At 65.5% G+C, this 49079-nt stretch carries 43 protein-coding genes (1 of these 43 cut by a window edge); 33 read left to right on the top strand and 10 right to left on the bottom strand.

The annotated features are described in order from the left end of the window. Positions 1-231 precede the first annotated feature (231 nt). The 8 genes from rnr (at position 232) to alr (ending at position 8696) form a co-directional block, all read left to right on the top strand. Positions 232-2961 (top strand): ribonuclease R, encoded by a 2730-nt coding sequence (gene rnr / locus C167_RS0110730; RefSeq protein WP_017518277.1) that lies wholly within the window; start codon positions 232-234, stop codon positions 2959-2961. Next, on the top strand, positions 2958-3710 hold the full coding sequence (gene rlmB / locus C167_RS0110725; protein WP_017518276.1) for a 23S rRNA (guanosine(2251)-2'-O)-methyltransferase RlmB: 753 nt from the start codon (positions 2958-2960) through the stop codon (positions 3708-3710). Before rnr ends, rlmB begins: the two co-directional genes overlap by 4 nt. A 271-nt stretch (positions 3711-3981) precedes the next feature. Then, on the top strand, positions 3982-4398 hold the full coding sequence (gene rpsF, locus C167_RS0110720) for a 30S ribosomal protein S6 (protein WP_017518275.1): 417 nt from the start codon (positions 3982-3984) through the stop codon (positions 4396-4398). A gap of 29 nt (positions 4399-4427) precedes the next feature. Beyond that, the gene (gene rpsR, locus C167_RS0110715; protein ID WP_003095634.1) at positions 4428-4658 is read left to right on the top strand and encodes a 30S ribosomal protein S18; all 231 of its coding nucleotides are present in this window, start codon (positions 4428-4430) and stop codon (positions 4656-4658) included. A 34-nt stretch (positions 4659-4692) separates the two neighbouring features. Beyond that, on the top strand, positions 4693-5562 hold the full coding sequence (locus tag C167_RS0110710; RefSeq protein WP_017518274.1) for a hypothetical protein: 870 nt from the start codon (positions 4693-4695) through the stop codon (positions 5560-5562). A gap of 21 nt (positions 5563-5583) precedes the next feature. Then, a complete protein-coding gene (rplI, locus tag C167_RS0110705; protein WP_017518273.1) occupies positions 5584-6030 on the top strand; it encodes a 50S ribosomal protein L9 in 447 nt (148 codons plus the stop codon). A 126-nt stretch (positions 6031-6156) separates the two neighbouring features. Next, a complete protein-coding gene (gene dnaB / locus C167_RS0110700) occupies positions 6157-7551 on the top strand; it encodes a replicative DNA helicase (protein ID WP_017518272.1) in 1395 nt (464 codons plus the stop codon). Between the two features lie 68 nt (positions 7552-7619). Continuing rightward, positions 7620-8696 carry an alanine racemase gene (alr, locus tag C167_RS0110695; protein ID WP_017518271.1) on the top strand — a complete coding sequence of 359 codons (1077 nt, stop codon included), beginning with the start codon at positions 7620-7622 and terminating at the stop codon, positions 8694-8696. Here the strand turns inward: alr and C167_RS0110690 are convergent, their stop codons facing one another. After that, positions 8697-10568 (bottom strand): diguanylate cyclase domain-containing protein, encoded by a 1872-nt coding sequence (locus tag C167_RS0110690; RefSeq protein ID WP_017518270.1) that lies wholly within the window; start codon positions 10566-10568, stop codon positions 8697-8699. It lies immediately after the preceding gene. Positions 10569-10789: 221 nt separating this feature from the next. Here C167_RS0110690 and C167_RS0110685 point away from each other — a divergent pair, with 221 nt between their 5' ends. Further along, positions 10790-13039: a YgiQ family radical SAM protein gene (locus tag C167_RS0110685; RefSeq protein ID WP_017518269.1), complete on the top strand. Its 2250-nt coding sequence runs from the start codon at positions 10790-10792 to the stop codon at positions 13037-13039. Between the two features lie 35 nt (positions 13040-13074). Here C167_RS0110685 and C167_RS0110680 read toward each other — a convergent pair whose 3' ends face one another. After that, positions 13075-13485, bottom strand: a complete 411-nt coding sequence (locus C167_RS0110680; protein ID WP_017518268.1) for a bacteriohemerythrin — start codon at positions 13483-13485, stop codon at positions 13075-13077. Positions 13486-13662: 177 nt separating this feature from the next. On the opposite strand from C167_RS0110680, the gene C167_RS0110675 reads away from it, so the two are divergent. The 8 genes from C167_RS0110675 (at position 13663) to C167_RS0110640 (ending at position 22783) form a co-directional block, all read left to right on the top strand. Next, complete coding sequence (locus C167_RS0110675) at positions 13663-14910, top strand: parallel beta-helix domain-containing protein (RefSeq protein ID WP_017518267.1); 1248 nt, start codon at positions 13663-13665, stop codon at positions 14908-14910. Continuing rightward, complete coding sequence (locus tag C167_RS0110670) at positions 14907-16031, top strand: SO2930 family diheme c-type cytochrome (protein ID WP_416774226.1); 1125 nt, start codon at positions 14907-14909, stop codon at positions 16029-16031. Before C167_RS0110675 ends, C167_RS0110670 begins: the two co-directional genes overlap by 4 nt. Before the next feature lie 110 nt (positions 16032-16141). Continuing rightward, a complete protein-coding gene (locus tag C167_RS0110665) occupies positions 16142-16993 on the top strand; it encodes a mechanosensitive ion channel family protein (RefSeq protein ID WP_017518265.1) in 852 nt (283 codons plus the stop codon). Between the two features lie 250 nt (positions 16994-17243). Beyond that, the gene (gene pilV, locus C167_RS0110660; RefSeq protein ID WP_017518264.1) at positions 17244-17717 is read left to right on the top strand and encodes a type IV pilus modification protein PilV; all 474 of its coding nucleotides are present in this window, start codon (positions 17244-17246) and stop codon (positions 17715-17717) included. Between the two features lies 1 nt (position 17718). Next, complete coding sequence (locus tag C167_RS0110655; RefSeq protein ID WP_017518263.1) at positions 17719-18657, top strand: PilW family protein; 939 nt, start codon at positions 17719-17721, stop codon at positions 18655-18657. Beyond that, a complete protein-coding gene (locus tag C167_RS33265; RefSeq protein ID WP_081596658.1) occupies positions 18654-19127 on the top strand; it encodes a pilus assembly PilX family protein in 474 nt (157 codons plus the stop codon). The genes C167_RS0110655 and C167_RS33265 overlap by 4 nt, the downstream gene beginning before the upstream one ends. 17 nt (positions 19128-19144) lie before the next feature. Further along, positions 19145-22381 carry a pilus assembly protein gene (locus tag C167_RS33260; protein ID WP_157791826.1) on the top strand — a complete coding sequence of 1079 codons (3237 nt, stop codon included), beginning with the start codon at positions 19145-19147 and terminating at the stop codon, positions 22379-22381. Continuing rightward, positions 22382-22783, top strand: a complete 402-nt coding sequence (locus tag C167_RS0110640) for a type IV pilin protein (RefSeq protein ID WP_017518260.1) — start codon at positions 22382-22384, stop codon at positions 22781-22783. A gap of 6 nt (positions 22784-22789) precedes the next feature. On the opposite strand, the gene C167_RS0110635 is transcribed toward C167_RS0110640, so the two are convergent. Next, entirely contained in the window at positions 22790-23377 is a 588-nt protein-coding gene (locus C167_RS0110635) for a TIGR00730 family Rossman fold protein (protein ID WP_017518259.1), read from the bottom strand. A 364-nt stretch (positions 23378-23741) separates the two neighbouring features. Between C167_RS0110635 and azu the strand changes: the two genes are divergently transcribed. Further along, positions 23742-24188, top strand: a complete 447-nt coding sequence (gene azu / locus C167_RS0110630) for an azurin (protein ID WP_017518258.1) — start codon at positions 23742-23744, stop codon at positions 24186-24188. A gap of 111 nt (positions 24189-24299) precedes the next feature. Then, on the top strand, positions 24300-24926 hold the full coding sequence (gene trhA / locus C167_RS0110625) for a PAQR family membrane homeostasis protein TrhA (RefSeq protein WP_017518257.1): 627 nt from the start codon (positions 24300-24302) through the stop codon (positions 24924-24926). Between the two features lie 49 nt (positions 24927-24975). Here trhA and nadE read toward each other — a convergent pair whose 3' ends face one another. From nadE to C167_RS0110610, 3 genes are read right to left on the bottom strand one after another with little or no spacing between them, the layout of a single operon-like run. After that, positions 24976-25803: an ammonia-dependent NAD(+) synthetase gene (gene nadE / locus C167_RS0110620; protein WP_017518256.1), complete on the bottom strand. Its 828-nt coding sequence runs from the start codon at positions 25801-25803 to the stop codon at positions 24976-24978. A 33-nt stretch (positions 25804-25836) separates the two neighbouring features. Beyond that, positions 25837-27033: a nicotinate phosphoribosyltransferase gene (gene pncB, locus C167_RS0110615; RefSeq protein ID WP_017518255.1), complete on the bottom strand. Its 1197-nt coding sequence runs from the start codon at positions 27031-27033 to the stop codon at positions 25837-25839. A gap of 2 nt (positions 27034-27035) precedes the next feature. Next, on the bottom strand, positions 27036-27683 hold the full coding sequence (locus C167_RS0110610; protein ID WP_017518254.1) for a nicotinamidase: 648 nt from the start codon (positions 27681-27683) through the stop codon (positions 27036-27038). 168 nt (positions 27684-27851) lie between these two features. On the opposite strand from C167_RS0110610, the gene C167_RS0110605 reads away from it, so the two are divergent. Beyond that, the gene (locus C167_RS0110605; protein ID WP_017518253.1) at positions 27852-28544 is read left to right on the top strand and encodes an NUDIX hydrolase; all 693 of its coding nucleotides are present in this window, start codon (positions 27852-27854) and stop codon (positions 28542-28544) included. A 207-nt stretch (positions 28545-28751) separates the two neighbouring features. Here C167_RS0110605 and C167_RS0110600 read toward each other — a convergent pair whose 3' ends face one another. Next, positions 28752-29645, bottom strand: a complete 894-nt coding sequence (locus C167_RS0110600) for a LysR family transcriptional regulator (RefSeq protein ID WP_017518252.1) — start codon at positions 29643-29645, stop codon at positions 28752-28754. 120 nt (positions 29646-29765) lie between these two features. On the opposite strand from C167_RS0110600, the gene C167_RS0110595 reads away from it, so the two are divergent. The 10 genes from C167_RS0110595 to C167_RS0110550 all read left to right on the top strand — a co-directional run bounded on the left by C167_RS0110595 (position 29766) and on the right by C167_RS0110550 (position 41567). Then, positions 29766-31256, top strand: a complete 1491-nt coding sequence (locus C167_RS0110595; RefSeq protein WP_017518251.1) for an aldehyde dehydrogenase family protein — start codon at positions 29766-29768, stop codon at positions 31254-31256. 256 nt (positions 31257-31512) lie between these two features. Then, positions 31513-32796: an NAD(P)/FAD-dependent oxidoreductase gene (locus C167_RS0110590; protein ID WP_017518250.1), complete on the top strand. Its 1284-nt coding sequence runs from the start codon at positions 31513-31515 to the stop codon at positions 32794-32796. Between the two features lie 419 nt (positions 32797-33215). Continuing rightward, a complete protein-coding gene (locus tag C167_RS0110585) occupies positions 33216-34349 on the top strand; it encodes a branched-chain amino acid ABC transporter substrate-binding protein (RefSeq protein ID WP_017518249.1) in 1134 nt (377 codons plus the stop codon). A 220-nt stretch (positions 34350-34569) separates the two neighbouring features. Further along, a complete protein-coding gene (locus tag C167_RS0110580; protein WP_026078950.1) occupies positions 34570-35484 on the top strand; it encodes an ABC transporter permease subunit in 915 nt (304 codons plus the stop codon). Between the two features lie 5 nt (positions 35485-35489). After that, entirely contained in the window at positions 35490-36791 is a 1302-nt protein-coding gene (gene livM / locus C167_RS0110575; protein WP_037006101.1) for a high-affinity branched-chain amino acid ABC transporter permease LivM, read from the top strand. Continuing rightward, on the top strand, positions 36788-37663 hold the full coding sequence (locus C167_RS0110570; protein ID WP_017518246.1) for an ABC transporter ATP-binding protein: 876 nt from the start codon (positions 36788-36790) through the stop codon (positions 37661-37663). Before livM ends, C167_RS0110570 begins: the two co-directional genes overlap by 4 nt. Next, on the top strand, positions 37660-38376 hold the full coding sequence (locus C167_RS0110565) for an ABC transporter ATP-binding protein (RefSeq protein ID WP_017518245.1): 717 nt from the start codon (positions 37660-37662) through the stop codon (positions 38374-38376). Before C167_RS0110570 ends, C167_RS0110565 begins: the two co-directional genes overlap by 4 nt. Before the next feature lie 155 nt (positions 38377-38531). Further along, the gene (locus C167_RS0110560) at positions 38532-39455 is read left to right on the top strand and encodes an ornithine cyclodeaminase family protein (protein ID WP_017518244.1); all 924 of its coding nucleotides are present in this window, start codon (positions 38532-38534) and stop codon (positions 39453-39455) included. A gap of 515 nt (positions 39456-39970) precedes the next feature. Further along, the gene (locus C167_RS0110555) at positions 39971-40735 is read left to right on the top strand and encodes an SDR family oxidoreductase (RefSeq protein WP_017518243.1); all 765 of its coding nucleotides are present in this window, start codon (positions 39971-39973) and stop codon (positions 40733-40735) included. A 103-nt stretch (positions 40736-40838) separates the two neighbouring features. Further along, positions 40839-41567: a GntR family transcriptional regulator gene (locus tag C167_RS0110550; RefSeq protein WP_017518242.1), complete on the top strand. Its 729-nt coding sequence runs from the start codon at positions 40839-40841 to the stop codon at positions 41565-41567. A gap of 188 nt (positions 41568-41755) precedes the next feature. On the opposite strand, the gene C167_RS0110545 is transcribed toward C167_RS0110550, so the two are convergent. Together C167_RS0110545 and C167_RS0110540 are read right to left on the bottom strand one after the other, a co-directional pair. After that, positions 41756-42700: a PDR/VanB family oxidoreductase gene (locus tag C167_RS0110545; RefSeq protein ID WP_017518241.1), complete on the bottom strand. Its 945-nt coding sequence runs from the start codon at positions 42698-42700 to the stop codon at positions 41756-41758. A gap of 52 nt (positions 42701-42752) precedes the next feature. Next, positions 42753-43808 carry an aromatic ring-hydroxylating oxygenase subunit alpha gene (locus C167_RS0110540; RefSeq protein WP_017518240.1) on the bottom strand — a complete coding sequence of 352 codons (1056 nt, stop codon included), beginning with the start codon at positions 43806-43808 and terminating at the stop codon, positions 42753-42755. Between the two features lie 358 nt (positions 43809-44166). Here C167_RS0110540 and C167_RS0110535 point away from each other — a divergent pair, with 358 nt between their 5' ends. Next, positions 44167-45492 (top strand): MFS transporter, encoded by a 1326-nt coding sequence (locus C167_RS0110535; protein ID WP_017518239.1) that lies wholly within the window; start codon positions 44167-44169, stop codon positions 45490-45492. A 7-nt stretch (positions 45493-45499) separates the two neighbouring features. Here the strand turns inward: C167_RS0110535 and C167_RS0110530 are convergent, their stop codons facing one another. Beyond that, a complete protein-coding gene (locus C167_RS0110530; protein ID WP_017518238.1) occupies positions 45500-46396 on the bottom strand; it encodes a LysR family transcriptional regulator in 897 nt (298 codons plus the stop codon). Between the two features lie 110 nt (positions 46397-46506). Here C167_RS0110530 and mdlC point away from each other — a divergent pair, with 110 nt between their 5' ends. Both mdlC and C167_RS0110520 read left to right on the top strand, forming a co-directional pair. Next, positions 46507-48093, top strand: coding sequence for a benzoylformate decarboxylase (mdlC, locus tag C167_RS0110525; protein ID WP_017518237.1), 1587 nt, complete (start codon positions 46507-46509; stop codon positions 48091-48093). A 59-nt stretch (positions 48094-48152) separates the two neighbouring features. Then, positions 48153-49079 carry the 5' portion of an MFS transporter gene (locus C167_RS0110520; protein WP_017518236.1) on the top strand. It continues 411 nt past the right edge of the window, so only the first 927 of its 1338 coding nucleotides appear in the window; the start codon lies at positions 48153-48155; its stop codon lies beyond the right edge, outside the window.

Raw genomic sequence — 49079 nt, 5'->3', positions numbered from 1 at the left:
GCGTCTACCAATTCCGCCACCTGGGCACTGGAGTCGATGATTGCTCATCGTTTCCGTGTTACAACGTCTGTCTGACGCTGTGGGCGCGAACTATACGGAGCCCCTTTTAGCTTGTAAACCCCTGATGCGATAAAAAATTTATTCTTGCCCAAAGCTGACCGACAAGCGGATTTCGCGCTTCAATAAGCAGATGGCGAACCATACCCCTATATATAAGGTGACCGCACTTTAATGGCCGATTGGCAAAACCTCGATCCCGAGGCCGCCCGCGAGGCGGAAAAATACGATAACCCCATTCCCAGCCGTGAGCTCATCCTGGCGCATCTCGCCGAGCGCGGCGCTCCCGCGACGCGGGCCCAGTTGCTCGAAGAGCTCGGCCTCTCCGGCGAAGAGCCGGAAGAAGCGCTGCGCCGCCGACTGCGCGCCATGGAGCGCGACGGCCAGCTCATCTATACCCGCCGTGGCGCCTACGCGCCGGTGGACAAGCTCGACCTGATCCTCGGCCGCATCGCCGGCCACCGCGATGGCTTCGGCTTCCTGATCCCCGATGACGGCAGCGACGACCTGTTCCTCAGCCCCACGCAGATGCGCCTGGTCTTCGACGGCGACCGCGCCCTGGCGCGCGTGTCGGGCTTCGATCGCCGGGGTCGCCGCGAAGGCGCCATAGTGGAAGTGGTCGAACGCGCCCACGAGACCATCGTGGGTCGCTACTTCGACGAGAGCGGCATTGGCACGGTGGTCGCCGACAACCCGAAGATCCAGCAGGAAGTGCTGATCCCGCCGGGCAAGGCTGGCAAGGCCAGGCACAACCAGTTCGTCCAGGTGCGCATCGACGTCTGGCCGAGCGTGCATCGCCAGGCCCAGGGTGAGGTGGTGGAGGTGCTCGGCGACTATATGGCGCCCGGCATGGAGATCGAGGTCGCCCTGCGCAGCTACGACATTCCCCACACCTGGCCCGAGGCCGTGGAGAAGGAAGCGGCCAAGCTCAAGCCCGAGGTGCTGGAGAAGGACAAGGAGAAACGCGTCGACCTGCGTGCCCTGCCTTTCGTCACCATCGACGGCGAGGACGCCCGCGACTTCGACGACGCGGTCTACGCCGAGAAGCGCAAGGGTGGTGGCTGGAAGCTGTTCGTCGCCATCGCTGACGTCTCTCATTATGTGAAGGTCGGTTCGGCCCTGGATGAAGAGGCGGCCAAGCGCGGCAACTCGGTGTACTTCCCCGAGCGCGTGATCCCGATGCTGCCGGAGATTCTCTCCAACGGTCTGTGCTCCCTGAATCCCCTGGTCGATCGCCTGGCCATGGTCTGCGAGATGAATCTCTCCAAGGCCGGCAAGATGACCGACTACCAGTTCTACGAGGCGGTCATCCATTCCCATGCGCGCCTGACCTACACCAAGGTCAGCCAGTACCTGGAAACCCCGGACAGCCCCGAAGGCCAGCGCCTGAAGGAGCAACTGCCGGCGGTGGTGCCGCACCTCAATACGCTCTATGACCTGTACAAGGTCCTGGTCGGCGCGCGCCATGTGCGTGGGGCGATCGATTTCGAGACCCAGGAAACCCGCATCGTCTTCGGCGCGGACCGCAAGATCTCGGAGATACGCCCGACCCAGCGCAACGACGCGCACAAGTTGATCGAAGAGTGCATGCTGGCGGCCAACGTGGCCACCGCCAGGTTCCTCGAGAAGCATGCCATTCCGGCGCTGTACCGCGTCCACGACGGCCCGCCGCAGGAGAAGCTGAACAACCTGCGGCAGTTCCTCGGCGAGCTGGGGCTGACGCTGTACCGCGGCAAGGGCGATCCGACCCCGGCGGATTACCAGAAGCTGCTGGAGTCCATCCAGGGCCGCCCGGACCTGCAACTGATCCAGACCGTGATGCTGCGCTCGCTGAGCCAGGCGGTGTACAGCCCCGAGAATGCCGGCCACTTCGGCCTGAACTACGAGGCTTACACGCACTTTACCTCGCCGATCCGCCGCTACCCGGACCTGCTGACCCACCGCGCCATCCGCGGCCTGATCCGCTCCAAGGCGGCCTCCGAGCACGTGCAGCGCGTGGGTGCCGCCAGCATGCCCAAGGCGCGTATCTATCCGTACGACGAAGCCCGCCTGGCCCAGTTGGGCGAGCAGTGCTCGATGACCGAGCGCCGTGCGGATGAAGCGACCCGTGACGTCACCAACTGGCTGAAGTGCGAGTTCATGCGCGAGCGCGTGGGCGAGACCTTCCCTGGCGTGATCACCGCAGTCACCGGTTTCGGCATCTTCGTGGAGCTGAGCGACATCTACGTAGAAGGCCTGGTGCATGTCACTGCGCTGCCGGGCGACTACTACCACTTCGACGCCGTGCACCATCGCCTGAGCGGCGAACGCACGGGCCGCAGCTTCCGCCTGGGCGACACAGTGGAAGTCGTCGTGGCGCGTGTCGATCTGGATGAACGCAAGATCGACTTCGAGCTCTCCGACAACGTGCTCAGCGCTCCCATCGGCCGCAAGAAACGTGGCGAGAAGGCCGAGCCGGCCGCCAAGGGCAAAGTGGCCAAGGGCAAGGCAGCCAAGGGGGTGGCGGCGAAAGACAAGCCGGCCAGGACTCCTCGTGCCGTTGCGGATGATCCGTACCTCGCTCCGGACGTGGCCGTGCAGCCGCGCAAACGTAAGGTCGGCGTGGTCCAGGCGCTGCCGTCGGTCGCCCCGGAGATGCTCGCCAAGGCCGAGGAAATGCTCGGCAATACGGATGTGCGCAAGAGCCGCGAAGTGAAGAAGGCCCTGCTCGACGAGGCGAAGGTCGGCGGCAACAAGCCGGCGGGCGGCAAAGGCAAGAGCGCGCCTGCCGCGGGCAAGCCGCGCAATCCTTCGAAACAGAAGTCCCGGTCCGCCAAACCGACCAAGCACCGCAAGGGCTCGTCCGCGCCCAAGGGCGCTGCGTCCGGTGGTGCTCCGGCCAGCAAGCGTAAGGCGAAGAAATGAGTCAGTGGGAACAGGTCTACGGGGTCCATGCCGTAGAAGCGCTGCTGCGCCATCACCCGAAACGGGTCAAGCAGCTGTGGCTGGCCGAAGGCCGCCAGGACCCGCGGGTCCAGGTGCTGGTGGAACTGGCCGGTCAGGCGCGCGTGCCGGTGGGGACGCGCGACCGCAAGGAACTGGACGAGTGGGCCGAAGGCGTGCACCAGGGCGTGGTCGCGGAGGTCAGCCCGAGCCAGGTGTGGGGAGAGAACATGCTGGAGGAGCTGCTGGAGCGCTCCGCTGGCCCGACGCTGCTGCTGGTGCTGGATGGTGTGACCGACCCGCACAACCTCGGTGCCTGCCTGCGGACCGCCGATGCGGCGGGCGCGCTGGCGGTCATTGTGCCGAAGGACAAGTCCGCCACCCTCAATGCCACCGCGCGTAAGGTTGCCTGCGGCGCGGCCGAGGTGATCCCGCTGGTGGCTGTGACCAACCTCGCCCGTACCCTGGAGAAACTCCAGCAGCGCGGCCTGTGGATCGTCGGCACCGCCGGCGAGGCGACCCAGATGCTCTATGAGCTCGACCTCACCGGGCCGACCGTGCTGGTGATGGGCGCCGAGGGCAAGGGCATGCGCCGCCTGACACGCGATCACTGCGACTACCTGGCCAAGCTGCCGATGCAGGGCAGCGTCAGCAGCCTGAACGTCTCGGTGGCCACCGGCGTGTGCCTGTTCGAGATCGTCCGCCAGCGCCAGCTCAAGGCCGGCGCGTAACACTTCTTTTGTAGGAGCGAGCTTGCTCGCGAACGGTGCCGGCTCCGAGCTTGCCTGGTTCGCGAGCAAGCTCGCTCCTACGAAAAGACTCCAGTGGCGACGGTTGTACAAATAATCGTCAATTTCCTTGCGCCACCTTCCCCCCTTCTCTAGAATGTCGGCCCTTGTCGTCCGGGCAGGCGTTCGCGCGTCCTTCCGAGCGGCAAGGAAAAAATCATTCACTCCTTGTCTGACCGCTTTGTCGGCAGGCTGCAATCCGTAAGGAGCATTTATGCGTCATTACGAAATCGTGTTCCTGGTTCACCCGGACCAGAGCGAACAAGTCGGTGGCATGGTCGAGCGTTACACCAAGGCCATCGAAGAAGACGGCGGCAAAGTCCACCGTCTGGAAGACTGGGGCCGTCGTCAGCTGGCTTACGCCATCAACAACGTGCACAAGGCTCACTACGTTCTGATGAACGTCGAGTGCACCGCCAAGGCCCTGGCAGAAATGGAAGACAACTTCCGTTACAACGACGCCGTGATCCGTAACATGGTCATCCGTCGCGACGAAGCCGTTACCGGCCAGTCCGAAATGCTGAAGGCCGAAGAGAGCCGCAACGAGCGCCGCGAGCGCCGTGAGCGTCCCGAATCGAACGAGGGCGAGTCCGCTGACGGCGATGATAGCCGCGACAGCGCTGACGAGTAATCCCGGACCAGTATTGAGGAGCCACACACATGGCACGTTTCTTCCGTCGTCGTAAGTTCTGCCGTTTCACCGCTGAAGGCGTGAAAGAGATCGATTACAAGGATCTCAACACCCTGAAGGCCTACGTTTCCGAAACCGGCAAGATCGTTCCGAGCCGTATCACCGGCACCAAAGCCAAGTACCAGCGTCAGCTGGCGACCGCTATCAAGCGCGCCCGTTACCTGGCCCTGCTTCCCTACACCGACAGCCACGGCCGTTGATCGGGCAGTCGACTGGAATTGATGGATAGATCGCATGCGCGCATTGGCTGAATTTGTCATGCGAGGCCGCATGCAGGCGACCCTGGTGGTCGTCGCAGCCGCGGTACTGCAGCCTTTGTTCTGGCTCGGTGCCGCAGCAGGCAGTCTGGTGCTGTTGCGCCGTGGCGCCGGCGATGCCTTTGGCATCCTGGCCTGGGCGCTGCTTCCGGCACTGGCCTGGTGGTACCTGGGTGACCCCAGCGTAAGCCTGGTTCTGGTGGGTAGTGCCGTGCTGGCGCAGGTTCTGCGCAGCAAGGTGTCCTGGAACCCGGTGATGCTGGCGAGCGTTGTGCTCGGTGCGGTGTTCGTGCTGCTGCTCAGCACGGTGTCGGCCGGGTTGGTCGCAGGTCTTGCCGATGCATTCGGCAAGGCACTGCCGCAGGTTCTGGCCGAAGCCAAGCTTTCGCCGGAACAGATGGCCGCCCTGCAGGCGGAGATGGTTCCGACCATCACCGGCCTGATGGCAGCCTCGCTGCAGACGATCAGCCTGTTGTGCCTGATGCTGGCGCGTTATTGGCAAGCAGTACTGTTCAACCCGGAAGGGTTTGGCCGCGAGTTCCGCGCACTGCGCCTGTCGCCGGGCACGGCTGTAGCGCTGCTGGTCGGCGTTGTGGCTCTGCCCTTCGCAGGTCCCGCGGCCACCATGCTGGCGCCGTTGTGCATGATCCCGCTGTTGTTCGCCGGGATCGCACTGGGGCACGGCCTGGCGGCGCTGAAGAAGCTTCCGGGCTTCTGGCTCGCACCGCTGTACCTGCTGGTATTCGTACTGGGCAATGTGATCTGTCTTGTCGCCGTAGTCGACAGTCTGTTTGATTTTCGCGGTCGCCTGGCCAAGCGCCAGAAAGCTGCGAACGGTGAAGGTTAAAAGTTAAGAGGTAAGACTCAAATGGAAGTCATCCTGCTGGAAAAGATCGCCAAACTGGGCAACCTGGGCGACAAGCTGAACGTAAAGGGCGGTTACGCTCGTAACTACCTGCTGCCGCAGGGCAAAGCCACCGCTGCCACCGCTGCCAACGTCGCTGCTTTCGAAGAGCGCCGCGCAGAGCTGGAAAAAGCCGCTGCTGAGAAAAAAGCTGCCGCTGAAGCTCGTGCTGCCCAGCTGTCCGAACTGATCGTGACCATCGGCGCCCACGCTGGCGACGAAGGCAAACTGTTCGGTTCGATCGGCACCCGCGACATCGCCGACGCCGTTTCGGCTGCCGGCTACCCGCTGGAAAAGAGCGAAGTTCGCCTGCCCGACGGCGCCCTGCGCGCTGTAGGCGAGTACAACATCGAAGTGCAACTGCACATGGATGTTGATGCAACCCTGCACGTGGTTGTAGTCGCCGAGTAAGCGATCCGTCGCTAGGACGATTCACACGGCTTGCCTGGGTGAATCAGTCCAATAACAATGGGCACGGTACCGATCCTCGGTCCGTGCCCTTTGTTTTTCCGCCGTTTCACACAACACGAAGAGACCATGAACGACATCACCATTCCCGAGCAATACGACCTGCAGACCGCTTCCCTCAAGGTGCCCCCGCACTCGATCGAAGCCGAACAGGCAGTGCTGGGTGGCCTGATGCTCGACAATAACGCCTGGGAACGCGTCTCCGATGCCGTGTCCGATGGCGACTTCTATCGCCATGACCATCGCCTGATCTTCCGCGCCGTCTACAAGCTCGCCGAAGCCAACCAGCCGATCGACGTGGTGACCCTCTCCGAGCAGCTCGAGCGCGAAGGGCAACTGTCCCAGGTGGGCGGCCTTGCTTACCTCGCCGAGCTGGCGAAGAACACCCCCTCGGTGGCGAACATCAAGGCCTACGCGGGCATCATCCGCGAGCGCGCCACCTTGCGGCAGCTGATCGGCATCAGCAGCGACATCGCCGACAGCGCCTTCAACCCTGAAGGGCGCAGCGCCAACGAAGTGCTCGATGAAGCCGAGCGCAAGATCTTCGAGATCGCCGAAGCGCGTCCCAAGACCGGCGGCCCGGTGGGCATCGGCGACATCCTGGTCAAGACCATCGATCGCATCGACCACCTGTTCAACACCTCGGATGCGCTGACCGGTATCACCACCGGCTTCACCGACCTCGACGAGAAGACCAGCGGCCTGCAGCCGTCCGACCTGATCATCGTTGCCGGCCGTCCGTCGATGGGCAAGACCACCTTCGCCATGAACCTGGTGGAGAACGCCCTGATGCGCAGCGACAAGGCGATCCTGGTGTACTCCCTGGAGATGCCCTCCGACTCCATCGTGATGCGTATGCTCGCCTCGCTCGGGCGCATCGACCAGACCAAGGTGCGGACCGGCAAGCTGGACGACGAGGATTGGCCGCGCCTGACCTCGGCGGTGAACCTGCTCAGCGACCGCAAGCTGTTCATCGACGACACCGCCGGCATCTCGCCTTCGGAAATGCGCGCGCGGACCCGTCGCCTGGCCCGTGAGCACGGCGAAATCGGCTTGATCATGGTCGACTACCTGCAACTGATGCAGATACCCGGTTCCGCCGGCGACAACCGGACCAACGAGATTTCAGAGATTTCCCGCTCGCTCAAGGCCCTGGCGAAGGAGTTCAATTGCCCGGTGGTGGCACTCTCCCAGCTCAACCGCTCGCTGGAGCAGCGCCCCAACAAGCGCCCGGTGAACTCCGACCTGCGCGAATCAGGCGCGATCGAGCAGGACGCCGACGTGATCATGTTCGTCTATCGCGACGAGGTGTATCACCCCGAAACCGAGTTCAAGGGCGTCGCCGAGATCATCCTCGGCAAGCAGCGTAACGGCCCCATCGGCACGGTGCGGGTGGCCTTCCTCGGCCGCTACAGCCGCTTCGAGAACCTTGCGCCGGGCATGTACAACTTCGAAGACGAGTGACGATGCCGCATTCCGCATGACCGACGGGCGCCTTAAGATAGGCGCCCGTTTTCTTTGCAGAGGCCGCCATGCGCCCGCTCGTCGCCCACGTCGATCTAGCCGCCATTCGCCACAACTACGCCGTCGCCAAGCGCTGTGCGCCCGGCCGTGAAGCCTTTGCGGTGGTCAAGGCGAACGCCTATGGGCATGGCGCGCGGGAGGTGGTTAGCTGCCTACACGACGAGGCGGATGGCTTCGCGGTGGCCTGCCTGGAGGAAGCCGCCGAGGTGCGCGCCCTGCAGGCCGGCGCCCGTATCCTGCTGCTGGAAGGCTGCTTCGAGCCGGCGGAATACCTGATCGCCGCCCAGTTGCGCCTGGACGTGGCGGTACAGGGCCCTGAGCAGGCCCAGGCGCTGCTCGCCGCCCAGTTGCCCGGTGCGCTCAATGTGTGGATGAAGCTGGACAGCGGCATGCACCGCCTGGGCTTCTCGCCCGAAGCACTGCGCGACTGGCATTCGCGCCTTCGTCGGGCACCGCAGGTGGCCGAGTTGAACCTGATGAGTCACTTCGCCAACGCCGACCTGCGCGGCGACGAGCTGACCGAAGACCAGGTGGCCTGCTTCCTCAGCGTGCTGGACCTGGATTTCGACCTGCGCTCGCTGGCCAACTCCGCCGCCGTGCTGACCATTCCTGCCGCGCACATGGACTGGGTTCGCCCCGGTATCATGCTCTACGGTGCCACGCCCTTCTCTGACATCGGCGCTGCCGAGCTGGGCCTGCGTCCGGCCATGAGCCTGGAGGCGCAGCTGATCGCCGTGCGCGCGGTGGCGGTGGGGGAAAGCGTTGGCTATGGGGCGACCTGGGTGGCCGAGCGGCCTTCGCGCATCGGCACCGTGAGTTGCGGTTATGCCGATGGTTACCCGCGCCACGCGCCGAACGGCACGCCGGTGCTGGTGGAGGGCCAGCGCACGGGGCTGGCCGGGCGCGTGTCGATGGACATGCTGGCGGTAGACCTGACCGACCTGCCCAATGCTGCTGTGGGCGACCGCGTTGAGCTGTGGGGCGCCAACCTGCCGGTGGACGAGGTGGCGGCCCACGCCGGAACCATTGGCTACGAGCTGTTGACCAAGGTCACCGCCCGCGTGCCGCGTCGCTACCGCAGCTGATCAGGCGCGGTCTTCGCTTTCGAGCCAGAGATCGCTGGTTTCCCCAGCGGCCTCGTTGATCTCGCTGGCCAGGGCATAGGCGGCCCGGCCGTTGCCTTTCACTTCGTAGAGTGCCTGGTCGGCGGCCTTGTAGAGCTTGCTGAACTGCATCGCGTGGCTGGGATAGATGGCGACGCCGATGCTGGGCGTAACGCGCAACTCCAGGTTGTCGAACTTCACCGGCCGCGACAGCTCGTTGAGGATGCGGCAAGCAATTTCCTTGGCGTGACCCTCGGCGTCAGGTCCCGAGATCAACGCCGCGAACTCATCCCCGCCCAGGCGCGACACACAGTCGCTGCCGCGCACGCACTGGCGCAGGCGATTGCCGACGTTCTGCAGCATGAAGTCGCCGGCGTCGTGGCCGTGGCTGTCGTTGATCGGTTTGAAGTGGTCGAGGTCGATCAGCATCAGGGCCAGGGTCTCGCCGTTCTGCTGGGCATGGGCCAGAGCGTGCTCGGCGTGCTCCACCAGATAGCGGCGGTTCGGCAGGCCGGTCAGCGGGTCGTAGTGCGCGGCATGCTGCAGTTGCGCCTCGCGCTCGCGCAGCAGCTGATTGCTCTGGGTCAGTTCGGCGGTTCGCTCGGCCACGGCTGTCGCCAGGTCCTGCTGGGCGCTTTGCATCAGGGTGAGGCGAGCACTCTTTTCGCGGTCCGCCTGTTCCAGCGCCTGGGCGCGCTCGCGCTTGAGCCCTTGGATGCGAGAGGTGAGGGCAAAGGAGAAAAGTACCGATTCCATGGCCACGGCGATGGGGAAGATGTACGAGGTCAGCGGTGAGGGCTGCACCAGGCCTGTCGCGCGCATCACCGAGATGCTGACGCTGGTCAGCACCAGACCGAAGCCGAGCAGGTAGAGAAAGGCCGGGAACGAGCCCTGGCGCCAGCGCACCAGGGCGCCGCCCAGGGCGGCCGGCACGCCGATCAGGGTGATGGCCACCAGCATCCAGCCGGCCATGCCGCGCAGGCCCAGGGCGCCTACGACAATGGTCAGCCCATACAGCGCGCAGTTCAGGTTCAGCAGCCAGTGCGACCAGCGCACGTAGCGGCGGGTCTGCAGCAGGGTGATGGTGAAACGGTGCACGCACAGGCCCCAGAGCGAGGGCAGGGTGATGCGGTCGAGCCACCAGGGGACCGGGTGATCGGGCCAGAAGTACTCGAAGCCATGGCCGCTCATCCCTAAGCTGAACAGTAGTGCGCTGGCGGTGGTCAGCACGTACCAGAAGTACGCCGGGTCGCGCAGGGTGAGCAGGATGAACAGGTTGTACAACAGCAACGCGGCGATCAGGCCGTAGATGAAACCGAGGACCAGGCTGGTATCGGCGCGGTGGTCCTGCAGGTCGTCCAGCGACCAGATGCGCAGCGGGAAGGAGTTTCCGGCGGGGTCGTAGGCGCGGGCATAGATGCGCACCGGGCCGTTGCCTTCGGGCAGGTAGAAGATCGGGCGGCGGTAGTCGCGGTCGCGGCCCTGGGCGAAGGGAACGGCCTCGCCGGACAGCGTTTCCCGGTAGATGCCCTGTGCGTCGGGTACGTAGAGTCGCAGGTCCTTCAGATTGACCGCGTCCACCTCCAGCCACCAACCGCCGGGCGGGGTGGTGCGGCGGTCGAGGTCCAGGCGCAGCCACCAGCCGTAGGGGCTCTGGCCGACGCTGGTGCGGCCGTTGGCCGGGACGAAATCGCGGCTGGCCTGCACGGCTTCCAGCGACAGCGGGCCGTCACGTTCCTGCAGCAGTTCGAGGTGATCGTTGAGCCATGCGCCGCTGGCCTTGTCGTCCAGTTCGAAGGCGAGCGCCGTATGGCAGAACAGCAGGGTAAGCAACAGCACGAAGGCACGACGCAAGACAGGCACTCCCTGGCCTGGGTGGGATGGCCAGGCGTACTGCGGATAGTGGCTGAAGTATAGCCAGATGATGGCATTGGCAATCTACCTCAGGCTGGTTAAATCATCGGCTGAATCCCAGTTAAATCTGAGCTCGCTGGTCGGATTTGTACACTTTTTGTGCTATATTCCGCGCCCGCGTTTTTCCGCGATACCTACTTAGAGATACCCCGGTGCCCGTGATGCAAGCCGCCAAACCGCTGTTCGACTATCCCAAGTTCTGGGCCGAGTGTTTCGGCCCGGCGCCGTTCCTGCCCATGAGCAAGGAAGAGATGGATCAGCTGGGCTGGGATTCCTGCGACATCATCATCGTCACCGGGGATGCCTACGTCGACCATCCGTCGTTCGGCATGGCCATCATCGGCCGCCTGCTGGAAGCCCAGGGCTTCCGCGTGGGCATCATTGCCCAGCCGGACTGGCGCTCGAAGGACGACTTCATGAAGCTCGGCCAGCCGAACCTGTTCTTCGGCGTGGCGGCGGGCAACATGGACTCGATGATCAACCGCTACACCGCGGACAAGAAGATCCGCAGCGATGACGCCTATACGCCGGGCGGCCTGGCGGGCAAGCGCCCGGACCGCGCCAGCCTGGTCTATAGCCAGCGCTGCAAGGAAGCCTACAGCGACACGCCGGTGGTTCTCGGCGGCATCGAGGCTTCGCTGCGCCGTATCGCCCACTACGACTACTGGCAGGACAAGGTGCGCCGCTCCATCCTGATGGACGCCACCGCCGATATCCTGCTGTACGGCAACGCCGAGCGCGCCGTGGTGGAGATCGCCCAGCGCCTGGCCGCTGGCGAGTCGGTCGAGCAGATCACCGACGTGCGCGGTACCGCCTTCGTGCGCCGCGACACTCCCGAAGGCTGGTTCGAGGTGGACTCCACCCGCATCGACCGCCCGGGCAAGGTCGACAAGATCATCAACCCCTACGTGAACACCCAGGACACCGCCGCCTGCGCCATCGAGCAGGACAAGGGCCCGCAGGACGATCCCAACGAAGCCAAGGTGGTGCAACTGCTGCCCAGCCCGAAGCTGACCCGCGAGCGCACGGTGATCCGCCTGCCGTCCTTCGAGAAGGTGCGCAACGACCCGGTGCTCTATGCCCACGCCAACCGCGTGCTGCACCTGGAGACCAACCCGGGCAATGCCCGCGCGCTGGTGCAGAAGCATGGCGAGGTGGACGTGTGGTTCAACCCGCCGCCCATCCCGATGAGCACCGAGGAAATGGACTACGTGTTCGGCATGCCCTATGCGCGCGTGCCGCACCCGGTGTACGGCAAGGAGAAGATCCCGGCCTACGAGATGATCCGTTTCTCGGTGAACATCATGCGTGGCTGCTTCGGTGGCTGCACCTTCTGCTCGATCACCGAGCACGAGGGGCGGATCATCCAGAACCGCTCCCACGAGTCGATCCTCGCCGAGATCGAGGAGATGAAGAAGGTGCCAGGCTTCACCGGCGTCGTCTCCGACCTGGGCGGGCCGACCGCCAACATGTACCGCATCGCCTGCAAGGACCCGGAGATCGAGCGTCACTGCCGCAAGCCGTCCTGCGTGTGGCCGGGTATCTGCGAGAACCTCAATACCGACCACTCCTCGCTCATCGAACTGTACCGCAAGGCGCGCGCCCTACCGGGCGTGAAGAAGATCCTGATCGCCTCCGGCCTGCGCTACGACCTCGCCGTTCAGTCGCCGGAGTACGTCAAGGAACTGGTGACGCACCACGTCGGCGGCTACCTGAAGATCGCCCCGGAGCACACCGAGGAAGGCCCGCTGTCGAAGATGATGAAGCCGGGCATCGGCACCTACGATGCCTTCAAGCGCATGTTCGAGAAGTTCTCCAAGGAGGCGGGCAAGGAGCAGTACCTGATCCCGTACTTCATCGCGGCGCACCCGGGCACCACCGACGAGGACATGATGAACCTCGCGCTGTGGCTCAAGCGCAACGGCTTCCGCGCGGATCAGGTGCAGGCGTTCTATCCCTCGCCCATGGCCAGCGCGACCGCCATGTACCACTCGGGCAAGAACCCGCTGCGCAAGGTCACCTACAAGAGCGACGGCGTGACCATCGTCAAGAGCGACCAGCAGCGCCGCCTGCACAAGGCCTTCCTGCGCTACCACGACCCGAAGGGCTGGCCGATGTTGCGCGAAGCGCTGGAGCGCATGGGCCGCGCCGACCTGATCGGCAACGGCAAGCACCACTTGATCCCGACCTACCAGCCGCAGACCGACGAGTACCAGAGCGCGCGCCGCAAGAATTCCACCCCGGCCGGCAGCAAGAAGACCGGCAAGCCGCTGCTGACCCAGCACAGCGGCCTGCCGCCGCGCGCCAGCAACGGCTCCAAGCCGTGGAACAAGGCCGAGGAAGGCAAGGCCACCGGCTATGCCAAGGGCAAGAAGCGGACCACCAAGCGGCAGCCGAACATTCCGCGCTGAGTCTTTCGGCCTGTGTTATCGAAAAGGCGTGATCACTAAGTGGTCACGCCTTTTTCACGGAAGAAGCCGACGTAAGCCTTGTCCACCTTCAGGATGTGGTGGATCAGCCAGGCCTTGAGCAGCTCCAGCGCCTCGACCGAGACGACTTCACCATCCTCGTGGCGGTACAGCAGGTCGATGATCTGCCGGTTGAAGCGATCGTGCTCCGCGCGGTGCGCCTCTTCCTCGGGGTAGCCCAGGCGCTGGAACAGCACCTCCTCGACGATGAAGTGATTCATCGTGTATTCCACCAACTGCTCCAGCAGCTCACCGATGGGCTGGCCCTCGCCATCCGCGCCGTCGAGGCTGTCGTACAGCGCGTTGGTGAGGTCGACCAGCCAGCGGTGCTGTTCATCGACCCGCTCGATTCCGATCACGAACTCGTCGTTCCAGGGCATGAAGCTCATCCGTGCACTCCTTGGATTGGAAGCGCCGATCATCCCGATCCGTGGCGGGGAAACAGTGACGTCAATCAATCAAAGTGCGATGCGTCTGAAGGGCTGGCGTGGCGCGGGATGTAGGAGTATTCTCGGGTTTAATTGGTACGATAGTTCCATATGATAAAAACAAGACCGGAGCCCGCCATGCGTCTCGCTACCTTCTCCCTTCTCGCATTCTCCATTGCCCTGGCTGCCTGCGGCGAAGGCGACAAGCCCACCGTCGCCGTCAGCAGCGATTTCCAGAAGGACCTGCAGGCCCGCCTGATCAAGGCCAAGGCCGGTGATGTCATCGACATTCCCGCCGGTACCTACCACCTGGACCGCAGCCTCAGCCTGAAGGTAGACGGCGTGACCCTCCGCGGCGCCGGGATGGACAAGACCATCCTCAGCTTCAAGAACCAGAAGGCCGGGGCCGAAGGGCTGTTCGTCGACGCGTCCGACTTCACCGTCGAGAACCTCGCCATCGAGGACACCAAGGGCGACGGCCTGAAGGTCATCGGCGGCAAGAACATCGTCATCCGCAACATCCGCACCGAGTGGACCAATGGCGCCTCGACCGACAATGGCGGCTACGGCATCTATCCGGTGCAGACCGAGAACACCCTGCTCGAGGGCAACGTCGCCATCGGCGCTTCCGACTCGGGCATCTACGTCGGCCAGTCGCGCAACGTGATCGTTCGCAACAACCGCGCCGAGCGCAACGTCGCCGGCATCGAGATCGAAAACACCATCGGTGCCGACGTCTACAACAACGTCGCCACCGACAACACTGGTGGCATCCTCGTCTTCAACATGCCCAACCTGCCGCAGCCGGGGCGCGGCACCCGCGTCTTCGACAATGACGTGCAGGGCAACAACCACGAGAACTTCGGCCACAAGGGCACCCCGGTGGCCAGCGTGCCGGCGGGCTCTGGCGTGGTGGTGAACTCCAACGACGACGTGGAAATCTTCAACAACAGGATCGGCAACCACAAGACCGCCAACGTCATCGTCAGCAGCTACTTCAGCACCGGCTATTCGGACAAGGCGACCCAGCCCAACTTCGACCCCTACCCCGAGGGCATCTTCATCCACGGCAACACCTTCGGCCCCGGTGGCGACAGCCCCGACCACCTGGAGCTCAAGGCGCTGAAGATCGCCAAGTTCGGCCTCAACGGCCGCCTGCCGGACATCCTCTGGGACGGCTACTTCAACGATAAGAAACTGGTCGACGGCAAGCTCCCCGAAGCGTTGGCCATCTGCATCGACAACGGCAATGCCGGTATCGTCAACGTCGACGGCCCCAACGGCTACAAAAACATCAGCACCGACATCAGCTCGCACCAGTGCAAGCTCAAGCCGCTGCCCAAGATCGAACAGGCCGGCCTGGGCGAAAAGGGCAACAAGGCATGATGAAACCCGCTTCGTTCCTGTTGTCGCTCGCCCTGACCACTTTGGTGGCCGGGTGCGGGCAGGAGAGCAAGCCGCGTTATCAGCCCGAAGGCGACGACTACCCGGAAAAGCTCAGCGGCTGGGGCATGCTGCACCTCGCGGGCGGCCACCTGGCGCCGACCGCCGAGGTGCTGCCCTACGACCTGAATACCTCGCTGTTCACCGACTACGCGCACAAGCTGCGCACCGTGTGGATGCCCGAAGGGCAGTCGGCGCAATACGCCGAGGACCGCTTCGACTACCCCGTCGGCACCGTGCTGACCAAGACCTTCTATTACCCCAAGGACGCCCAGGGCAACCTGCTGCGGAACAGCCAGGACGACCGTGACCCGAAGGCCGGGCTCGACATGGCCAAGGTCCATCTGGTGGAAACCCGCGTACTGGTTCGGCAGAAGGACGGCTGGGCGGCGCTGCCCTACGTGTGGAATGCCGATCAGAGCGAAGCGACCCTGGAGCTTGCCGGCGACAGCCCGGCACTGGAATTGACCGCCGAGGACGGCAGTAAGACCGCTTTCACCTACATGGTGCCGGACGCCAACCAGTGTTCCGAATGCCACGCCGAGCAGAAGGGCGGCGGCATTGCTCCGCTGGGGCCCAAGGCGCGGCACCTGAACAAGGACTTCGCCTACGCAGGTGGCAGCGAGAACCAGCTGCAGCACTGGCAGGCACGCGGCTTCCTCCAGGGGCTGCCGGCGCTGGCGCAGGTGCCGCAGAATGCGCTATGGGGCCATCCTCGCCCCGGCGAGGACCTGCAGAAACAGGCCCGCAGCTACCTCGACGCCAACTGCTCGCACTGTCATAACCCCAAAGGCGCGGCGCGTACTTCGGGCCTGCACCTCGACCCGCACACGCCGGTCTCCATTGCCTACGGCCTCTGCAAACCGCCGGTAGCGGCGGGCGGCGGCACGGGCGGGCGGCTGGAAGACATCCACCCCGGCAACCCGGACAAGTCAGTCCTCAGCTACCGCGTCGGCAGCGACAAGCCGGGCGACATGATGCCCGAGCTGGGCCGCACCCTGGTGCACCGCGAAGGGCTGGAACTGCTCGACCGCTGGATCGCCTCGCTGCCCGGCGGCTGCTAGTGGAATCAGGCCTGGAGCCCGCCAGGGCTCTGGGCTGCGCGCTGTACCGAGCAAACCGCTGGGGCCGTGCTAGCGTTCATCTGGTCCCTTTCCCTCGCAGGTGCGCTTCCATGGACGATACGAACATCATCAATGTGGGTACGGAGAAGATCAACGCACTGTGGGCGACGGTATCGCAGTACGCGCTCGCCTTCGGTGTGAAGATCCTCGTCGCCATTCTCTTCTGGGTCCTCGGCCGCTGGTTGATCGGCTTCGCCGTTGGCATGGTGGAAAGGGCCCTGGCCAGGCAGAGCGTCGACCCGACGGTGCTGCGCTATGTCGGCTCCTTCATCACCGTCACCCTGAACATCCTCCTGGTCGTCGGTATCCTCGGCTATTTCGGCGTGCAGACCACCAGCCTCGCCGCGCTGATCGCCGCCATCGGCCTCGCCATCGGCATGGCCTGGTCCGGCCTGCTGGCCAACCTCGCGGCTGGCGGCTTCATCATCGTTCTGCGGCCATTCAAGGTCGGTGATTTCATCACTGCCGGCGGCGTTACCGGCACCGTGAAGGAGATCGGCCTGTTCGTCACCGCCATCAACACTCCGGACAACGTCCTGACCCTGGTGGGCAACAACAAGATCTTCAGTGATACCATCCAGAACTACACCCACAACCCCTACCGCCGCGTGGAACTCAAGGCGCAGCTGTCCGGCGCCGCGGACTGGCAGGCCGCCGCCGCCGTGCTCAAGCAGCGCATCGCCGCCATCCCCAACGTGCTGAGCGAGCCGCCGGTGGACGTGGAAATCCTCGAGTTCAACCTTGTCGGCCCGGTGCTCGCTGTACGTCCGTATTGCCACAACGACGCCTACTGGCAGGTCTACTTCGACACCAACCGCACCATCAAGGAAGCCCTGGGCACCGACTTCCCGGCACCAATGCCGGCGCAGACGGTGATCGTCCAGCAGTCGGCGAACAGCTGACGGTTTTCGTGTTCCTGCAAAGGCCACCGTGAGGTGGCCTTTTCTTTTTCCGCTGAAATTTTTAAGTGGGGACCGATGGCATGGGAGCACCGACAGGTAGGCCAGTACATCGGACGCCGTCCTAGATGCACGCCCGATCTTGTTCGGCGTGCGGACTTTTCCCGTCGATCTCCCAGCCAATGTCTGGCTGACCGCGCTGCGTTGCGCCTTGCACCCTTGAGGCTCATTCCTCAGCAGCGAGGCGACGAGCATGGACGGCGGCAAGCGGAGCGAAGGTTTCACCCTGGTGGAGGTGCTGGTCTCGGTGCTCGTGCTCGGCATTGGCGTGCTGGGGCTGGCGGGGTTGCAGAGTGTCGGCATCAGTGCCGGCCATAGTGCGCTGCAGCGTTCCCAGGCGTCCTGGCTGGCCGGCGAGATGGCCGACCTGCTGCGTGCCAATCCGGAGGCGGCCCGTTCCGGCGCCTACGATACGACCTTCGCCGATGTGGCCGGCGGCTGCCCCAGGCCCACGGGTTCGACGCGTGCTCAACTCGACCTCAACCAGTGGCAGGCCGATGTGTGCGAGACGCTCGGCGGAACGGGTAGCGGCTCCGTGCAGGTGATCCGCAGCGGTAATCTGTACAGCGCGTTGATCGCCGTGCGCTGGAATGACCGGCGGGCCCGTGATCGTCTGGGGGCGACAGGTGACGCCGAGGAGACCTTCGCCTACCGGGCGGGGTTCTGAGATGCGCCAGCGCGGGCTGTCGCTGGTCGAACTGCTGATTGCCATGGCCCTGGGTTTGCTGCTTCTGGCGGGCGTGATCCAGGTCGTCCTCTGCAGCAAGCGCAGCTATCAGAACAGCGTCGCGTTGACCGAATTGCAGGAGAACGGCCGCTTCGCGTTGGAAGCCATTGCGCAGGACCTGCGCAATGCCGGTTTCACCGGTGCCTGCCCTGCTGGTGTGGTCAATGCCTCGGGCACCGATAACGCCCGGTATGCCGTGGAAAAGTCGGCAATCGAAGGATACGGTGCGGGAATGCCGGCGGTGGCCTGGATGCCCAGCGGGCGCCTGGCGAACACCGATGCGGTGCTGCTGCGCTCTGCGGCCGAGCCCGTTCTCGCCGCCCGCGCGATCACCGCGAACCGGCTGCTGCTTACGTCTTCGGCTGCGGTCTCTGGCGCTTTCTATCTGCTCAGCGATCAGCAGTCCTGCCTGCTGCTGCGCAATGCCGGCGATGCTTTGAGCCTGATCGCGGATCGCCCGCTGGAGCACTTCCTGGCGCCGGCGACGCGGGTTTATCCCTACCGCTACGCCATCTACTGGATCGGACGGGGCGAGTCCGGAACGCCGGGGTTGTTCGTCACCGATAACAGCGAAACCACGGATAAGGTGCAGACCAGCGAACTGGTGACTGGTGTCGCGGGAATGAGCTTGCGCTACGGCGTGGCCGGGATGGATAGCCCGGCGGTGGCGACCTACAAGGCCGCGCGCGAAATGACCGCCGAGGAATGGCGCCAGGTGCGGACGGTGCGCGTCAACCTGCTGCTGCAGAGCCAGACCCGCGACGTCGACGAGGCTCCGAATTCAATGGTTTTCGATGGCCGCAGCCTCGCGCCGGATGCGGATCGCCGGCTGCGGCTGGTGATGGGTAGCACTATCGCTTTGCGCAACCCGCCGCCATGAGCTGGAGCCCGTCGATACCTCCTCGATCCGAGTGCGGGGCGGTGCTGCTGGTCTCGCTGGCCATGCTGTTGCTGCTCACGCTGATCGGTCTGGCGGGCATGCGCATGGTGCAACTGGAGGAGCGCATGGCCGGCAACCTGCGTGACCGACAGATGGCTTTCCAGGCGGCGGAAGCCGCGCTACGTGCGGGTGAGCAAGCTGCGCTGGAGATTCATCGGCAGAACCGTCCCGAGGCTGCTGCCTATAGCCGTGACGGCCAGGTGAGCGGCTTTTCGGAAAGCGCAGCGAAGCCGATCTACCAGCTGCGCTTCCTGCGCTGGCTGGCCAGTGAAGGACTGGAGGTCGGCAAGGGCGGGACGGCTAATGGCGTGGCCATCGAGGTACGCGCGACGGGTTTTGGCGCACGTCGCCAGCCATCGGGGGAAGCGGTGTCCAGCGTGCGGCTGAACAGCATCTTTTTCATTCGTTAGCAGGCAGGGAGGTAGCCGTGAGATTGACGAGAATCTGTTCGCTGATTCTGGGCCTCACCTTGTCGGGAGTGCTGTTGGCGGCGCCGGTCAGCCAGGTGCCGCTGGAGATCGCCAGCGGTGCGCCCGGCAACCTGCTTTTGCTGCCGTCCTCGGCCCATGCGGCGACCGCGGCGCCTGCCAATCCGGGGGCTGTCTATACCACCGGTGATCGGTACTTCGGCTATTTCGACTCGGACAAGTGCTACACCTACCGCGACGCGGCGGCGGAGATGGAGCGCTACTTCCAGCCCATCGGCCCGGCCCTGGTCAACGGCTGCCGCCAAGCCTGGAGCGGCAACTTTCTCAATTGGGCCACGACGCAGGCCATCGATGTCTATCGCGCCGTGCTGACCGGTGGCGACCGCTTCATCGACAACACCGGGCTGACGGTGTTGCAGAAGGGGCTGAGTACGCGGCGCGACGGTGTCTTCCCGGATCGAAGCCTGCCGCGCGATAGCGTTGGGGGCGCCACGCCTTTGTCGGGCATGCCGCTGCATCTGCGGGTGGAGGGCGAAGCGCGGAGCCTGTTGTTGAGTCGCAGCCCGGATTTTCCCGGTGAGCCGCAGGAATTTATACCCGGCGAGACGTTGTTACCCGACGCGACCTATCGACTCGCGGTGCGCGTACAGGTCTGCGCGGCAGGCCAGCTGGAACGCAACTGCCAGCCCTACGGCTCGAGCCATAAGCCCGAAGGGTTGTTGCAGCACTACGCCGGACGCCTGCGCTACAGCATCTTCGGCCGCGCCGATGAGGGCGGAAGCGCGGTGGTGCGCACGCCGCAGAAATTCATTGGTCCGTGGCTGGATGACGGGCGGGATAACCCGCTGAAGGAGTGGTCGGCGCAGACCGGTGTTTTCACTGACCGGCAGGTGGGGGTGGTCGCCTTCCTCAATCGTTTTGACGACGCCGGATCGCGGCCTTCCGATGATGTGGGCGAGCTGTTGCATGCCGCCACGCGCTTCCTGCGTCATCAGGGGGATCACGCGGACCCGCTCACCTACGCCTGCCAGCGTAACGCCATGCTCGGGATTGGTGGTGCGGGGGACGGCGAGGCTGGCGCGAGTCTGCTGCGCCTCGGCGATCCGGAGTTGGCGCGGGCAACGCAGCAGGTCGCGGCCATGCAGGGTGGCGCGGGTTCCGCCGCTGCACTCGCGCTGGCGGGGCTCGCCTACGATGCCCATGTACGAGACCTGCGCCCGGACCTTTCCGGCCGGCAAAGCGCATCCACCTTCTGGCTGGCGTCCACCCACGAGGCGGCCGGGCAGGGCAGCGCCCTATGGCTGGCGGCCCAGTACGGCGGTTTCGCCGTTCCGCCCCGCTATGGCTTCACGCGTACCGCACCCTTGCCTGAAAGCTGGTGGAAGGGGCCGGATGGTGCACCGGCCAAACTGCTGAAGCTCACCGAGCCTGACAAGCTACGGGACGCGTTGCGCCTGGTATTCGCCCATGCGGCCAACGATGAGCCGAGGAGCATCGGCAACTTCAGCGCAGGCCCGCAGACCGGCGAGTGGTTCAGTACCCGGCTGGAGGGGCGGCGCTGGAGCGGCGACCTGCTGCTTTTGCGTGACGGCGAGCGTCAGCCGTTGTGGTCGGCTGCGCAGCAGCTGGACGAGCTGAGCGAGGCGAAAGTGGCGGGGCGAAATATCCTCACCGTGCAGCCCGCCATTGCTGGGACGGATGGATCGCTCATCGCGCGGGCAGGCATGCCCTTCACCTGGGGCTCCCTGGATAACGAACAGCGCCTGAGGCTGGGGAGCGAGCAGGGCGAGTTGCTGGTGGACTACCTGCGCGGTTCGCGCCTGCAGGAGCGGCGCGAGGCCGGCAGTGCGTTGCCGTTCCGCCGGCGAGCCAGCCGGCTGGGCGATATCGTGGGTTCGCGGCCAGCCTATTCCTGGCACGACGCGCAGCCTTACGCTGAGCTGCCCGGTTCGCTGGGCGACCGCTACCGGGAGTTCCTTGCCAGTGAGCTCTACCAGCAGCGTGCGCCGCTGGTGGCGGTGGGCGCCAACGATGGCATGCTGCACGGCTTCGACGCGCGCGACGGACGCGAGTTGTTCGCCTACGTACCGGTGGCGGTGCTCGGCCATCTTCGCGAGCTGGCCGATCCGGGCTATGCCCATCGCTACTACGTCGATGGCTCGCCAACGGTGGGCAATGCCTGGATCTCCGGGCGGTGGCGCACCCTGCTGGTGGGCGTCACCGGGGCGGGCGGCAACAGCCTGTTTGCACTGGATATCAGCGATCCTGAGCGCGTGCAGCCGGGCAACGTACTTTGGGAGTTCAGCCATCCCGACCTCGGCTACACGCTGGGGCGGCCAGCACTCATGGCCCTGAGTTCGGGCCGGTTCGTGGTGGCGGTTTCCACGGGGGCCAGGGACCCGGAAAGCCGCGGCGGGTACATCTGGCTGCTCGATGCGGCGGATGGTCATGTGCTCAAGCGCGTCCACCTGCCCGAGGCCGGCGACCTGGGGCCGGTGACGGCGATCAGCAGCAGGGGCGATGTGACCGCCAACCGCCTCTATGTGGGTGACAGCCTCGGGAATCTCTGGCGTGTGGATCTGGCTGGCGAAGAGGGCGGCGACTCGGCAATTCCACCTTCCCTGGCCGGCAAGCCGCTCTTCCGGGCGCTGACGCCGGACGGCAGCCCGCAGGCGATCAGTGCGCCGGTGGCGGCAGCGCTGGACGGTGGTGGACGGGTACGCGTGCTGTTGGGCAGCGGTCGACTCTACCGTGTGGGTGACGAAGAACCCTCGGCGAAGAGCGAAAGCCTGTACGGAGTGCTCGACGGTGGGCAGGCGATCGCCGGGCGGTCCGATCTCCAGCCGGTGTCTTCCAAAACCGACATGGGCGACGCGCATGGCTGGTACCTGGACCTGCCGGCGGATGGCACGCGCGTGGTGGAACCGCCGCAGATTCGTGAAGGGAAGTTCGTGCTGTTCAACCTGATTGCACCCGGAGACGACCCTTGCAGCGATCCGCTGACCCACGCATCGCTTGTGCTGGATCTTCGCAGTGGAGAGCAACTGGTGGGTGGCCTGCCGGGCAGCGATGTGGCAGGCGACGATGCGGCGCATCAGTCCAGTGGCGCGCTGCTCCAGGCCGGTCCGGACGGTGAATGGAAAATCCTCGGTATCGATGCGGAAGGCCGTCCGCTGGGCCAGAAAATCAATCTGCCTCGCGACGTCGGGCGCAGGGCCTGGTGGGAGTCTCGCTGAATGAAATCGATGAGCCGGTGGGCCGGCGGCGTCACGCTCGTGGAACTGCTGGTCTGCCTTGCGCTGGTCGGCATCCTGCTGGGTGTGGCGCTACCGGCGTATCGGGAGCACATCCGGCGGGTGCACCGGGTGGATGCGCAGAAAGCCCTGGTGGAGCTGGCGCAATCTCTGGAGCGCTTCTACACCAGCCGCGGCACCTATGTTGGCGCTACGCTGCCATTCGATCGCTCGCCACGGGGCGCCGGAAGGGTGTATTACCGGCTGGGTTTTGCCAGCGGCCCTGACGCATCGGGCTATGTCCTGCAGGCAGAACCTCTTGGTGCGATGACGGAAGATGCCTGCGGGGTGCTGACACTGGCCGACAGCGGGCTCCGTGGCGCGGCCACGGAGCGTTGCTGGTAGGCGGCGTCAGGTCGGCGTGCGATCTACCCACTTGGGCGCGGCCAGGGGTTTCCAGGCGGCCAGGGCGCCTACCAGTTCGGCAGGCGAGTCGGCGCGCTGCAGCATGTCGCGGTGTGGCTGGCGCACGAAGCGCTCCTGCACCAGGTGGTCGAGGAAGGTCAGCAGCGGATCGAAGAAGCCGTTCACTTCCAGCAGGCCCAGCGGCTTGGCGTGGTAGCCCAATTGGCCCCAGGTCCAGACCTCGAACAACTCTTCCAGAGTGCCGAGGCCGCCCGGCAAGGCGATGAAGGCGTCGCTCAGCTCGGCCATGCGGGCTTTGCGTGCGTGCATGCCGTCCACCACTTCCAGGCGCGTCAGGCCGCTGTGGCCGACCTCGGCGTCTTTCAGGCTCTGCGGAATGATGCCAATGACTTCGCCACCGGCAGCCAGCGCGGCATTGGCGACCATGCCCATCAGACCCACGGCGCCGCCGCCGTAGACCAGCTGGATGCCGCTCTCGGCGAGGTGGCGGCCGAGGGCTTCGGCGGTTTCCTGGTAGATCGGGGAGGCGCCGGGACTGGCGCCGCAGAATACGCAGATGGAACGCAAGGTCATGGAGCTGTCCTCTTTCAGCAGGCCGTCAGGTTACCGGCTGCGAGAGGAGCAACCAAGCCGATTTCAGCCATGCTGGCAGCCGCCAGCGGAGGCGAGTGCGTAACAAGCGAGCAGGTCCTGTAACCATGGGCTTTGTAACAGCGCAAGACGGTGCATGGCGCAAACTCCTGTTGAGCCTGGGTGAGACGTCTATGCTAGGCGGGGTGCGCTGTTCTGCCTCGTTGATCCTGCTGATCGACCTGATAGACAGTTCGAAGCTTGGTTCGTGGCCGAAGGCCATTGATGCAGATCAGGGGAACCCCGATCGCCTTCGGGCAGTCTTCCCCTTCAGGATTCTCCGCCCAACCTGCCTAGGAGGCATGTCATGTTCCGTAAACTCGCCGCTGTATCCCTGCTTGGCCTGTTCAGTGCCCCGCTGCTGGCCGCCGAATGCTCCGTGGACATCCAGGGCAACGACCAGATGCAGTTCAGCACCAACGCCATCACCGTCGACAAGAGCTGCAAGACCTTCACCGTGAACCTGTCCCACCCAGGCAGCCTGCCGAAGAACGTCATGGGCCATAACTGGGTCCTGACCACTGCCGCCGACATGCAGGGCGTGGTAACCGACGGCATGGCCGCAGGCCTGGACAAGAACTACGTGAAAGAAGGCGACACCCGCGTCATCGCCCACACCAAGATCATCGGTTCCGGCGAGAAGGACTCGGTGACCTTCGATGTGTCCAAGCTCAAGGCCGGTGATGAATACGCCTTCTTCTGCTCCTTCCCGGGCCACTCGGCCATGATGAAGGGCACCCTGGCCGTGAAGTGATCCCGCTTTCGTTCGAAAGTGCGTGATTCGAAAAGCCCGACCCATGGTCGGGCTTTTTATTTCATCAAATGGCGCTAGGGTGTCCATGGTTGAAATCCTGACGGGGGACCCATGTACCACGGTGAACGCTTCAACGCCTGGACCCACCTGGTTGGCGCCGTGCTGGCGCTGGTGGGGGGCATCTGGCTGCTGGTCGCCACCAGCCTGGTGGGCGAGCCGCTGCGCATCGTCAGTGTGGCGGTGTACGGCACGACGCTGACTCTGCTCTACAGTATTTCGACGCTCTATCACAGCGTGCGAGGGCGGGCGAAGATCATCCTGCGCAAGCTCGACCACCTGTCGATCTACCTGCTGATCGCGGGGAGCTACACGCCCTTCTGCCTGGTGACGCTCAAGGGAGCCTGGGGCTGGACGCTGTTCGGCATCGTCTGGTCGATGGCGGTGATCGGCATGTTGCAGGAGATCAAGCCGCGCTCCGAGGCGCGGGTGCTGTCGATCATCATCTACGCAGTGATGGGCTGGATCGTGCTGATCGCAGTCGGGCCGCTGTACCGCGCACTGGGCGGCGCGGGCTTCGCCTGGCTGGTGGGCGGTGGCGCCTTCTACACCATCGGCATCATTTTCTTCGCCTACGACAGCCGCTTCCGCCACTGGCACGGCATCTGGCACCTGTTCGTGATCGCCGGCAGCCTGCTGCACTTCATCGCAATCTGGCGCTACGTCATCCCCCAGCACTGAACCTTGAGCCGTTGGCGCGGGAGTTTCCCGTGCCAACGACTTTGGGGGCTTATGGCGCGATGGGCAGTGCGCGCTTGTGGTGGGTCTTCTCGAAGGTGCGGACGATGATGTCGAAGGCTTCCTGGCCGACGTCCTGGCCGTGCAGGAAGGCATCGATTTCCCTGTAGGTCACGCCGTGGGCGTGTTCGTCCGGCTTGCCGGGGGCGAGGTCCTCGAGGTCGGCGGTCGGCACTTTCTCCACCAGGTTTTCCGGCGCGCCCAGGCTGCGGGCGATGCTGCGTACCTGGTTCTTCACCAGGCCGCTGAGCGGGGCGAGGTCGCAGGCGCCGTCGCCGAATTTGGTGAAGAAACCCATGACCGCCTCGGCGGCGTGATCGGTGCCGACCACCAGGCCGGCACGGGCGTTGGCGATGGTGTACTGGGCAGCCATGCGGATGCGCGCCTTGGTATTGCCCAGGGCGAAGTCGCGGGTGGCCGGCGCTAGGCCTTCCAGCGCCTGGGTCTGCGCGGCCAGCGCCTGAACCGACGGACCGATGTTGACGGTATGGCGCTCGTCCGGGGCGATCACGTCCACCGAGTCCTGGGCGTCCTGTTCGTCGCCCTGCACGTTGTAGGGCAGGCGCACGGCGAGGAAGCGGTAGTCCGGGTTGCCAGTCTCGGCGCGCAGGCCCTCCACGGCGCGTTGGCAGAGCATGCCGGCGGTGAGCGAGTCGACGCCACCGCTGATGCCCAGCACCAGGGTCTTCATGCCGGAATTCTTCAGGCAGTCCTGGATGAAGCGGATGCGGCGCTGGATCTCGGCCTGCAGCTCGGCGTCGGATTGGAAGGGCGGCTGTACGTTGAGTTCTCTGGCGATGGCGGCCTGTCTGTCTTTCATCGGATGGGCTCCTGTCGGTGCAAAATGGGATGGCTACGCTACCTTGAAGACGTGGCGCAGGTAGGCGACGAAGTTCTCGTCGCGGCATTGGGTCTTGCCCGGCGTGTCGGAAATCTTCGCCACCGGGTGGCCGTTGCAGGCCGTCATCTTGAGCACGATGTTCATCGGTTCCACCCCGGGGATGTCGCAGGTCAGGTTGGTACCGATGCCGAAACTGACGTTGATCTTGCCACGCAATGCGCGGAAGAGCTGCAACGCCTTGGGCATGTCGAGGCCGTCGGAGAACACCAGGGTCTTGGTCATCGGGTCGATTCCCAGGCGGCGGTAGTGGGCGATGGCCTTCTCGGCCCAGACCAGCGGATCGCCCGAATCGTGGCGCAGGCCATCGAAGAGCTTGGCGAAGTACAGGTCGAAGTCGCTCAGGAAGGCGTCCATGGTAATGCAGTCGGTCAGCGCGATGCCCAGTTGGCCGCGGTATTCGCGCACCCAGCAGTCCAGCGCGGCGATCTGGCTGTCGATCAGCCGCGGGCCGAGCTGCTGGTGCGCCATCAGCCATTCGTGGGCCATGGTGCCGATGGGTTTCACGTCGAACTCGCGGGCCAGGTGTACGTTACTGCTGCCGACGAAGCGGCCGGGGAAGTCGCGTTTGAGGATATGCACGACTTCTTCCTGGGTGCGGTAGGAGAAGCGCCGGCGGGTGCCGAAGTCAGCTACCTGGAACTCCTTCAGCTCCTCCTTGCTGGCGTTGCGGGTGAGCCAGTCGAGCTTGCGGTAGAGCTGCTCGCCGACCTGCTCCAGCACCACTTCGCGATAGCGGTAGCGGTTGCGCACCTCGCTGACGATGGCCAGCAGCGGCACCTCGAAGAGGATTACATGCAGCCAAGGCCCGCGCAGGCGGATGGCCAGCTGGCCATCCTCGATACTGGTGTGCACGTAGCGCAGGTTGAAGCGGAACAGGCTCAGGAAGCGGATGAAGTCCGGCTTGATGAACGGGATGCGCTCGAGGAAGGCGAGCTGGTCCGGGGTGGCCTCCAGCTCGGCCAGGCGTTCGATCTGGTAGCGGATTTCCGCCAGGTACGGGGTCAGGTCCTCGGCGTTGCGGCAGCGGAATTCCCACTCCACTTCTGCGTTGGGGTAGTTGTGCAGCACCGCCTGCATCATCGTCAGCTTGTAGAAGTCGGTGTCCAGCAGGTTCTGCACGATACGCTCGGCAAAGACGCTCTCGGCCATGATCAATTCTCCCTGATGCCCATGAGGGCTTCGTCCAGTTCGTTCTCGTCCGCGCAGAGGATGACCCCGGCGCTGCGCATTTCGTTGCACGCGACCCTCGCGGTTTCCTCCGCGATGGCGCGGCAGGCCGGCAAGTACAGCAGCACCTGGAAGCCGGCGCGGCGCAGTTGCAGCGCGGTGGTCTTCACGCAGTAGTCCAGCGCCAGGCCGCCGACCAGCACGTGGCTGACCGCATTCTGCCGCAGGTATTCGATCACGCCCGTGCTGCGCCGTTCAGCCAGATCGTGGTAGCAGGCGCCGTAGGGGTGCAGGTCCGGCTCCACGCCCTTCCAGATGAAGAAGTCGTAGTCCATCGGCCTGGGCAGTTCGTCCAGCAGCTCGAAGCCCGGCGTGCCCGGCACACAGTGGCTGACCCAGGTGAGGTCGGCATCGGGCAGGCTGAGCGGTTGCAGCATCTGTGCCGGCTCGTTCACCACCCAGGGGGCGGTAGGACTGTGGGCGTCCTTGCTCCCCAGGCGCAGGCTGGCGCGCTCTGCCATCAAATTCAGCGCGGCGCCGATGGCATCGCCGCCCGGCACCGGCAGTTCGTCGGGGCAGAGCGGGGTGAAACTCTTCTGGGCGTCTACGTCGAAGCTGGCGATCAGGTTCATGGAAGCCTCCGCTTGACCGTTGTGGTCTGTCGTGGCTACATAATTCATGACATGAAATAAGTCGTCAAGAAGAAAGATGGAAAATCTCAGGAAGTGGAAGATGCTTTCTGTACATGGTGAAATAAGTCACAGGGTGTCGCTGAGCGACCAGGCATTCGAGGAGCATCAATGAGTACCGCTGAAGTGCTGGCCACCGTGGACATCGTGGCGCTGCGCCTGAACCCCGAGCGTGGATTGGAGCTGCTGCTGATCCGTCGCGCCCAGGCACCGTTCGAAGGCCAGTGGGCGCTGCCGGGTGTGCTGATCAATGGCCGCTGCGCCGACCATGGCCTGGACGATGCCGCCCTGCGCGCACTGCGCGAGAAGGCACGGGTGGAGCCGGCTTACATGGAGCAGGTGGCGACCGTGGGCAATGCGGTGCGCGATCCGCGTGGCTGGTCGCTGAGCGTGTTCTACCTGGTGCTGGTGGCGCCGGATACCCAGCTGGCGGCCGATGACCTGGACTTCGTGCCGCTGGAGTCGGTGCGCGGCGAGCGCTTTGCCTTGCCCTTCGACCACACCCAGCTGGTGCAGCAGGCCTGCGAGCGGTTGGCGGGCAAGTCGGTTTACAGCGCCCTGCCGCTTCACCTGCTGCCCGAGCGCTTCACCGTGGCGGAGGCGCTGAAGGCTTTCGAGTGGTCCATCGGCGAGGAAATCCAGCACTCCAGCCTGCGCGGGCGGCTGGAACGCATGAAGACGGCGGGCTGGGTGGAAGACACCGGCGAGCGCCACCAGCCACCGATGGGGCGACCGCAGCATGTGCTGCGCTTTACCCCGCGAGGGGATGGGGCGTTCGTGTTTGATCGGAGTTTGTTGGTGTAGGTGCTTTCGGGGAGTTGGAGCTGAGCGCTCCCTCTCGCTAACCCTCTCCCTGAAGGGAGAGGGGACTGACTTGGCACGAGCGATGACTGTACGAAGTCAGATGGGGACACCAGAGCTTTCAGTACTGCCGATGGCTACGGTAGCCCGAAGGCTCCCTCTCCCTTCAGGGAGAGGGCTGGGGAGAGGGTGTCACCAGCCACGCGGAATTCACCCCTCTAACCGCTCCCCGATCCACTCCACGAACGCCCGGACCTTGGGCACTGCCGCCGCATGCTCGGGGTACGCCAGGTAGTAGCCGCTGCGGCTCTGCAGACCGTGGTCCCAGGCGATCACCAGCTTGCCCTCGTTCAGCTCCTCTTCCACCAGAAAACGCGGCAGCAACGCCACGCCGCAGCCGGCTTGCGCTGCGCGGATGCACATGTAGAAGGTGTCGAAGCGCGGCCCGTGGTAGCTGTGCTCGCTGTGTCGGCCAAGGCTGAGGAACCACTCGTGCCAGGCTTCCTGGCGCGTGGCGTTCTGCAACAGCACCAGGTCAGCCAATTGGGTCGGGTCGTTCAGCGATTGCGCCGGCAGGATCGCCGGTGAGCACACCGGCACCATCTCCTCGCCGAAGAGCGCCACGCATTCCGCGCCGGGCAGGGTGCCGGCGCCGAAGAAGAACGCGATGTCGCAGCGCGATTGCAGCAGGTCGCCGGGTTCCAGCTCCTGGCGCAGGTCGAGATGGATGTTCGGATGGCGATGGCGCCAGCCGTTCAGCCGCGGAATCAGCCAGCGCGCGCCGAAGGTCGGCGGGGTCGCCACGCGCAGGACCTCGGTTTCGCCGCCGTAGGACAGCAGGTAGTGGGTGGACATCTCCACCTGGGTGAGGATCTTGCGCACTTCCACCAGGTACAGGTCGCCCGCCGGGGTCAACTGCAGGCGGCGGCGTACGCGGCGGAACAGCAGGTGCTGGAGCATTTCCTCCAGTTGTGCCACCTGTTTGCTGACCGCGCTCTGGGTCAGGTTCAGCTCCTCGGAGGCACGGGTGAAACTCAGGTGCCGCGCCACCGCTTCGAAGCATTGCAGGGCGGTCATGGACGGCAGGTGGCGTTTGCTCAGCATGGCGGGCAGTTCATGAATTTACGGAATGATGTGCATAGGAAACGTCGTTTGTTGTGCCTCGGCAAGCCGTTTATTACTGCTGGCATTCCATTGGGTTATCGCAATGACACAGGAGTCCGCATGATTTCCGCACTGCTCGAATCCCTCGGCGTCGACGCTCGCCTCTATACCGGCGGCGATCAGGTCATCCACTCTCCCATCGATGGCAGCCGGCTGGGCGCCGTGCGCCTGGAAAGCGCCGCCGAAGTGGAGCAGAAGATCGGCCGCGCCGCGTACGCCTTCGACGCCTGGCGCAAGGTGCCGGCGCCGCGCCGTGGTGAACTGGTGCGGCTGTTCGGCGAGGAGCTGCGGGCGAGCAAGGCGGCGCTGGGCGAATTGGTGTCCTGGGAAGCCGGCAAGATCACCCAGGAAGGCCTGGGCGAAGTCCAGGAAATGATCGACATCTGCGACTTTGCCGTCGGCTTGTCGCGCCAGCTCTACGGCCTGACCATCGCCTCCGAGCGTCCCGGCCACCATATGCGCGAAACCTGGCATCCGCTGGGCGTGGTCGGCGTGATCAGCGCCTTCAACTTCCCGGTCGCCGTGTGGTCGTGGAACACCGCGCTGGCGCTGGTCTGCGGCAACTCGGTGGTGTGGAAGCCGTCGGAGAAAACCCCGCTCACCGCGCTGGCTTGCCAGGCGCTGTTTGAGCGCGCGCTGAAGAAGTTCGGCGACGCCCCGGAGCACCTGAGCCAGGTGGTAATCGGTGACCGCAGCGCTGGTGAGGCGCTGGTGGACGACGCCCGTGTCGCCCTGGTCAGCGCTACCGGCAGCACCCGCATGGGGCGTGAAGTCGGCCCGCGTGTGGCGGCCCGTTTCGGCCGCAGCATCCTCGAGCTGGGCGGCAATAACGCAATGATCCTCACGCCCAGCGCCGACCTCGACATGGCCGTGCGCGCCGTGCTGTTCAGTGCCGTCGGAACCGCCGGGCAGCGCTGCACCACGCTGCGCCGGCTGATCGCCCACGAGTCGGTGAAGGACGAGTTCGTCAGCCGCCTGAAGACCGCCTATGCCAAGGTGCGCATCGGCCACCCGCTGGAAGGCAACCTGGTCGGCCCGCTGATCGACGAGCGCAGCTTCCTGGCCATGCAGGGCGCGCTGGAGCAGGCGCGCGGCGAGGGCGGCGTGGTGTTCGGCGGCGAGCGTCAGCTGGCCGACAAATTCCCCGAGGCCTATTACGTGTCGCCGGCCATCGTCGAGATGCCCGAGCAGAGCGACGTGGTGCGCAGCGAGACCTTCGCCCCGATCCTCTACGTGGTGCCCTACAAGGATTTCAACGACGCTGTAGCGCTGAACAACGGCGTGCCGCAGGGGCTGTCCTCGTGCATCTTCACCACCGACCTGCGCGAGGCGGAAGCCTTCATCTCGGCGGTGGGCAGCGACTGTGGCATCGCCAACGTCAACATCGGCCCCAGCGGCGCGGAGATCGGCGGTGCCTTCGGCGGCGAGAAGGAAACCGGCGGTGGCCGCGAATCCGGCTCCGACGCCTGGAAGGGCTACATGCGCCGGCAGACCAACACCGTGAACTACTCGCGGGAACTGCCGCTGGCCCAGGGCATAGTCTTCGACTGAGGTTGCGCAGTGGTGCTCTTCCTCTGGATTTCGGTGCCTGGCGCAACCCTCTCCCCCGCCCTCTCCCTGAAGGGAGAGGGCGCTTTGCGTGCCGGCTGACATTATGGTTTCAGTCTGCGACGAACCAGTCCCCTCTCCCTTCAGGGAGAGGGTTAGGGAGAGGGAGCCGCAGACACCGGGTTCGCCAATAGGAACGAGCCCCTGCTGGTGGGCTGTACCGAGTCATTCACAAAGGTTCGCGTAGAAGGATCGCTGGATGTCGCTTCGCCAAGAGTGCCTGTGGGAACACCTGACCCCAAACCGTCCGCAAGCTCCGGAGCTGCGCGGGGATCGCAAGGTCGACGTATGTGTCATCGGTGCGGGGTTCACCGGCCTGTCCGCCGCGTTGCATCTCCTGGAGCGCGGCCAGAAGGTCTGCGTGCTGGAAGCCCATGCCACCGGGCATGGCGGCTCGGGGCGCAACGTCGGGCTGGTCAACGCCGGACTGTGGATTCCCCCGGACGAGATCGAAGCGGGCATGGGTGCGGAGGTCGGGCAGCGGGTCAACCGCATGCTCGGCAATGCACCGTCGCTGGTGTTCTCCCTGATCGACAAGTACGACATCCAATGCCAGGCACGCCGCGAAGGCACGCTGCACATGGCACACAACGCCCGTGGCCTGGCGGACCTGCGCAGCCGCTGCGAGCAGTGGGGGCGTCGTGGTGCCCCGGTGGAGCTGCTCACCGGTGCCGATTGCGAGCAGGCCTGCGGCACCGGGAAGATCGCTGGCGCACTGCTCGACCGCCGTGCCGGCACGCTCAACCCCATGGCCTATGTCAGCGGCCTGGCCCGCGCGGTGCTCGGCCTGGGGGGCGAGCTGTACCACCATTCCCCGGTGGTCGGCCTGGTGCGCGTGGGCAGTGCGTGGAACGTGATCACCGCCGGTGGCGTGGTCACCGCCGACAAGGTGGTGATCGCCTCCAGCGCGTACACCGAAGGCGAGTGGACGCAACTGCGCCGCACCTTCTTTCCCGGTTACTACTACCAGGTTGCCTCGCGGCCGCTGGAGGGCGCCGAAGCTGCGCGCATCCTGCCGGGCGGGCAGGGCTCCTGGGATACCCGCCAGGTGCTCAGCAGCATCCGCCGCGACGCCGAAGGCCGCCTGCTGCTGGGCAGCCTCGGCAAGGGCACCGGCAAGCCGGCGTGGTTCCTGAAAAGCTGGGCCGACCGTATCCAGCAGCACTACTTCCCCAAGCTGGGCAAGGTGGACTGGGAGTTCACCTGGACCGGCTGCATCGACTTCACCCCCGACCACCTCATGCGCCTGTTCGAGCCGGCGCCGGGGCTGGTCGCCATGAGCGGCTACAACGGTCGTGGCGTCACCACCGGCACGGTGGTGGGCAAGGCCTTCGCCGACTTCCTGCTGGACGGCGACGCCAGCGCCTTGCCGATGCCGCTCAGGCCCATGGAGGAAATCTCCGCTGTGGGCCTGCGCAGCTGTCTGTACGAAGCCGGTTTCTCCCTCTACCACGCCGGGCAATGCCTGCGGGTGGTGATCTGAGGTCGTTCAGGTCGGGGCGGGCGCCGCCCCGGTTCGACCCACCAACGCTCGCTGCACTTTGGTCTAGCCTCTTATGGTGCGTTACCCCGATGGGTCTGCACCGCGGATGTGCAGTTCGGTGACAGCGATGGTTACGGTTGGGGTTGCGCCTGTGGTGGCTGGAAAATGCCAGCTCACGGGAAGGGCGGTTGCACCCTTTCGCCTGATTGGTTGCACCTTGTGCTATCGAAGGGTTGCACGTGTCTAGCGCTTGATGTCTGCCAGCTTTGGCTGTTTTCGCTGTAGGACTTGGTTAATAACAAAAACGAATGGCACGCCGCTTGCTGTTGATTAATCGCTTAGTCGTTCAATCGCTATACGAGAAATCGCCAACAAGAAACACAACGCGCCATTACAAAAACCCTCAGGAGCAAAACTCCATGTCGCAGAAGATTTTCAGAAAAGGCTTTCTGGCTCTGGCGGTAACCACCGCGCTGGGCATGTCTTCCGTAGTGCAGGCCGATGTCGTTATCGGCGTCGCGGGACCGCATACCGGGGCTAACGCCTCGTTCGGGGAACAGTACTGGCGCGGCGCCAACATGGCGGCCGAGGCGATCAACGCCGCCGGTGGCGTCAACGGGGAGAAGATCAAGCTGGTGAAGGCCGACGACGCCTGTGAGCCGAAGCAGGCCGTGGCAGTCGCCAACCGCCTGGTCGACCAGGACAAGGCCATCGGTGTGGTCGGCCACTTCTGTTCCTCCAACACCATCCCCGCCTCCGAGGTGTATGACGAGGCCGGCCTCATCACCATCACCCCCGGCTCGACCAACCCGAAAGTCACCGAACGCGGGCTTGCCGGGATGTTCCGCATGTGCGGCCGCGACGACCAGCAGGGCGTGGTCGCCGGCAACTACATCGTCAACGTGCTCAAGGCCAAGAAGGTCGCGGTGATCCACGACAAGGACACCTACGGCCAGGGCCTGGCCGATGCGACCAAGGCGCAGCTGAACAAGCTGGGCGTCACCGAAGTGCTCTACGAGGGCCTGACCCGCGGCGAGAAGGACTTCAACGCCCTGGTCACCAAGATCCGTTCCTCGGGCGCGGAAGTGGTGTTCTTCGGCGGCCTGCACCCCGAAGCCGGCCCGCTGGTCCGGCAGATGCGCGAGCAGGGCCTGACCACCGTGTTCTTCTCCGATGACGGCATCGTCACCGACGAACTGGTGACCACCGCTGGCGGCCCGCAATACACCAAGGACGTGCTGATGACCTTCGGCGCCGACCCGCGCCTGATTCCCGAAGGCAAGGCTGTGGTGGACAAGTTCCGCGCCAGCGGCTTCGAGCCTGAAGGCTACACCCTCTATGCCTACGCCTCCCTGCAGGCGCTGGCCGCTGCCTTCAACGGCGCGGGCAAGAACGATCCCCAGGCGGCCAGCAAGTGGCTGCACACCCACCCGGTCGACACCGTCATGGGCAAGAAGGAGTGGGACGAGAAGGGCGACCTGAAGGTCTCCGACTATGTCGTCTACCAGTGGGACGACAAGGGCAAGTACCACCAGTTGGAGAAACAGAAGTAAGGGGCCGGCTCCTGTCGAGGGGCTCCGGCTGCAGCGACCAGGCCGGCCTGGTCGTTGCAGCGGGCCTTGCAGCAGCGATTGCGCACCCCGTGTGATTGGCCGGCACCGCCACGAGCGGTGCCGGCATCCCCGCAGGTCGGCGCTTGCCCGGCGACGGTCACGAGCCGTTCAGCCCGCTTGCCGCCCGCCTTCCCTGCCCTGTCTGTGTGAGTACCCAATCGTGGACGGTATTTTCCTCCAGCAAATGATCAACGGGCTGACCCTGGGGTCGGTCTACGGCCTGATCGCCATCGGCTACACGATGGTCTACGGCATCATCGGCATGATCAACTTCGCCCACGGCGAGGTGTACATGATCTCCGCCTACCTCTCCGCCGTGGCCCTGGCGCTGTTGGCGTTCTTCGGCCTTGAGTCGTTCCCGCTGCTGATCCTCGGCACCCTGGTCTTCACCATCTTCGTCACTGGCGTCTATGGCTGGGTGATCGAGCGCATCGCCTACAAGCCGCTGCGCAATTCGACGCGCCTGGCTCCGCTGATCTCCGCCATCGGCATGTCGCTGATCCTGCAGAACTACGTGCAACTGGCCCAGGGCCCGCGCCAGCAAGGCGTGCCCACGCTGCTGGACGGCGCCTTCAAGTTCCACATCGGCGAAGGCTTCGTGCAGCTGACCTACACCAAGGTGTTCATCCTCATCGCTGCCTTCGTCGGCATGGCGGTACTGACCTACGTGATCCAGTACACCCGGCTCGGGCGCATGTGCCGCGCCACCCAGCAGGACCGCAAGATGGCCTCGATCCTGGGGATCAACACCGACCGGGTGATCTCCTACGTGTTCATCATCGGCGCCGCCATGGCGGCTCTGGCCGGCGTGCTGATCACCATGAACTACGGCACCTTCGACTTCTATGCCGGCTTCATCATCGGCATCAAGGCATTCACCGCCGCCGTGCTCGGCGGCATCGGCTCGCTGCCCGGTGCCATGCTCGGCGGGCTGATCCTGGGCGTGGCCGAGGCACAGTTCTCGGGCATGGTGAACACCGACTTCAAGGACGTGTTCGCCTTCGGCCTGCTGGTGACCATCCTGATCTTCCGGCCGCAAGGGCTCCTGGGGCGTCCCCAGGTTTCGAAGGTGTAAGCATGATGTCCGCAACCCAGACCTCAGCCGCGCCGAAACCCGCGCGCATCGATATCAAGAAGAGCCTTGTCGACACCATCCTGGCGGGGTTGATCGCCCTGATCGTGTTCGGTCCCATCGTCGGCGTGGTGCTCGACGGCTACAGCTTCAAGCTCGAACCCGTGCGCCTCGCCTGGATGATCGGCGCGGTGATGCTCGGTCGCCTGCTGCTCAGCCTGTACCTGCAGACACCGGCCGGCCTGCGCATCATGGACCGCTTCGAAAGTTCCGACTCGGGCATCAGCGTGTTGCCGCCGGGCTACAAGACGCGACTGCGCTGGATAATCCCGCTGGTGATCCTCGCCGCGGTGATCTTTCCGTTCTTCGCCAGCAAGTACCTGCTCACCGTGATCATCCTCGGGCTGATCTACGTACTGCTCGGCCTGGGCCTGAACATCGTGGTCGGCCTCGCCGGCCTGCTCGACCTCGGCTACGTGGCCTTCTACGCCATCGGCGCCTATGGTCTTGCGCTGGGCTACCAGTACCTGGGACTGGGTTTCTGGACGGTGCTGCCGCTGGCGGCGCTCACCGCCGCGCTGGCGGGTGCGCTACTGGGCTTCCCGGTGCTGCGCATGCACGGTGACTACCTGGCCATCGTGACCCTGGGCTTCGGCGAGATCATCCGCCTGATCCTCAACAACTGGTTGTCCTTCACCGGCGGCCCGAATGGCATGCCGGTGCCGTCGCCCACCTTCTTCGGCCTCGAGTTCGGTCGTCGGGCGAAGGAGGGCGGCACGCCGATCCACGAGTTCCTCGGCATCGATTACAACCAGAACTTCAAGTTCCTGTTCATCTACGTGGTGCTCTTCCTCGTCGTGCTGCTGGTGCTCTACATCAAGCACCGGCTGACCCGCATGCCGGTGGGCCGCGCCTGGGAAGCGCTGCGCGAGGACGAGATCGCCTGCCGCGCCATGGGCCTGAACCACGTGCTGGTGAAACTCTCGGCATTCATGCTCGGCGCCTCCACCGCGGGCCTGGCCGGTGTGTTCTTCGCCAGCTACCAGGGCTTCGTCAACCCGTCGTCCTTCACCTTCTTCGAGTCGGCGCTGATCCTCGCCATCGTGGTGCTGGGCGGCATGGGCTCGACGGTGGGCGTGGTGATCGCCGCCTTCGTCCTCACCGTGGCGCCGGAACTGCTGCGCAGCTTCGCCGACTACCGCGTGCTGCTGTTCGGCATCCTCATGGTGCTGATGATGATCTGGCGCCCGCGCGGGCTGATCCGCATCAGCCGCTCGGGCTTCGCCGTACGCAAGGGGGTGGCGCCATGAGCGGTGACAAGATCCTCAGCGTCGAACACCTGATGATGCACTTCGGTGGCATCAAGGCGCTCAACGACGTCAACCTCGACGTGGAGCGCGGCTCCATCACCGCCCTGATCGGCCCCAACGGCGCCGGCAAGACCACGGTGTTCAACTGCCTCACCGGTTTCTACAAGGCCACCGGCGGCAACATCCTGCTCAATACCCAGGGCGGCACCACCGACGTCATCAAGGTGCTCGGCCAGCCGTTCCAGGGCGGCGACTTCGTCAACCCGGCGCGGTTCGGCAACCGCCTCTACTACAAGATGTTCGGCGGCACCCACCTGGTGAACCGCGCGGGCCTTGCGCGCACCTTCCAGAACATCCGGCTGTTCCGCGAGATGTCGGTGGTGGAGAACCTGCTGGTGGCCCAGCACATGTTCGTCAACCGCAACCTCATCGCCGGTGTGCTCAACACCCCCGGCTACCGCCGTGCGGAAAGCGAGGCGCTGGACCACGCCTTCTACTGGCTGGAAGTGGTGGACCTGGTGGACTGCGCCAACCGCCTGGCGGGCGAGATGTCCTATGGGCAGCAGCGCCGCCTGGAGATCGCCCGCGCCATGTGCACGCGGCCCGAGCTGATCTGCCTGGACGAACCGGCCGCGGGCCTCAACCCCGCGGAAACCCAGGCGCTGGCGCGCATCGTGCGCTACCTGCGCGACCACCACGGCATCACTGTGCTGCTGATCGAGCACGACATGGGCATGGTGATGAACATCTCCGACCACATCATCGTGCTCGACCACGGCGTGGTCATCGCCCGTGGCGCGCCGGACGAGATTCGCCACAACGACAAGGTAATCGCCGCCTATCTCGGCGCGGACGAAGAGGAGCTGGTATGACGGCGCCGATGTTGGAGTTCCGTGATGTGGATGTGTTCTACGGGCCGATCCAGGCGCTGAAGAAAGTGTCGCTGACGGTGGGCGAAGGGGAAACCGTCGCGCTGATCGGCGCCAACGGCGCAGGCAAGTCCACGCTCTTGATGTCGATCTTCGGCCAGCCGCGCGCCGCCAGCGGCGCGATCCTCTACAAGGGCCAGGACATCCGCCACAAGTCCGCGCACTACGTGGCCTCCAACGGCATCGCGCAGTCGCCGGAAGGGCGTCGGGTATTCCCCGACATGACGGTGGAGGAGAACCTGCTGATGGGCACCATTCCCGTCGGCATGGAGCATGCCCAGGAGGACATGCAGCGCATGTTCGACCTGTTCCCGCGCCTGAAGGAACGGCGCAACCAGCGCGCCATGACCATGTCCGGCGGCGAGCAGCAGATGCTCGCCATCGCCCGCGCGCTGATGAGCCGGCCCAAGCTGCTGCTGCTCGACGAGCCCTCGCTGGGGCTGGCGCCCATCGTGGTCAAGCAGATCTTCCAGACCCTTCGCGAGCTGGCCAAGAGCGGCATGACGCTGTTCCTGGTGGAGCAGAACGCCAACCATGCACTCAAGCTGTCCGACCGTGGCTACGTGATGGTCAACGGCGAGATCCGCCTGAGCGGCACCGGTGCGGAATTGCTGGGTAACCAGGAGGTTCGCAACGCGTATCTGGGCGGGCACTGAGTTGGGGCGTACACCCTCTCCCCAGCCCTCTCCCTGAAGGGAGAGGGAGCAGTTCGTGCCGGCTGACACCATCGTGTTTCTCCTGCTCCGATCCAGTCCCCTCTCCCTTCAGGGAGAGGGTTAGGGAGAGGGGCTCTTTCTCCCGTAGAGGTGCCATGCAAGACCTCCGCTTCCTCACCAACGCCGACGTCGCCGAACGCCTGGGTTATCCCCAACTGATCGAAGCCCTGCGCATCGGCCTCGCTGGAGCGTGCGAAGCCCCTGTGCGCGGCTGCCACGAATTGCCAGAAAACGCCTCGCTGCTGACCATGCCGGTGTGGCGGCCAGGGCAGGACATCGGCGTGAAACTGGTCACCGTATTCCCCAATAACGGCGCGAAGAACCTGCCGGCGGTGGCCGCCTTGTTCTGCCTGTTCGACGGACAGACTGGCCACCCGCTGGCAATGCTGGAGGCTTCGGAAATGACTGCCCGGCGCACCGCCTGTACCTCCGCGCTGGCTGCCGATTACCTGGTGCGCCGCGATGCGCGACGGCTGCTGGTGGTCGGCAGCGGCACCCTGGCGCCGCACATGGTCCGTGCCCATAGTTCGGTGCGCGAGTACGAGGACATTGCCGTCTGGGGCCGCCAGGAGGACAAGGTGCAGGCGCTGGTGAAGCGGCTGCAGGACGAAGGCTATCCCGTCCACGCCTGTGCCGATCTGCGCGGCGCTGTTGCGGCGGCAGACTGCATCAGCTGCGTCACCACCTCCCGCGAACCCATCGTCCACGGCGCCTGGCTGCGCTCGGGCTGCCACCTCGATCTGGTCGGCGCCTTCCTGCCCAGCATGCGCGAGACCGACAGCGAAGCCGTGCAGCGGGCGCGCATCGTGGTCGACACCCGCGAAGGCGCGCTGGAAGAGGCGGGCGATCTGCTGATTCCGCTGGGCGAAGGCGTGATCGACGAGAGCGCCATCCACCACCAGCTCAGCGACCTGCTGCAAGGTTGCGGCGCCCGCAGGGACGATAGCGAGATCACCCTGTTCAAGTCGGTGGGTTATGCACTGGAAGACCTGATCGCGGCGCGCTTGCTCGTGCAGTGAAGTTGTCCCGAAATTCTGTGGGCGGCGCTGTGGATAACATCTGGGCGAACCTTGCGGGACCGCGTGGCCGCAGGCCCCGCCAGCGCCGCTCGATTTCTGATCGATTGCCCTGCAACCCCTGTATGGATGGACAGGTACGGCTCTGCGGAAAAGTTCCGCATCTCTGACAGTTGTCCCCGCCAGCCGTTGAAAGACCTGTGGATAACCTTGGGAAGAACTCCTCCAGCGCAGCGGCGACGCGGCCTGCGGCAGAGCGCTCGAAAATCGTCCAGGGGCAGACCCTGATGCCGCTTGCCCACAGAATCCGTGGAGCAGCCTGTGGACAAGGTGGGTGCAACTCGCCGCAGCCCCGTGGCCATGGGGATTTCCAGCGGCTGTTCGGGTTTTATCCAGCACGGCTGTAACGCAACGCGGCCGTTTCGGGCTGTTATGCTCGACCGACCGACAAGAACACGCGCGGCATGATTCCCCGGCAGGTACCGGCGACGGCGGCGCCCAGTTAGAGGATCTCTGCGATGACCACTCCCACCCTGTTCATTACCGGCGCCACCTCCGGGTTCGGCGAAGCCTGTGCGCGGCGTTTCGCCCGCGATGGCTGGTCGCTGGTGATCACCGGCCGCCGCGAGGAGCGGTTGAATGCGCTGGCCCAGGAGCTTTCCGCGCAGACCGACGTGCTGCCGCTGGTGCTCGACGTGCGCGACCGTGCGGCGATGACCGCCGCCGTGGACAGCCTGCCGGAGAAATTCGCCAAGCTGCGTGGCCTGATCAACAACGCCGGCCTCGCCCTGGGTACCGACCCGGCGCAGGAGTGCGAGCTGGATGACTGGGACACCATGGTCGACACCAATATCAAGGGCCTGATGTACGCGACCCGCCTGCTGCTGCCGCGCCTGATCGCCCATGGCCCGGGCGCGAGCATCCTCAACCTGGGCTCGGTGGCCGGCCACTGGCCCTATCCGGGTGGCCACGTCTACGGCGCGACCAAGGCCTTCGTCGAGCAGTTCTCGCTGAACCTGCGTTGCGACCTGGAGGGCACCGGCGTGCGCGTCACCAACCTCGAGCCGGGCATGTGCGAGAGCGAGTTCTCCCTGGTGCGCTTCGGCGGTGACCAGGCGAAGTACGACAAGACTTATGCCGGCGCTGAGCCGATCCAGTCCGCGGACATCGCCGAGACCATCCACTGGATCATGAACCAGCCGCCACACATCAATATCAACACGCTGGAAATCATGCCCGTGAGCCAGGCCTGGGCGGGGTTTGCGGTGCATCGCAAGGGGTGACGGGCTGCCCGCGCGCAGGGCGGTAAGCCCCTCCCGGTTTTCCGCCCATTCGTCCCCGTGCGCGTTATCATTCGTCGCTCACCCCCGCCACAAGAGCCTTCCGATGAGCAAACCGGGCCAACGCGTGCTGGCTGAACTGCGCAAGATGATCGCCTCCGGCGAGTTGGCCGCCGGTGAAAGAATCGTCGAGATTCCCACCGCCGAACGCCTGCAGGTTTCGCGCATGCCGGTGCGCATGGCGTTGCGCACGCTTGAACAGGAAGGCTTGCTGATCAAGGCCGGCAGCCGTGGCTACACCGTGCGCGAAGTCACCGAGCAAGACATTTCCGGTGCGGTGGAAGTGCGTGGCGTGCTGGAAGGCCTGGCGGCCCGCCAGGCCGCCGAGCGGGGCGTTTCGCAGGATACCCGGGCGTTGTTGCAGGCCTGCCTGGACGAAGGGGACCACATCTTCGACAAAGGTCACGTGCTGCCCGAGGACCTGGAGGCGTACCACAGCCTCAACATGCGCTTTCACCAGGCGATCATCGAGGCCAGCGGCAACCGCGCCATCGCCGAGGCTCTGGCGCGCAACGACCACCTGCCGTTCGCCTCGGTCAGCTCGCTGGCGGTGGATCGCGACAATCTCAAGCGCGAGTACCAGCGCTTCAACTTCGCCCACCAGCAGCATCACGCCGCCTACGACGCCCTGATCAACGGCCAGGGCGCGAGGGCGGAGGCGATCATGCGCGAGCACGCCAACGCGACCCTGCGCTACGCCGAATACTTCAATCCGCGGCGCGAGGGTGTGGCAGTGCTGAAGAAGCCCGCGGCCACGGAAAACGACCGGTCATAGCAACGGTCGTCCTGGCGCCGTCGATGCGCCCTCTGCCCCTGTCGCGGCGGCTGTCCCGGCAGATTCGCAGGAGCGAAGCCATAGCCGTCAGCACGCTCAGGCCGCCCGGCGGATATCGCAAGCCCTCTCCGCGCCTGGCTGCCACGTGCAGGGCGAACGAGCACGCCGCCGGCCGGCCCGGCGGCACTCTAGAGGTCGAGCACCAGGCGCGGGCTGCGCGAACGCGAGCAACATGGGGTGAACTGGTCGTTGGCGGCCTGTTCGTCGTCGGTCAGGTACTGGTCCCGGTGCTCCGGCACGCCGTCCAGCACGCGGGTCAGGCATGTGCCGCAGATGCCCTGCTCGCAGGCCACCTGTACCTCCACGCCGATGCCGCGCAGCGCTTCCACCACGCTCTGCCCATCCTCCACGCGCACCACCTGGCCACTGCTCGCCAGCTGGACCTCGAAGGCTTCGCCGCCGACATCCGCTTCGGCGCCGAAATGTTCGTGGTGCAGGCGCGACTCGTCCCAGCCCAGGGCGCGAGCGCTCTCCAGCACGTGTGCCATGAAACCGGCCGGGCCACAGGTATAGAGCTGTGCGTCGCTCGCCTGGGACGCCAGCAGCGCCGTCACGTCCAGGTGGCGCGCCGGATCGCCGTCATCGAAATGACAATGCACGCGGGTGGCGAACTCGCACTGCGCCAGGTGCTCGACGAAGGCCGCCTGCGCAGCCGAACGGGCGCAGTAGTGCAGCTCGAACTCGGCGCCCTGGCGGGCCAGGTGCTCGGCCATGCTCAGGAGCGGCGTGATGCCGATGCCGCCGGCCAGCAGCAGGCGCCGGCCGATGCCGTCCGCGAGCGGGAATAGATTTCGCGGCGGGCCGATGCGCAGCGTCTGGCCGGCGGCCAGTTCGTGCACGGCGAGTGATCCGCCGCGCGAGTCGCTGCAGCGCAGCACGGCGATTCGGTAGCGATGGATTTCTTCCGGCGCGTTGAACAGCGAGTACTGGCGCACCAGTCCGTTGGGCAGGTGCAGGTCGATGTGCGAACCGGCGCTGAAGGCGGGCAGCGGGCCTGCATCGGCGCGGGCCAGATCGAGGCTGAGGATGTCCGGGGTTTCCCGCTGCAGGCGGGTAATGACGACGTCTAGCACGGCGGTGTTCTCGCGATTGGCCGGCCTCGCGGGCCGGCGCTGGGTGAGGAGGTCAGGCGCTGGCGATGAGGGCGCTGGCGGGCTGTCGCTCGGCTTCGCAGAGCCGTTCGAGGATGCGCCGCGACTGCACGCCGCCGGCATCGATGTTCAGCTTCAGCAGTTGCCGTTGCGGATGGAGCAGCAGGTTCTGCTGCTGTCGTTCGAGCATCTCCAGGTCTTCGCCGAAGATCTTTCCCTGTCCCTCGCGAATGGTCGCGGTGAGTGCAGCGTCCTGCGGCTGGAAGTTGCGTGCCATGCCCCAGAAGTACCAGATCGAGGTCTCGGTCTCGGGGGTAATGAAATCGACCACGATGCTCGCCGCCTTGTGCTGCGCCGGCGCGTGGTAGCCGCCGTGGCCGGCGTGGGCCACGCCCACCTCGATCAGCACGTGGCTGGGCGGAGTGAAGCGGCAGATCTGCCAGCGGTCCACCGGCACGTCGTCGGCCAGGCCGTTGCCGCGCAGGGCCATGCGCCAGAACGGCGGGGCCATGACATTCTCCATGTGCCGCTCGGTGATCACCTCGTCGCCTTCCACGCGGGTCCTGGGCGCCGCCTCGTCGATTTCCTTCTGGCCGATGCTGCTGGCGTGCACGTAGGTCTCGTGGGTGAGATCCATGAGGTTGTCGATCATCAGCCGGTAGTCGCACTGGATGTGGTACAGGCCGCCGCCATAGGCCCAGTCCGGGTTGTCGGCCCATTCCAGGTGGTGGATCAGCGCCGGGTCCGCCTGGGCGGCGTCGCCCGGCCAGACCCAGATGAAGCCGTAGCGTTCTTCCACGGCGAACGTGCGGATCGCCGGGAAGCCACGCACGCGCTGGCCGGGCATGGACTCGGTGTGGCCCGAGCAGCCCATCGCCAGGCCGTGGTAGCCGCAGATCAGCTTGCCGTCCTCGACGAAGCCCAGCGACAGCGGTGCGCCACGGTGCGGGCAGAAGTCTTCCAGCGCGGCCACGCGGCCCTCGGCGCCACGGTAGAAAACCATCTTCTCGCCGCACACTTGCCGCCCCAGGGGCTTCTCGGCGATCTCGTCGGGAGTGCAGGCGACGTACCAGGCATTCTTCGGGAACATGGGGCGACCCTCATCTTTTGGTTGTTATTGGATCCAATGGTTCGCTTTGAGGCGAAGTGCTGTCAACCCGGAGAGGTCCATTCGCTCGAAAAATAAGCAGTTCGATGATCGCACGAATTCGCTGATAGCCTGTAAGTGCCGATACAGACGGTGTGTGGCTCGGGCGCGGCCCGGTGCAAGGCGCAGGGAGTGGTGAGTCATGGGCGGCATGGGATCCAATTGGCTTGTTTTCGGGATCCACTGCTGCCAGGGTGTGCGCCATCAAGCCTCCACAACAAGAAAAAGAGGAATCTGCCATGCCGGCCTTGCCTAGCCCGCGTAATGCCTTCCGTCGTGCCCCTCGTGCAGAGGTGCGCCCATGAATCGCGATCTGCGCAGCGCCCTGGAGCAGGGGCCAATGAACCGCTTCCAGTGGACGGCCATTGGCATCTGCATCGTGCTCAACATGATCGATGGCTTCGATGTGCTGGTGATGGCCTTCACCGCCGCATCGGTCTCCGCCGAGTGGGGCCTCAACGGTGCCCGGGTCGGGCTGCTGCTCAGCGCCGGGCTGTTCGGCATGGCGGCCGGATCGCTGTTCATCGCCCCGCGCGCCGACCAGTTCGGCCGTCGCCCGCTGATTCTCTTCTGCCTGCTGCTGTGCGGTGTCGGGATGCTGCTATCGGCCTTGAGTCAGACGCCGGCGCAACTGGCGATACTGCGCGGCCTTACCGGTCTGGGCATCGGCGGCATCCTCGCCAGCAGCAACGTGATCGCCGCCGAATACGCCAACAAGCGTTGGCGGCCCCTTGCGGTGAGCCTGCAATCCACCGGCTACGCCCTGGGCGCCACCTTCGGCGGGTTGCTGGCCGTGTGGCTGATCGGCCACTGGGGCTGGCGCTCGGTGTTCCTCGCCGGCGGCCTGATTTCCCTGGCGGCCATACCGCTGGTGCTGGCGGGCCTGCCCGAATCCCTCGACTTCCTGCTGGCACGCCGCCCAGCCAATGCCCTGGCGCGGGTCAACGTCCTGGCCGGACGGCTGGGCCTGGCGAGCCTGGACTCGCTGCCCGAAGCCCGTGTCCGCGAGCCGGGCGGCGTGGCCATGCTGCAATTGCTGGCCCCCGAGCTGCGCCGTCCGACCCTGCTGATCTGGCTGCTGTTCTTCCTCGCCATGTTCGGCTTCTACTTCATCATGAGCTGGACGCCGAAGCTGCTGGTAGCCGCCGGCCTGACGGCGCAGCAGGGCATCACCGGCGGGGTGCTGTTGAGCATCGGCGGGATATTCGGCGCGGCGCTGGTCGGCGCGCTCTCGGCACGGCTGCCGCTGGCGCGGGTGCTGCAGGGCTTCATGCTGGTCACCGCCGCGCTGCTGGTGCTGTTCCTCGCCTCCGCCACTTCGCTGGCGGCCGCGCTCGGCCTGGGCCTGCTCATCGGCCTGTTCGCCAATGGCTGCATCGCCGGGCTCTATGCGCTGTCGCCACTGGTCTACCCGGCTGGCGTGCGGGCCACCGGAGTGGGCTGGGCGATCGGTGTCGGCCGTCTGGGGGCGATTCTCTCGCCGACAGTCGCAGGCCTCCTGCTCGACGATGGCTGGCAGCCGCTGCACCTCTACGGGGTGTTCGCCGTGGTCTTCGTGCTGGCTGCCGGGGTACTCCTGGGGCTGCGCCCCGCGGCCCGGCCCAGCGCGCCGCTGGCTGCGCACTGAGGGCGAGTCAATGCTGACCGTCGATGATCGCCTCGGCGATGGTGGTGCGGAACCAGTCCAGCGCCGCCGAGTGCTCGCTGCTCGCGCGCCAGTGCAGGGATACCTCGAACGCCGGTACGGCAAAGGGCAGTTCGAGCATCTTCAGCCCGCCCTCGGCGACGAACATGCGGGCGATCTGCGCCGGCAGGATGGTCAGCAGGTCGGTGCCGGGAATGATCTTCGGCAGTACCGAGAAGTGCGGCACGCGCAGGGCGATGCGGCGCTCCAGCTTCATCGCCTGGAGCACATCCTCGGCGATCCCGTGGCCGGAGGTGCGGGTCACCACCACGTGACGCTCGCCCAGATAGCTGGCGAGGTCCAGGTGGTCGGCGATGCGCGGGTGATCGGCGCTGAGCAGGCAGACATAGCGTTCCTCGATCAGTACCTGGCTGCGGCTGCCGGGCACCGCCTGGCGGCAGATGGCGGTGTCGACCTTGCCGCTGGCCAGCCAGTCGCCGACTTGATCCACCTGCAACGCCAGCACTTCCACCTCGGCCAGCGGCGCCTCGCGATTCAGCCGCGCCAGGATCAGCGGCAGAAAGCCCAGCTCGCCAAGATCGGAGAGGGCGATGCGAAAGCGTCGTCCGGTGCTTGCCGGGTCGAACTGGCGGGTGCTCTGCACGGCGCCTTCGATGCGCGTCAGCGCTTCGCGCAGGGTGCCGTACAACTGCTCGGCGACGAAGGTCGGCTGGATACCGTCGCGGCTGCGGCTGAACAGCGGGTCGTCGAACAGCTCGCGCAAGCGGGCCAGGGCGTAGCTCACCGAGGGTTGGGTGACGAACAGGCGTTCGGCGGCGACGGTCACGCTGCCGGCCTCGTAGAGCGTGACGAAGGTGCGGATCAGGTTGAGGTCGGTCTGGGCCATGATATCCACATAGATGGTTTTTATGTTCGATAGAAAGACTATCGATTTGATCGATTATCAGGCCGCTGCGAGAGTAGCGCAAACCCTAAGAACGAGCCTGAAGGGCCAGCATGAAAACCGTCCATAACGCCTCCTACGACATTCTCCGCCGCCACGGCCTGACCACGATCTTCGGCAACCCCGGTTCCAACGAGCTGCCGTTCCTCAAGGATTTCCCCGAGGATTTCCGCTACATCCTCGGCCTGCACGAGGGCGCGGTGGTCGGCATGGCCGACGGCTTCGCCCTGGCCAGCGGCAAGCCCGCCTTCGTCAACCTGCACGCCGCGGCCGGCACCGGCAACGGCATGGGCGCGCTGACCAACGCCTGGTACAGCCATAGCCCGCTGGTGATCAGCGCCGGCCAGCAGGTGCGCTCGATGATCGGCGTCGAGGCCATGCTGGCCAACGTCGATGCCGCTCAACTGCCCAAGCCGCTGGTGAAGTGGAGCGCCGAGCCGGCCTGTGCCCAGGACGTGCCGCGCGCTCTGAGCCAGGCGATCCACATGGCCAGCCTGGCGCCCAAGGCCCCGGTGTACCTGTCGATTCCCTACGATGACTGGGCGCAGCCGGCGCCGGTCGGCGTCGAGCACCTGGCCGCACGCAGCGTCGCCAGCGCCGGGCTGCCCTCGGCGGCGCAGTTGAGCGAGTTGGCCGAGCGCCTGTCGCGGGCGAACAATCCTGTCCTGGTGCTCGGCCCGGACGTCGATGGCGCCAACGCCAACGGGCTGGCCGTGCAACTGGCGGAAAAGCTGCGGATGCCGGCCTGGGTCGCGCCGTCGGCCTCGCGCTGCCCGTTCCCTACGCGCCACCGCAGCTTTCGTGGTGTGCTGCCGGCGGCGATCTCCGGCATCTCCAGGCTGCTCGCCGGGCACGATCTGATCCTGGTGGTGGGGGCCCCGGTGTTCCGCTATCACCAGTTCGCTCCGGGCGACTACCTGCCTGCCGGTGCCGAGCTGGTGCACCTGACCTGCGACCCCGGCGAAGCCGCGCGCGCACCGATGGGCGATGCCCTGGTCGGTGACATCCAACTCACCCTCGAAGCCTTGGTGGAGTCGGTACGTACCAGCCAGCGCCCGCTGCCCGAGGCGCTGCCGCGCCCGGCGCCGCGTGCCGCCGAGGAAGGCCCGTTGCACCCGGAAACGGTGTTCGATGTGATCGATGAGCTGGCGCCGGAGGATGCCATCTTCGTCAAGGAGTCCACGTCCACGGTCAGTGCCTTCTGGCAGCGCGTGGAGATGCGCCAGCCGGGCAGCTACTTCTTCCCGGCGGCCGGTGGCCTGGGCTTCGGCCTGCCGGCGGCGGTCGGCGTGCAATTGGCGCAGCCGCATCGGCGAGTCATCGGGATCATCGGCGACGGCTCGGCGAACTACGGCATCACTGCCCTCTGGACCGCCGCGCAATACCGCGTGCCGGCGGTGTTCATCATCCTCAAGAACGGCACCTACGGCGCGCTGCGCTGGTTCGCCGGGGTGCTCGATGTACCCGACGCTCCGGGCCTGGACGTGCCCGGCCTGGATTTCTGCCAGATCGGCCGTGGCTACGGCGTGCGCTCGGTGCAGGCGGCCGACGCTGCGACCCTGCGCGAGGAACTGGCCCGTGCCCTGGCCGGCGACGAGCCGGTGCTGATCGAGGTTCCCACCCTGACCATCGAACCCTGAGGCGTGCGCGCCCTGCCTGGGGCGCTTTTCATGACCGACAAAAATAACAAGAGGTGGCTATGCACAAGACGACTGTCGCGGCGGTGATCGATTCCGCCCGGTTCAACCGCACCCACTGGCTGATCCTCGCCTGGGGCTGCTTCATCATGCTGTTCGACGGCTACGACATGGTGGTGTACGGCTCGGTCGTGCCCCGTCTGATGCACGAGTGGCAGCTCAGCCCGGTACAGGCCGGCACGCTGGGCAGTTGCGCGCTGTTCGGCATGCTCTTCGGCGGGACCCTGCTGGCGCCGCTGGCCGACCGCTTCGGCCGGCGCCGTCTGGTGATCCTCATGACCCTGCTGGCGAGTCTCGCCGCGTTCCTTACCGGTCATGCGCGTACGCCGCTGGAACTGGGCGTCTGCCGTTTCATCACCGGCCTGGCGCTGGGTGCGCTGGTGCCCAGTGCGGTCAACCTGATCAGCGAGTTCGCCCCGGCTGGGCGCCGCGCCACGCTGATCACGGTGATGTCCAGCTTCTACTCGGTGGGCGCCGTGCTGTCGGCGCTGGTCGGTATCGCGCTGATCCCGCAGTGGGGCTGGCAGTCGGTGTTCTATGTGGCGGTGCTGCCGGTGCTTGCCGTGCCGCTGATGCTGCGCTACCTGCCGGAGTCGGCAGCCTTCCTCGAACTGAAGGGCCGCCGCGCTGAACTCGACGTACTGCTGGCGAGGGTCGACCCGGCCTACCGTCCCGGCACCGAGCTGGTGCTCGCAAGCCCGGATGCCGACGCTGAAAGGGCGCGCCTGCCGCAACTGTTCGGTGCCGGACAGGCGCTGGGCACCTTGCTGCTGTGGATCGGCTTCGCCATGTGCATGCTGATGAGCTATGGCCTCAACACCTGGCTGCCGAAGTTGATGGCCAACGGCGGCTATCCGCTCACCTCCAGCCTGGTGTTCCTGGTCACCCTGAACGTCGGCGCCACCCTCGGCGCGCTGTTCGGCGGCTGG

Source organism: Pseudomonas nitroreducens TX1, from assembly GCF_000313755.1.
Classification (GTDB): domain Bacteria; phylum Pseudomonadota; class Gammaproteobacteria; order Pseudomonadales; family Pseudomonadaceae; genus Pseudomonas; species Pseudomonas nitroreducens_A.
The sequence above is the reverse complement of the archived record's forward strand: the minus strand, read 5'-3'. Positions and strand labels throughout refer to the sequence as shown.

Bases quoted from the DNA above. Each gene is read 5' to 3' on its own strand.
- rnr (WP_017518277.1), top strand. From the start codon at position 232: ATGGCCGATTGGCAAAACCTCGATCCCGAGGCCGCCCGCGAGGCGGAA.
- rlmB (WP_017518276.1), top strand. From the start codon at position 2,958: ATGAGTCAGTGGGAACAGGTCTACGGGGTCCATGCCGTAGAAGCGCTG.
- rpsF (WP_017518275.1), top strand. From the start codon at position 3,982: ATGCGTCATTACGAAATCGTGTTCCTGGTTCACCCGGACCAGAGCGAA.
- rpsR (WP_003095634.1), top strand. From the start codon at position 4,428: ATGGCACGTTTCTTCCGTCGTCGTAAGTTCTGCCGTTTCACCGCTGAA.
- C167_RS0110710 (WP_017518274.1), top strand. From the start codon at position 4,693: ATGCGCGCATTGGCTGAATTTGTCATGCGAGGCCGCATGCAGGCGACC.
- rplI (WP_017518273.1), top strand. From the start codon at position 5,584: ATGGAAGTCATCCTGCTGGAAAAGATCGCCAAACTGGGCAACCTGGGC.
- dnaB (WP_017518272.1), top strand. From the start codon at position 6,157: ATGAACGACATCACCATTCCCGAGCAATACGACCTGCAGACCGCTTCC.
- alr (WP_017518271.1), top strand. From the start codon at position 7,620: ATGCGCCCGCTCGTCGCCCACGTCGATCTAGCCGCCATTCGCCACAAC.
- C167_RS0110685 (WP_017518269.1), top strand. From the start codon at position 10,790: ATGCAAGCCGCCAAACCGCTGTTCGACTATCCCAAGTTCTGGGCCGAG.
- C167_RS0110680 (WP_017518268.1), bottom strand. From the start codon at position 13,485: ATGAGCTTCATGCCCTGGAACGACGAGTTCGTGATCGGAATCGAGCGG.
- C167_RS0110675 (WP_017518267.1), top strand. From the start codon at position 13,663: ATGCGTCTCGCTACCTTCTCCCTTCTCGCATTCTCCATTGCCCTGGCT.
- C167_RS0110670 (WP_416774226.1), top strand. From the start codon at position 14,907: ATGATGAAACCCGCTTCGTTCCTGTTGTCGCTCGCCCTGACCACTTTG.
- C167_RS0110665 (WP_017518265.1), top strand. From the start codon at position 16,142: ATGGACGATACGAACATCATCAATGTGGGTACGGAGAAGATCAACGCA.
- pilV (WP_017518264.1), top strand. From the start codon at position 17,244: ATGGACGGCGGCAAGCGGAGCGAAGGTTTCACCCTGGTGGAGGTGCTG.
- C167_RS0110655 (WP_017518263.1), top strand. From the start codon at position 17,719: ATGCGCCAGCGCGGGCTGTCGCTGGTCGAACTGCTGATTGCCATGGCC.
- C167_RS33265 (WP_081596658.1), top strand. From the start codon at position 18,654: ATGAGCTGGAGCCCGTCGATACCTCCTCGATCCGAGTGCGGGGCGGTG.
- C167_RS0110640 (WP_017518260.1), top strand. From the start codon at position 22,382: ATGAAATCGATGAGCCGGTGGGCCGGCGGCGTCACGCTCGTGGAACTG.
- C167_RS0110635 (WP_017518259.1), bottom strand. From the start codon at position 23,377: ATGACCTTGCGTTCCATCTGCGTATTCTGCGGCGCCAGTCCCGGCGCC.
- azu (WP_017518258.1), top strand. From the start codon at position 23,742: ATGTTCCGTAAACTCGCCGCTGTATCCCTGCTTGGCCTGTTCAGTGCC.
- trhA (WP_017518257.1), top strand. From the start codon at position 24,300: ATGTACCACGGTGAACGCTTCAACGCCTGGACCCACCTGGTTGGCGCC.
- nadE (WP_017518256.1), bottom strand. From the start codon at position 25,803: ATGAAAGACAGACAGGCCGCCATCGCCAGAGAACTCAACGTACAGCCG.
- pncB (WP_017518255.1), bottom strand. From the start codon at position 27,033: ATGGCCGAGAGCGTCTTTGCCGAGCGTATCGTGCAGAACCTGCTGGAC.
- C167_RS0110610 (WP_017518254.1), bottom strand. From the start codon at position 27,683: ATGAACCTGATCGCCAGCTTCGACGTAGACGCCCAGAAGAGTTTCACC.
- C167_RS0110605 (WP_017518253.1), top strand. From the start codon at position 27,852: ATGAGTACCGCTGAAGTGCTGGCCACCGTGGACATCGTGGCGCTGCGC.
- C167_RS0110600 (WP_017518252.1), bottom strand. From the start codon at position 29,645: ATGCTGAGCAAACGCCACCTGCCGTCCATGACCGCCCTGCAATGCTTC.
- C167_RS0110595 (WP_017518251.1), top strand. From the start codon at position 29,766: ATGATTTCCGCACTGCTCGAATCCCTCGGCGTCGACGCTCGCCTCTAT.
- C167_RS0110590 (WP_017518250.1), top strand. From the start codon at position 31,513: ATGTCGCTTCGCCAAGAGTGCCTGTGGGAACACCTGACCCCAAACCGT.
- C167_RS0110585 (WP_017518249.1), top strand. From the start codon at position 33,216: ATGTCGCAGAAGATTTTCAGAAAAGGCTTTCTGGCTCTGGCGGTAACC.
- livM (WP_037006101.1), top strand. From the start codon at position 35,490: ATGTCCGCAACCCAGACCTCAGCCGCGCCGAAACCCGCGCGCATCGAT.
- C167_RS0110570 (WP_017518246.1), top strand. From the start codon at position 36,788: ATGAGCGGTGACAAGATCCTCAGCGTCGAACACCTGATGATGCACTTC.
- C167_RS0110565 (WP_017518245.1), top strand. From the start codon at position 37,660: ATGACGGCGCCGATGTTGGAGTTCCGTGATGTGGATGTGTTCTACGGG.
- C167_RS0110560 (WP_017518244.1), top strand. From the start codon at position 38,532: ATGCAAGACCTCCGCTTCCTCACCAACGCCGACGTCGCCGAACGCCTG.
- C167_RS0110555 (WP_017518243.1), top strand. From the start codon at position 39,971: ATGACCACTCCCACCCTGTTCATTACCGGCGCCACCTCCGGGTTCGGC.
- C167_RS0110550 (WP_017518242.1), top strand. From the start codon at position 40,839: ATGAGCAAACCGGGCCAACGCGTGCTGGCTGAACTGCGCAAGATGATC.
- C167_RS0110540 (WP_017518240.1), bottom strand. From the start codon at position 43,808: ATGTTCCCGAAGAATGCCTGGTACGTCGCCTGCACTCCCGACGAGATC.
- C167_RS0110535 (WP_017518239.1), top strand. From the start codon at position 44,167: ATGAATCGCGATCTGCGCAGCGCCCTGGAGCAGGGGCCAATGAACCGC.
- C167_RS0110530 (WP_017518238.1), bottom strand. From the start codon at position 46,396: ATGGCCCAGACCGACCTCAACCTGATCCGCACCTTCGTCACGCTCTAC.
- mdlC (WP_017518237.1), top strand. From the start codon at position 46,507: ATGAAAACCGTCCATAACGCCTCCTACGACATTCTCCGCCGCCACGGC.